Source organism: Streptomyces sp. NPDC002825 (assembly GCF_040295385.1).
Lineage (GTDB): Bacteria > Actinomycetota > Actinomycetes > Streptomycetales > Streptomycetaceae > Streptomyces.
On the sequence record NZ_JBEOVH010000039.1, the window covers coordinates 23,152 to 70,260 of the forward strand.

48 protein-coding genes and 1 pseudogene are annotated in these 47,109 nt (G+C 72.9%); 29 read left to right on the plus strand and 20 right to left on the minus strand.

Features of this window, described 5'->3' with window-relative positions; all coding sequences use genetic code 11:
- Positions 1–425 precede the first annotated feature (425 nt).
- From ABT041_RS34390 to ABT041_RS34405, 4 genes are all read left to right on the plus strand, one after another.
- On the plus strand, positions 426–1,721 hold the full coding sequence (locus tag ABT041_RS34390; RefSeq protein ID WP_351191966.1) for an MFS transporter: 1,296 nt from the start codon (positions 426–428) through the stop codon (positions 1,719–1,721).
- A gap of 7 nt (positions 1,722–1,728) precedes the next feature.
- Positions 1,729–2,472, plus strand: a complete 744-nt coding sequence (locus ABT041_RS34395; protein ID WP_351191968.1) for a 4'-phosphopantetheinyl transferase family protein — start codon at positions 1,729–1,731, stop codon at positions 2,470–2,472.
- Between the two features lie 214 nt (positions 2,473–2,686).
- The gene (locus ABT041_RS34400) at positions 2,687–3,010 is read left to right on the plus strand and encodes a hypothetical protein (protein WP_351191970.1); all 324 of its coding nucleotides are present in this window, start codon (positions 2,687–2,689) and stop codon (positions 3,008–3,010) included.
- Between the two features lie 460 nt (positions 3,011–3,470).
- Positions 3,471–4,262, plus strand: a complete 792-nt coding sequence (locus ABT041_RS34405; protein WP_351191972.1) for a bestrophin-like domain — start codon at positions 3,471–3,473, stop codon at positions 4,260–4,262.
- A 4-nt stretch (positions 4,263–4,266) separates the two neighbouring features.
- Here the strand turns inward: ABT041_RS34405 and ABT041_RS34410 are convergent, their stop codons facing one another.
- Together ABT041_RS34410 and ABT041_RS34415 are read right to left on the minus strand one after the other, a co-directional pair.
- Positions 4,267–5,277, minus strand: coding sequence for a zinc-dependent alcohol dehydrogenase family protein (locus ABT041_RS34410; RefSeq protein ID WP_351191974.1), 1,011 nt, complete (start codon positions 5,275–5,277; stop codon positions 4,267–4,269).
- Positions 5,278–5,335: 58 nt separating this feature from the next.
- Complete coding sequence (locus ABT041_RS34415; protein ID WP_351191975.1) at positions 5,336–5,719, minus strand: nuclear transport factor 2 family protein; 384 nt, start codon at positions 5,717–5,719, stop codon at positions 5,336–5,338.
- 92 nt (positions 5,720–5,811) lie between these two features.
- On the opposite strand from ABT041_RS34415, the gene ABT041_RS34420 reads away from it, so the two are divergent.
- On the plus strand, positions 5,812–6,384 hold the full coding sequence (locus tag ABT041_RS34420) for a TetR/AcrR family transcriptional regulator (protein ID WP_351191977.1): 573 nt from the start codon (positions 5,812–5,814) through the stop codon (positions 6,382–6,384).
- A gap of 93 nt (positions 6,385–6,477) precedes the next feature.
- Here ABT041_RS34420 and ABT041_RS34425 read toward each other — a convergent pair whose 3' ends face one another.
- Together ABT041_RS34425 and ABT041_RS34430 are read right to left on the minus strand one after the other, a co-directional pair.
- Complete coding sequence (locus ABT041_RS34425; RefSeq protein WP_351191979.1) at positions 6,478–6,999, minus strand: GNAT family N-acetyltransferase; 522 nt, start codon at positions 6,997–6,999, stop codon at positions 6,478–6,480.
- 68 nt (positions 7,000–7,067) lie between these two features.
- The gene (locus ABT041_RS34430; RefSeq protein ID WP_351191981.1) at positions 7,068–7,529 is read right to left on the minus strand and encodes a MarR family winged helix-turn-helix transcriptional regulator; all 462 of its coding nucleotides are present in this window, start codon (positions 7,527–7,529) and stop codon (positions 7,068–7,070) included.
- 108 nt (positions 7,530–7,637) lie between these two features.
- Here ABT041_RS34430 and ABT041_RS34435 point away from each other — a divergent pair, with 108 nt between their 5' ends.
- On the plus strand, positions 7,638–8,561 hold the full coding sequence (locus ABT041_RS34435; protein WP_351191983.1) for a quinone oxidoreductase family protein: 924 nt from the start codon (positions 7,638–7,640) through the stop codon (positions 8,559–8,561).
- A 25-nt stretch (positions 8,562–8,586) separates the two neighbouring features.
- Here the strand turns inward: ABT041_RS34435 and ABT041_RS34440 are convergent, their stop codons facing one another.
- On the minus strand, positions 8,587–9,540 hold the full coding sequence (locus ABT041_RS34440; RefSeq protein WP_351191985.1) for a terpene synthase family protein: 954 nt from the start codon (positions 9,538–9,540) through the stop codon (positions 8,587–8,589).
- Between the two features lie 437 nt (positions 9,541–9,977).
- Between ABT041_RS34440 and ABT041_RS34445 the strand changes: the two genes are divergently transcribed.
- Positions 9,978–12,266: a hypothetical protein gene (locus ABT041_RS34445; protein ID WP_351191987.1), complete on the plus strand. Its 2,289-nt coding sequence runs from the start codon at positions 9,978–9,980 to the stop codon at positions 12,264–12,266.
- 14 nt (positions 12,267–12,280) lie between these two features.
- On the opposite strand, the gene ABT041_RS34450 is transcribed toward ABT041_RS34445, so the two are convergent.
- Positions 12,281–13,249, minus strand: coding sequence for an ArsR/SmtB family transcription factor (locus ABT041_RS34450; protein ID WP_351191989.1), 969 nt, complete (start codon positions 13,247–13,249; stop codon positions 12,281–12,283).
- Positions 13,250–13,341: 92 nt separating this feature from the next.
- Between ABT041_RS34450 and ABT041_RS34455 the strand changes: the two genes are divergently transcribed.
- The 7 genes from ABT041_RS34455 to ABT041_RS34485 all read left to right on the plus strand — a co-directional run bounded on the left by ABT041_RS34455 (position 13,342) and on the right by ABT041_RS34485 (position 20,839).
- The gene (locus tag ABT041_RS34455) at positions 13,342–14,694 is read left to right on the plus strand and encodes an MFS transporter (RefSeq protein WP_351191991.1); all 1,353 of its coding nucleotides are present in this window, start codon (positions 13,342–13,344) and stop codon (positions 14,692–14,694) included.
- The gene (locus tag ABT041_RS34460; RefSeq protein WP_351191993.1) at positions 14,691–15,365 is read left to right on the plus strand and encodes a GNAT family N-acetyltransferase; all 675 of its coding nucleotides are present in this window, start codon (positions 14,691–14,693) and stop codon (positions 15,363–15,365) included. The genes ABT041_RS34455 and ABT041_RS34460 overlap by 4 nt, the downstream gene beginning before the upstream one ends.
- A gap of 41 nt (positions 15,366–15,406) precedes the next feature.
- Entirely contained in the window at positions 15,407–15,814 is a 408-nt protein-coding gene (locus ABT041_RS34465; protein ID WP_351192051.1) for a YciI family protein, read from the plus strand.
- An 8-nt stretch (positions 15,815–15,822) separates the two neighbouring features.
- Positions 15,823–16,968: an RNA polymerase sigma factor gene (locus tag ABT041_RS34470; protein WP_351192053.1), complete on the plus strand. Its 1,146-nt coding sequence runs from the start codon at positions 15,823–15,825 to the stop codon at positions 16,966–16,968.
- A gap of 220 nt (positions 16,969–17,188) precedes the next feature.
- A complete protein-coding gene (locus tag ABT041_RS34475) occupies positions 17,189–18,388 on the plus strand; it encodes a S8 family peptidase (protein ID WP_351191995.1) in 1,200 nt (399 codons plus the stop codon).
- 211 nt (positions 18,389–18,599) lie between these two features.
- Positions 18,600–20,237, plus strand: a complete 1,638-nt coding sequence (locus ABT041_RS34480) for a serine/threonine-protein kinase (RefSeq protein ID WP_351191997.1) — start codon at positions 18,600–18,602, stop codon at positions 20,235–20,237.
- Positions 20,234–20,839, plus strand: a complete 606-nt coding sequence (locus ABT041_RS34485; RefSeq protein WP_351191999.1) for a hypothetical protein — start codon at positions 20,234–20,236, stop codon at positions 20,837–20,839. The genes ABT041_RS34480 and ABT041_RS34485 overlap by 4 nt, the downstream gene beginning before the upstream one ends.
- Here ABT041_RS34485 and ABT041_RS34490 read toward each other — a convergent pair.
- Positions 20,820–21,125, minus strand: coding sequence for a hypothetical protein (locus ABT041_RS34490; protein ID WP_351192001.1), 306 nt, complete (start codon positions 21,123–21,125; stop codon positions 20,820–20,822). The two genes, ABT041_RS34485 and ABT041_RS34490, sit on opposite strands and share 20 nt — an antisense overlap.
- A gap of 73 nt (positions 21,126–21,198) precedes the next feature.
- Positions 21,199–22,467 carry an MFS transporter gene (locus ABT041_RS34495; RefSeq protein ID WP_351192003.1) on the minus strand — a complete coding sequence of 423 codons (1,269 nt, stop codon included), beginning with the start codon at positions 22,465–22,467 and terminating at the stop codon, positions 21,199–21,201.
- A gap of 39 nt (positions 22,468–22,506) precedes the next feature.
- On the opposite strand from ABT041_RS34495, the gene ABT041_RS34500 reads away from it, so the two are divergent.
- A complete protein-coding gene (locus tag ABT041_RS34500) occupies positions 22,507–23,007 on the plus strand; it encodes a MarR family winged helix-turn-helix transcriptional regulator (RefSeq protein ID WP_351192005.1) in 501 nt (166 codons plus the stop codon).
- A 2-nt stretch (positions 23,008–23,009) separates the two neighbouring features.
- Here ABT041_RS34500 and ABT041_RS34505 read toward each other — a convergent pair whose 3' ends face one another.
- Positions 23,010–23,684: a response regulator transcription factor gene (locus ABT041_RS34505; RefSeq protein ID WP_351192007.1), complete on the minus strand. Its 675-nt coding sequence runs from the start codon at positions 23,682–23,684 to the stop codon at positions 23,010–23,012.
- A complete protein-coding gene (locus ABT041_RS34510) occupies positions 23,681–24,865 on the minus strand; it encodes a sensor histidine kinase (RefSeq protein WP_351192009.1) in 1,185 nt (394 codons plus the stop codon). Before ABT041_RS34510 ends, ABT041_RS34505 begins: the two co-directional genes overlap by 4 nt.
- 157 nt (positions 24,866–25,022) lie before the next feature.
- Here ABT041_RS34510 and ABT041_RS34515 point away from each other — a divergent pair, with 157 nt between their 5' ends.
- Together ABT041_RS34515 and ABT041_RS34520 are read left to right on the plus strand one after the other, a co-directional pair.
- Entirely contained in the window at positions 25,023–26,558 is a 1,536-nt protein-coding gene (locus tag ABT041_RS34515; RefSeq protein WP_351192011.1) for a hypothetical protein, read from the plus strand.
- Positions 26,559–26,793: 235 nt separating this feature from the next.
- A complete protein-coding gene (locus ABT041_RS34520; RefSeq protein ID WP_502976663.1) occupies positions 26,794–28,410 on the plus strand; it encodes a TROVE domain-containing protein in 1,617 nt (538 codons plus the stop codon).
- Between the two features lie 36 nt (positions 28,411–28,446).
- Here the strand turns inward: ABT041_RS34520 and ABT041_RS34525 are convergent, their stop codons facing one another.
- Both ABT041_RS34525 and ABT041_RS34530 read right to left on the minus strand, forming a co-directional pair.
- A complete protein-coding gene (locus ABT041_RS34525) occupies positions 28,447–28,905 on the minus strand; it encodes a TIGR03618 family F420-dependent PPOX class oxidoreductase (RefSeq protein ID WP_351192013.1) in 459 nt (152 codons plus the stop codon).
- 55 nt (positions 28,906–28,960) lie between these two features.
- Positions 28,961–30,508: a serine hydrolase gene (locus ABT041_RS34530; RefSeq protein ID WP_351192015.1), complete on the minus strand. Its 1,548-nt coding sequence runs from the start codon at positions 30,506–30,508 to the stop codon at positions 28,961–28,963.
- A gap of 238 nt (positions 30,509–30,746) precedes the next feature.
- On the opposite strand from ABT041_RS34530, the gene ABT041_RS34535 reads away from it, so the two are divergent.
- Genes ABT041_RS34535 through ABT041_RS34545 form a run of 3 tightly spaced genes read left to right on the plus strand, consistent with a single transcriptional unit; the run spans position 30,747 to position 32,746 of the window.
- A complete protein-coding gene (locus ABT041_RS34535; protein ID WP_351192017.1) occupies positions 30,747–31,370 on the plus strand; it encodes a nitrilase-related carbon-nitrogen hydrolase in 624 nt (207 codons plus the stop codon).
- Between the two features lie 51 nt (positions 31,371–31,421).
- Positions 31,422–32,219, plus strand: a complete 798-nt coding sequence (locus ABT041_RS34540; RefSeq protein ID WP_351192019.1) for a thymidylate synthase — start codon at positions 31,422–31,424, stop codon at positions 32,217–32,219.
- Positions 32,216–32,746 (plus strand): dihydrofolate reductase, encoded by a 531-nt coding sequence (locus ABT041_RS34545; RefSeq protein ID WP_351192021.1) that lies wholly within the window; start codon positions 32,216–32,218, stop codon positions 32,744–32,746. Before ABT041_RS34540 ends, ABT041_RS34545 begins: the two co-directional genes overlap by 4 nt.
- Positions 32,747–32,850: 104 nt before the next feature.
- Here ABT041_RS34545 and ABT041_RS34550 read toward each other — a convergent pair whose 3' ends face one another.
- The 5 genes from ABT041_RS34550 to ABT041_RS34570 form a co-directional block, all read right to left on the minus strand.
- Complete coding sequence (locus tag ABT041_RS34550; protein ID WP_351192023.1) at positions 32,851–33,855, minus strand: HEAT repeat domain-containing protein; 1,005 nt, start codon at positions 33,853–33,855, stop codon at positions 32,851–32,853.
- Between the two features lie 6 nt (positions 33,856–33,861).
- Positions 33,862–34,530: a HEAT repeat domain-containing protein gene (locus tag ABT041_RS34555; protein WP_351192025.1), complete on the minus strand. Its 669-nt coding sequence runs from the start codon at positions 34,528–34,530 to the stop codon at positions 33,862–33,864.
- A gap of 87 nt (positions 34,531–34,617) precedes the next feature.
- Positions 34,618–35,145, minus strand: coding sequence for an NUDIX hydrolase family protein (locus tag ABT041_RS34560; RefSeq protein WP_351192057.1), 528 nt, complete (start codon positions 35,143–35,145; stop codon positions 34,618–34,620).
- A 110-nt stretch (positions 35,146–35,255) separates the two neighbouring features.
- Entirely contained in the window at positions 35,256–35,639 is a 384-nt protein-coding gene (locus tag ABT041_RS34565) for a VOC family protein (RefSeq protein WP_351192027.1), read from the minus strand.
- Positions 35,640–35,768: 129 nt separating this feature from the next.
- Entirely contained in the window at positions 35,769–36,521 is a 753-nt protein-coding gene (locus ABT041_RS34570; RefSeq protein ID WP_351192059.1) for a GntR family transcriptional regulator, read from the minus strand.
- Between the two features lie 262 nt (positions 36,522–36,783).
- On the opposite strand from ABT041_RS34570, the gene ABT041_RS34575 reads away from it, so the two are divergent.
- The 6 genes from ABT041_RS34575 (at position 36,784) to ABT041_RS34600 (ending at position 42,404) form a co-directional block, all read left to right on the plus strand.
- Entirely contained in the window at positions 36,784–37,929 is a 1,146-nt protein-coding gene (locus ABT041_RS34575) for an ABC transporter substrate-binding protein (protein WP_351192029.1), read from the plus strand.
- Complete coding sequence (locus ABT041_RS34580; protein WP_351192031.1) at positions 37,929–38,822, plus strand: ABC transporter permease; 894 nt, start codon at positions 37,929–37,931, stop codon at positions 38,820–38,822. Before ABT041_RS34575 ends, ABT041_RS34580 begins: the two co-directional genes overlap by 1 nt.
- Positions 38,810–39,730: an ABC transporter permease gene (locus ABT041_RS34585; protein ID WP_351192033.1), complete on the plus strand. Its 921-nt coding sequence runs from the start codon at positions 38,810–38,812 to the stop codon at positions 39,728–39,730. The genes ABT041_RS34580 and ABT041_RS34585 overlap by 13 nt, the downstream gene beginning before the upstream one ends.
- A gap of 3 nt (positions 39,731–39,733) precedes the next feature.
- Positions 39,734–40,819, plus strand: a complete 1,086-nt coding sequence (locus tag ABT041_RS34590; protein ID WP_351192035.1) for an ABC transporter ATP-binding protein — start codon at positions 39,734–39,736, stop codon at positions 40,817–40,819.
- A complete protein-coding gene (locus ABT041_RS34595; RefSeq protein ID WP_351192037.1) occupies positions 40,816–41,487 on the plus strand; it encodes an HAD family hydrolase in 672 nt (223 codons plus the stop codon). The genes ABT041_RS34590 and ABT041_RS34595 overlap by 4 nt, the downstream gene beginning before the upstream one ends.
- Before the next feature lie 107 nt (positions 41,488–41,594).
- Positions 41,595–42,404: an alpha/beta fold hydrolase gene (locus tag ABT041_RS34600; protein ID WP_351192039.1), complete on the plus strand. Its 810-nt coding sequence runs from the start codon at positions 41,595–41,597 to the stop codon at positions 42,402–42,404.
- Positions 42,405–42,534: 130 nt separating this feature from the next.
- Here ABT041_RS34600 and ABT041_RS34605 read toward each other — a convergent pair whose 3' ends face one another.
- A complete protein-coding gene (locus tag ABT041_RS34605; protein WP_351192041.1) occupies positions 42,535–43,083 on the minus strand; it encodes a GNAT family N-acetyltransferase in 549 nt (182 codons plus the stop codon).
- A 193-nt stretch (positions 43,084–43,276) separates the two neighbouring features.
- Between ABT041_RS34605 and ABT041_RS34610 the strand changes: the two genes are divergently transcribed.
- Positions 43,277–43,816, plus strand: coding sequence for an ArsR/SmtB family transcription factor (locus tag ABT041_RS34610; RefSeq protein WP_351192043.1), 540 nt, complete (start codon positions 43,277–43,279; stop codon positions 43,814–43,816).
- Complete coding sequence (locus ABT041_RS34615; protein WP_351192045.1) at positions 43,813–45,111, plus strand: MFS transporter; 1,299 nt, start codon at positions 43,813–43,815, stop codon at positions 45,109–45,111. Before ABT041_RS34610 ends, ABT041_RS34615 begins: the two co-directional genes overlap by 4 nt.
- 37 nt (positions 45,112–45,148) lie before the next feature.
- On the opposite strand, the gene ABT041_RS34620 is transcribed toward ABT041_RS34615, so the two are convergent.
- A complete protein-coding gene (locus ABT041_RS34620; protein ID WP_351192047.1) occupies positions 45,149–46,054 on the minus strand; it encodes an NAD-dependent protein deacetylase in 906 nt (301 codons plus the stop codon).
- A 130-nt stretch (positions 46,055–46,184) separates the two neighbouring features.
- Between ABT041_RS34620 and ABT041_RS34625 the strand changes: the two genes are divergently transcribed.
- Positions 46,185–46,805, plus strand: a complete 621-nt coding sequence (locus tag ABT041_RS34625) for an HAD family hydrolase (RefSeq protein ID WP_351192049.1) — start codon at positions 46,185–46,187, stop codon at positions 46,803–46,805.
- A 15-nt stretch (positions 46,806–46,820) separates the two neighbouring features.
- Here the strand turns inward: ABT041_RS34625 and ABT041_RS34630 are convergent.
- A pseudogene (locus ABT041_RS34630) lies at positions 46,821–47,018 on the minus strand (VWA domain-containing protein); the annotation flags it as partial.
- Between the last annotated feature and the right edge of the window lie 91 nt (positions 47,019–47,109).

Sequence of the window (47,109 nt, forward strand, 5' to 3'; positions counted from 1 at the left end):
TGAGCCCCGGCCGCAGGACCTCGACCGCAGGAACCCGATCGAAGAAGCGGGTCACAGAGCCCCGGCCGCAGGACCCGACCGCAGAAACCCGTCTGCAGAAACCGGCCACTGAGCCCCGTCCGCAGGACCTCGACCACAGAAACCCGTCTGCAGAAACCGGCCACTGAGCCCCGGCCGCAGGACCTCGACCGCAGGAACCCGATCGAAGAAGCGGGTCACAGAGCCCCGGCCGCAGGACCCGACCGCAGAAACCCGTCTGCGGAAACCGGCCACTGAGCCCCGTCCGCAGGACCTCGACTGCAGGAACCCGACCGAAGAAGCCGGTCACAGAGCCCCGGCCGCAGGAACCCGACCGCAGGAACCCGACCGAAGAAGCCGGCCCCAGAGCCTCCACCGCAGACACCCGACCACAGGAAGCCGACCCCATGGGAACGACCCCCGAAACCAGCCCGCCCACGGCCGCCGCCGCGCCCGCCGTCGACTGGCGCCGCGTCAGCAGCCTCGTCGTCGGCCAGGCCGCCGTGCAGGCGGGCAGCTTCGCCCTCCTGATCGCCATGAGCTGGACCGCCGTCCAGCTCGGCGGCCGCGAAGCCGTCACGTACGTCACCCTCTCCGCCACCCTGCCCCGAGCCCTGCTGCTGCTCTTCGGCGGAGCGCTCGCCGACGCGCTCGGCCCCCGTGCCGTCCTGCTCCGCGCGACCAGCGTCCGCGTCCTCGTCCTCGCGGCCGGCGTCGCCGTCACCGCCACCACCGAGACCCTGTGGCCGCTGATCGCCGTCGCCCTCGTCGACGGCGTCCTGCTCGGTCTCACCGGCCCCGCCTCCGGGGTCCTGCTGCCCCGCCTCGCCCCCCAGGACCAGCTCGGCCGCGCCAACTCCCTCTTCTCCATGGTGCTGCGCCTCGCCCCCATCGCCGGCTCGCCCCTCGGCGCCTGGCTCGTGGTCGTCGGAGGTCTGCCCGTGGCCATGACGGCGGCGGCCGTCGGCTGCGCCGTCTGGCTGGTCTGCGCCACCCACGTCACCCACGGCATGACACGGCCCGAGCGCGCTCCCCAGGGGCCCTCCCTGCTGCGCCGCTCCGGCGACGGCTTCCGGCTCCTCGCCGCCCACCCGCGCCTGCGCTGGATGTTCGTCGCCTGCTTCTGCATGGACCTGGCGTTCCTGTGGCCGGCCGAGGTCGCCCTGCCCCTGCGGGCCGCCGACGAGGGCTGGGGCGTCGGCGCCGTCGCCATGGTCCTCTCCGTCTTCGGCGCCGGCGCGCTCGCCTCGGCGGCCGTGGGCGCGGCGCTCGCCCACCGCATCCCGGCGCACACCAAGCTGGTGGTCACCGGTGTCGGCCTCGCGGCCGGCATGGCCGCCATGGCCCTCGTCCCGTCACCCGTCGTCCTCGCCGCCACGGCCGGCGCCGTCGGCCTGCTCTCCGGACTCAACGGACCCGCCCTCGTCACCGCCTACCAACAGGCCGTCCCCGAAGGCCGGATGGGCGCCGCGATGTCCACCTTCGCGCTCTCCGGCATCGGCGCGGCACCGCTGTCCCTCGCCGTGTTCAGCCCCGTCTCGCTCTCCCTCGGGGTGACCGGCACCTGGCTGCTGTGCGCGGGCCTCGCCCTCCTGTCCCCGATCGCCGCGGCCGTCGCCCTGCGCGGCGGGACGGCCACCGCCGCACCGCGGGCCGACGCCCGTCCCCGTACCGCACCGGAGCCCACCGCCACGTCCGTGTGAGGCAGACATGATCTCGCTGGTTCCCCCGCCACCGCCGACGGCTCCGCCGGCCGGCCCGCTCGTCCCGACCACCCTCCCGCCCCTGACCACGGCCCTGCCACGGCTGCCCGGGCTCCGCCCCGTACGACCGCAGCTGTGGCTGGTGGCCACCGAAGCCCACCGGGACACCGTCACCCGGTATGCCCCCCTCGTCCTGGCCACCGAGGAACTGGCCCGCTCCGAGGAGTTCCGCCGCTCCGGCGACCGCGCCACGTACCTGTGCGCGCACGTCGGGTTGCGCCGACTGCTCGGTGCCCACCTGGACATCGCGCCCCGCGCCGTGTCCGTGGCACGGGCGCCGTGCCCCTGCTGCGGCGAGCCGCACGGGCGCCCCGTCCTGCCCGACGGACGCCTGCACTTCTCGCTCTCCCACTGCGAGGGACTGAGCCTGATCGCCGTGGCCACCACCCCCGTCGGTGTGGACATCGAGCGGGTGCCCGCGCCGCACACCGTCACGGAGGCCTCGGAGGTCCTCCACCCGGTCGAGGCGGCGGAACTCGCCGCGCTCGCTCCCGCACTCCGCCCCGCCGCGTTCGCCCGGGTGTGGACGAGGAAGGAGGCCTACCTCAAAGGGCTCGGCGTGGGCCTGGGCGCGGATCCGTCCGCCGACTACGTCGGCTCGGGGCCGGTGCCCTCGGCACCGACCGGTTGGCTCCTCGCCGACGTCACCGTCCCGGACGGACACCACGCCGCCGTGGCCCTCCGCCAGTGAGGAACGCCGGCCTTCGGGCCGGACGTTCACCACCCCGGAGGTCCTCCTCCGGAGGGCGCAACCCCTCGGGCGGCACCGCCACCGGAGGAACCGGCGGCTTTGCGTGCGCCGTGTCCAGGGCGGGAAGTGGGACGCCCTGGAACGGCTGCCGCCGCGGCGACGTTCACCAGTCAAGGAGAAGGGGCGACAGCCGAAGAGGAGGGGAGACAGCGACATGACGGCGTTTCTGGTCTTCGTCGCCGGCCTTGCCGGGATCATGGGCGTCTTCACCTGGCTGGCCGTGTACGTCCGGCGCCGGGGCGGCGCGGGCGCCGGCATCACGGCGGCACTGGCCGCCCACGACGAGGCGTTCCGCGTGACGGCGTACGAGTCCCACCAGGAGATCCAGGCGCAGGCCTCACGCAAGGCCCCACTGCTCTCCCCGGACGACCGCTGGACCCCCGGCCGCCACGAGACCGCCCACCGGCCTGCGATACGTGCACGGCAGAGGCTCCGGCCCCGGATCCGAAGGCTGCGCGGCAGACGCCGACGACCGTAGCGATGAGGCGCGCCGCACCGCGGCTCCGTCCGTCGGAGCGGCTCGGCTCGACCAGTCGTCGCCGCGAGGGCCGGGACGAGGGCCGGGGCGTCGACGGTGCCGAGGCCGGTGGCCAGGTCGTAGCCCGGGGCGGCGCGGAAGCCGTCCTGGCCGTTGACGCCGCTGGTGATGTCGTCGATGCCGGCCTTCTGCCCTTCCCGGGGCGTGCGAGCCAGGTGGTAGAGCCGGGTGTCGACGTTGCCGAGGCGCTTGCCGGCCCGCTGGTCGGCGAGGGCGACGACACCGGAGGCGTTCGGCCCCACGTGGTGAGGCCGCCGGGTGTCTCCGTACGCCCGAACAAGCGCGCAGGGGCTTGGACCGGCGACAGCGTGTTCCATCGCCGACACGGGCGAGTGATCATTCACCGTGATCGCGGCCGGGGGCCGGGAACGGCCCGCCGCCGCACCTAGACTCCCCGCACATGTCGCTCTGGCTCCTCAATCACTTCAGCACCTTCACCCTGGCCGTGGTCACCGTCGGCGGGACCGTCGTGCTCGCCGTCGCCGGCAGCGTGCTGCTCCGACGCAGGTATCCCTCGCTGGCCCGGGGGGAGCACAACGACATGGTCGGGGTGACCCTGGGGATGTTCGGCGCGATCTACGGGATCATCCTCGCCTTCGTCATCGTCACCCTCTGGACCCAGCTGGACAGCACGCAGACCATCGTCGCCAGCGAGGCCACCGACGCCGCGCTCATCGCCCGCGACGCCGGCGCCTTCCCGCCCGCCGTCCGCGCCGACCTCGACACCGCGCTCAGCGGCTACGTCCACGCGGTCGTCGAGGACCAGTGGCCCCGCATGCGGGCCGGGCAGCCGAGCTACGGGGCCACGGAGGGGCACCTGCGGTCCGCCTTCGAGGTCCTGCAGGCGTACGACCCGAAGTCCCCGCGCGAGGAGGTGTTCTACGAGGAGGCCGTCACCCACCTCAACGACGTCGCCGCCCAGCGCCGCGCCCGCCTCACCATGGCCCAGCAGGAACTGCCGCCGCTGCTCCAGGCCCTGGCCTTCGGCGGCGCGATCGTCCTCGTCCCGCTGACCTTCCTCTACGGCATGCGCAAACTGCGGATCCAGCTCCTCTTCGTCGCCTCGGTCGCCGCCCTCATCGGCTTCAGTCTGCTCCTCGTCTTCGTCCTCGACCGCCCCTTCGCCGGCGAACTGAGCGTGAGCCCCGCTCCGTACCGGGAGGGATCGCTGGCCCAGTACTGGGAGCAGTGAGCGGTCAGGAGTGGTCGATGACGACCTTGCCGAAGGAGCTTCCGGCGGCGTAGTGGCGGTAGGCGTCGACGGCCTCGTCGAAGGGGAAGACGCGGTCGACGACGGGCCGCAGCCCGTGCTCCTCGATGAAGGCGTTCATGGCGGTGAACTGGGCGCGGCTGCCGACCGCCACGCTGCGGACGGTGGCACCGGAGGAGAAGAGGGCGTACGGGTCGAGCGGCGGGGCGGTCCTGCCGGTGAAGCCGACGCACACGATGGTGCCGGCCAGGGTGATGGCCCGGACGGACTCGTGGAGGAGTCCCGCGACGTCGACGATACGGTCGGCGCCCCGGCCGCCCGTGAGGGCGCGGACCTCGCCGGCCCAGTCGGGGGTGGCCGCGTAGTCGACGACCTCGTCGGCGCCGAGTTCGCGCAGGCGCGCGGCCTTGGCGGGACTGCTGGTGGTGGCGATGACGCGGGCGCCGAGCGCCTTCGCGAACCGGAGCGCGAAGAGGGAGACCCCGCCGGAACCCTGCACGACGACGGTGTCGCCGGGGCGGACCCCGACTCCGTCGCCGGTCAGCGCGTTCCACGCGGTGACCGCCACGCAGGGCAGGGTGGCCGCCTCCGCGTACGTCAGGTGTGCGGGCACGGTCACGAGCCCGTCCGCGTCGACCAGGGCGTACTCGGTGAGCATGCCGTCCAGCGAACCGCCGCGCTGCGCGGCGTGCTCGATGGCGAACGGGCCGTCCTGCCACGACGGGAAGAGCGTGGCGGCGACGCGGTCCCCGACGCGTACCGACCCGGCTCCGGGTCCGACCGCGACCACCTCACCGGCCCCGTCCGAGACGGGGACGACGTCCGGCTTGACCGGCAGGACGTAGGTCCCGTCGAGCACCATGAGTTCACGGAAGCTCAGGGACGTCGCACGCACCGCCACCAGGGCCTGACCGGGGCCGGGCGTCGGGACGTCGTGCTCGCGGACGGAGAGACCGGACAGCCCGGCCCCGCTGTGCGACAGGTGGTAGCTCCGCATCGGTCGTGCCTTTCGTGTGAGGTGCTGGTGGTGGCTGTGGGGGTTCCCGTGCCGGGCATCAGTCGGCGGCCAGCGGGACCTCGCCGGCGGTCTTGCTGAAGCCGAGCGCCTCGGTGATCCGGCCGTCGGTCACTCGCATGACGTTGACGCCCTGCACCCACTGGTCGGCGCCGTCGCCGAAGCGGTAGGTCCAGACGATCGTCGCGCGGTCGCCGGCCACGATCACCTCCTGCGGGGTGAACTGCGCGCCGCGGTCGTCGACCAGGGCCGTCCACCACCGGGTACACGCCTCGCGCCCGGAGACCCGCTCGCCGCGCGGCGCCGGCTGGACGCTCTCCATGACGCAGTCGTCGGCGATCAGGTCGGCCAGCAGGCCGGCCTCGCGGTCGGTGAACGCGCGGTTGAAACGGTCGATGACTTCGGCGGTGGTGCGTGCGGGCATGGACGCCTCCTCGGAAGAGATAGACCGTTCGGTCTACGAGAGAAATAGATAGACCGGTTGTTCTACCGTGTCAAGTGCTGCAGAATCGAGGCATGAGCACTTCCGTGAAGCCAGGCCCCCGTGAGCGACTCCTGCTCGCCGCCCAGGAGTTGACGTACGCCCAGGGTGTCGGCGTCGGCGTGGACGCCCTGCTCAAGGGCGCCGGCGTCGCCCGCCGCTCGCTGTACGAGCACTTCGGCGGCAAGGACGGTCTCATCGCCGAGGTGCTGCGCCGCAGCACCGCCGAGGACGTCGAGCGGTACCGCGCCACCATGGACGCGGCGGGCGGCGACCCCCGCGCCCGGCTCCTCGCGGTCGTCGACCGGCTCGGCCAGATCGTCGCCGCCCCGGACTTCCACGGCTGCCGCTACCTGGCCGCCGACCTCGCGCTCACGGACCCGGAGCACCCCGCCCACGAGGTGACCAGCGCGTACCGTCGCACCCTCCACGGCCTGTTCACCGACGAGTTCGTCGCCCTGGGACACGCCCGTCCCGACTTCGCCGCCGACCAGCTGCTCCTCCTCGTCGACGGCCTCCTCGCCGCCGGCGCGACCCGCCCCGGCAGCGCACTCGCGGCAGCGGCCCGTGACCTCGCCGAGTACCTGATCGACGCGGGCCGCGCGTAGGGCGGCGCCGTGCCCGGCGTCGGAGGGCGGGGAGCCGTCACCTCCCCTCGGCGTCCCGTAGGGGAAGGGCGCCCGTTGGGCAGGGCCCCGGGTTCAGACGCGCTTGCGCATCAGTACGCACATCGTCTCGTGGCGGCGGATCGACCCGTCGGGTCCTTCCTCGTCCCCGGCGTCCGGCGCACGGCCGTACGCGACATAGCCCAGGCGCTCGTACAGGGCGCGCGCACGGGGATTGTCCTCCTCCACGGCGAGTTCGGCCGTGCGCAGACCGCGGTCCCGGATCCGTTGTTCGGCTGCTCGGACGAGCAGCGTTCCCAGGCCGCAGGACTGGAGCGCCGGCAGTACGGCGAGCTGCCACAGGGTTCCGGCTCCCGAGGAGACCTGGTAGTCGATGCCGCCGATCGCCACCGGCAGATCCGGGGGCGTGCATACGGCCAGGTAGTCCACCTCGCCCACCGACGCGCGGGCCAGTTCCCGTTCCGCATGGCGCAGGTGGGTGGCCGAGCCCGACCAGGCGCAGGCCGGCAGGTCCCGGGGGAGGAGGTCACGCACGCCGACGGGCAGGGTGAGGGTCGCGTGAGGGGAGTCGTCCTCGGTGTTCACCCGTCGAAGCATGCGATCAACGCCACTGCGCGACAAGGCATTTCCCTCGGCCGACGACAGCCCGGGCGTGGATCGCGTCGCTATCCCTCGTGCACCCGGCTCAGCAGCTCCATCAGCTGACGTGCCTCCGTCGCGCTGAGCGGCGCGAGGAGCGTGGAGTTGGCCCGCTCGGCCAGTTCCGCGCACCGTTCCAGGGTCCGTGCACCCGCCGGCGTCACCGTCACCGCGTTCTTGCGGCGGTCGCGCGGATCGGGCTGACGTTGCGCGAGACCGGCCTCCTCCAGGTGGTTGAGGAGGAGGACCACGTCCTTCGCGTCGAAGCCGAGGCGGCGCACCAGATCGGCCTGGGCGACCGGGCCGTACTCGGACACCGCCGCGAGCACGGCGTGCTGCGGGAGCTTCAGTCCCTCCTCGGCGATCGCCTCGGCGACCAGGCTCCGCCCGCGGGCGGCGACGCGGCCGATCAGCCAGCTCGGCAGGGACTGGATGTGCGCCAAGGCGTGCGGGCCTTCCGCGGGAGTCGTCGGGGTCGTCGGAGTCATGGAGGCAGGCTATCCCGAATTCATTGGACTTCCCAACGGTATGCCTCTACGCTGAAATTCGTTGGGGATTCCAACGATTCCGTGTCCGTTGCGCACCTGGAGGTGCCCATGCGTCGTGTCCGCCATGAAGTGACCGGCGGTCCCGAGGTCCTCTTCGTCGAGGAGGCCCCCGTGCCGGAGCCCGGCCCGGGTGAGCTGCTCGTCCGGTCCGAAGCGGTCGGGGTCACCCTGCCCGCCGTACGGAAGGTGCGCGAGGGGGCCGAGCCGGGCCCGCTCGGCGGCGAGGTGGCGGGCACCGTCGCCGCCGTCGGCGAAGGCGTCACCGGCTTCTCCGCGGGCGACCGCGTCACCGGCCTCTGCTTCTCCCACGCCTACGCCGAACTGGCCCTCGTCCACGAGGCGATGGCCTCCCGCATCCCCGACGGGGCGACCGCCGTCGACGCAGTGGCCCTGGTCCGCAGCGGCCTCGTGGCCCGAGGTGCCTACGAGGCCGGGCAGCCCGGCCCCGGCGACGCCGTCATGGTCACCGCCGCGGCCGGCGCGGTCGGCAGCCTCGCCCTGCAGTACGCCAGGGCCGGCGGCGCATCGCGTGTCGTCGCGGCCGTCGGCAGCGCCGACAAGGCGGAGTTCGTGCGTTCCCTCGGTGCCGACGAGGTCGTGCTCTACGGCGACGAGTCCTGGGGCGATCCGGTCGACGTCGTCATCGACGGGGTCGGCGGGGAACTCCTCGGACCCGCCGTGCGCGCGCTCGCCCCCGGCGGCCGCCTGGTCGCCTTCAGCTCGGGCGGCGGCACGATCGACGCCTACGAACTGCTGGTCCGGGGCGCGTCCGTGATCGGCTTCCAGATGGCGTCCATCGCCCGGGGGAAGCCCGAGGTGTACGCGCGCTGGCGCGACGAGCTGTGGCAGCTCCACCGCGACCAGGTGCTCCGCCCCCGTGTCGCCGCCGAGATCCCGCTCGCCGAAGCGGCGCGCGCCCACGAACTCGTCGAGTCCCGCCGCAATCTCGGCAAGGTCGTCCTCGTTCCCTGAGCTCAGGAAGGGGATGACCGTGTGCTCAGTGGTCGTAGCGGCCGGTGTCGATCTCCCAGCGGTGGTAGCCGGCGATCCAGGCGGCGAGACCGTCGACGTACCGCCGGGTGGCCTCCCGTGCGGCGGGCGCGAGGTCGAAGAGCTCACAGATCTCCGGGACTTCGGAGGACAGCTCCACGAAGCGGTCGACCATCGCCTGGGCCTCGCGCATCACCTGCACCGCCGCCTCGTCAGGGGTGCCGCCGCGTTCCTCGCGGACGATCATCACCAGGTTGGCGACGTCCCCGCGGGCGAGCTCCTGGGCGTACGAGTGCACGTCGTTGGTGAACGACGGTATGTCAGCGGCCAGTTGACGCATCCGGCGGAGGGTCGGGTGGTGCAGCACCTCTTGCGGCAGCTCGAAACGGTTGAGCCGCTCGACCATGTCGAAGAGGGTCTCCATGGCCGCCGTCCCCCGGCGCAGCGCCAGATAGCTCTCCCGGTCAGGGAGCCGTCCGGAGAGCCGGCCGGCGGCCTCGGCGGGGTGGCACGCGAAGTACCACTCCCAGTTGTAGGCGGACCGCGCCCGCCACCGGGCGGACATGCCGCGGGCGCTGCGCTCCCAGAGGTCGGTGAAGGCCTTCTCGACGGGGGTGCGGCCCTCGGGCGCCGGGCCGTCCCCGTACAGAAGGGCCGTCAGGCGGGTGCACATCTCGGCCACCTGCGCCGGTGCCCGACCGAGCTCCGAGTCGAAGCCGTCGTCGAAGAGGAAGTAGAAGCCGAGCAGGTCCGCGGCGAGGACGAGGTCGTCGACCGTGGAATCCGGGCTGGTGAACGCGGCGAGTCGGGGAACGTCCCACTTCTCGTACGCCGGCAGGGCTATGGCGGCGGTGAGGCCCTGGTGATGGAGGAGCCAGTCCCGGTGGCGTGGTGCGACGGATGCCTGGTTCGGATTGGCGCGAGGCGGAAACGGCAGGTCGAGCGTGGTGGCGTTGGACACTGGCCCCCCAGGTTCTGATCCCGGGCGATCCCAAGACGCCCCCGGCGCGTTCGAAGAGTACTTGAATTGATCATCAACTGCCAGGAACCTCAAGCAGATCGCTTTCAAGCCAACGGAAGAGCCGCGTCCGGATGAGCCGTTGAGGGCGTCGGGACGCGTGGGTCTTCGTGTCGGTCACGCGTTCCACCGTTCGTTGCGGCGGGTGGTTCGTCCCGTGTGCGCGCCACCCGTGGCCGGGGGAGCGCGTTGGGGTTGCCGTGACGCCCGGTGCAGTGACGGTTCTGCATCCGGGACCTGCGGGTTCTGTGTCGACTACCGATCTCGGTGGTCGGCGGCGAAAGCGAAGATCTGGATGGTGCGCGATGCCGGAGATGTGGACTCGGGGCGAGGGACGCGATGCCCGGTTCGTGGACTGCCTCCGGCACGGTCCCGCGCTCGTGGGACGCGACGAGGAGCTCGCCGAGCTCCGGGGCGCCCTGTCCGGGCACCGGCTCGTCACCGTGACGGGCGCGGCCGGGACCGGGAAGAGCCGACTGGCGCTGGCCGCAGTCGCACCCTCTCTCGACGGCCCCTGGCGGACGGTGGTCCGGGTGCGATGGCACGACGGGATCCCCGTGGGACGCCGGGCGCTGACGGCACGGGTCGCCCGGGCGCTGAGGGGCGCGGGCCTGACGTGGGATCCGGCGCGGACGGACATGACCACGGGGGAGCTCGACACGGGGGACCCCGCCTCGATGAGCCTTGCCGTCCCGGACCGTGCCGTCCCGGACCGTGCCGTCCCGGACCGTGCCGTCCCGGACCGTGCCGTCCCGGACCGTGCCGTCCCGGACCGTGCCGTGCCGGACCTGGCCGTCCCGGACCGTGCCGTGCCGGACCTGGCCGTCCCGACCGGTGACGTGTCCGACCTGACCGTCCCGGACCGTGCCGTGCCGGACCTGGCCGTCCCGGACCGTGCCGTGCCGGACCTGGCCGTCCCGACCGGTGACGAATCCGACCTCCCCGCCCAGGACCTGGCCGTTCCGGACCTCCCCGCCCTGGACCTGGCCGTTCCGGACCTCCCCGCCCAGGACCTCGCCGCCCCGGACATCGACCTCCCAGCCGGTGACGTGCTCCTCCTCCTGGACGATGTCGATCCCGTGCACACGGAAGGCGTCGGCCTGGTCCAGACGCTGCTGATGGACCAGCCCTCAGTACGGGTCCTGGTGACCGCCCGGCGGCCTCTCGGGCTCGGCGACGAGAAGGTCATCAGGCTGGCGTCCCTGCCGGTGGAGGCGGCACCCGGCCAGGAGGGTCCGTCGCCCGCCGCGGAGCTCCTGGTCTCCCGCGCACGGGAGCGCGGGTGGCGCGAGGAGGCCGATCCGGCGGCCGTGGCCCGGGTCTGCCGCCTGCTGGAGGGAGTACCCCTCGCCCTCGAACTGGCCGCGGGCCGGCTGGGGGAGTGGACCCTTGACGAGCTGGCCGCCCACCTCGAGAACGGCCAGTGCCGGCTCGCCGACCCCGCCCCGCTCCTGCTGCGGCACCGCACACTGCGGACCTCCATCGGAGCCGTACACGCCCTGTGCGAACCGGCGCAGCGCGCCGTCTGGCGCCGGCTCAGCGTGTTCGCCGGGCCCTTCACGGAGGCGGCGGCGGTGTTCGTGTGCTCGGGCTCCGATCTCGCTCCGCACGACGTGCCTCCCGCCCTGGCGATGCTGAGCGCCATCGGCGCGCTCCAGGCGCTCGGAGACGCGGGCGCGGTGTGCCCGCCGCGCTACCGCATGGCCAGGGCCGCCCGGGACTTCGGCACGGAACGGCTCTCGGCGGCCGGCGAAGGGCCGGCAACCCGGGACCGGCACGCCGTGCACTTCCGTGGGGTGGCGGCCGTCGCCGAGTCCCTGTGGAGCACCGGGCTTCAGCGCCAGGCGCTCGAGACCGTCCGGGACGAGCACGACGACCTGATGGCCCTCGTGCACCGCGCCGGGGACGGGGCCGGTCACGCCGAGACGGCCCTGGAGAGCGTGCTGCACCTGTGGTTCTGGTGGGCGGTCCAGGACCACGCGCGCGAAGGCAGCGACCACCTGCGCGTCCTGCTGTCCCGGCTGCCCGCCGACGGTCCGCTCGTGGCGAGGGGCCGATGGCTCGCCGCCTGGCTCAGCGCCGCCTGGGACCCGCGTACGGCGCACCACCTGCTGTCCCTGGCCTGGCCTGCGGCCGTGCTCGCCGGTGACGACGCCCTCCTCGGCCGGATCGCCCATGTGTACGGGACGCTGGCGTGGCAGCGACGGGACCCGGAGTCGGCCGCCGCGTACTACCGGCAGGCGGCGGACACCACGCCGCGCGGCGCCCCCGGGGGCCCGCCGTCCGCCGTGAGCCTGGCCGCCCTGGCCGTGGTGGAGGCCCACCGCGCCCCCGCGGCGGCGGCCCGCACCGCCTGCCGGGCCCTCGCGCAGCCGAGCTGCGCGAACGACGCCTGGGCCACGGCGCTCGCCCAGTACGCCCGTGCCTTCGCCGACCACCGCGCAGGGCGCGCCGGCCGCGCCCGGCACCGGGCCCGGCGCGCGCTCGCCGACCTCGAAGCCCACGTCGACGCCCCACAGGCCCGCCGCGCCCTGCTCCTTCTCCTCGCCGCCCTCGGCCCGTCCGCGACCGCGACCGGCACGCCGGGACCACACCCGCCTCCGCATCTCCCCGGCCCTCGGGGAGGAGCGCAGACCTCGCCGGCACCGGCGAGCCTGGCCCAGCGGTGACGGCTCGCCGTCGGTTACCGCCCTGCCCCCGAGACGAGTTCCTCCGCCACGCGCGTGCGTGCGTACAGCACGGCCCGTCCGGCCCGGTGGGCCGAGACCAGACCGGCCGCGCGCAGGGCGCCGAGGTGCTGGGACACCCCGCCGGGAGTGAGGCCCGTGCGCCCGGCCAGATCGGTCGTCGACGCCGGTGCCGTGAGCTCGGCGAGCAGCAGGGCGCGTGAGCGGCCGAGGACCCCGGAGAGTGCCTGGGAGGCCGATTCGGGCGGGGCTTCCCACAGGGTGCCGATGCCGCGCGGGGGATAGCGCAGGGCCGGCTGGTAGAGGGGGTCCGTCGTCGAGAAGATCCGGGGCCAGACGAACGCCGACGGCACGAGGAGCAGCCCGCGCCCGTCCAGCCTGCGCACGCCGTGGACGAAGCGGTGCTGGACGCTCAAGGTGCCCTCGTTCCAGGCGAGTCGTGGTTCGAGGTCCTCGAAGAGGGTCCGTGTCCCGCCCTCGGCGAAGCGGCGCGCCCGGTATTGGATGTCGGCCTCCAGATGGGTCTGGATACGTGGCCAGTACGGGGCCATCGCGAGCTCCCAGAAGGCGGCGATGACATCGGCGAGCCGTCCGAGCCCGCGCTCCGGATCGGCCAGCAGCGCGTCGACGCCGGCCCGTGCCTCGGGCGCGGAGGCCCGGATCCGCTCGGGCGGGGTGGCGCGCAGCGCGGCCAGCTCCACGGCGAGCGTCGGTCCCGAGGTACTGGGCGGTGGGCAGAGGAAGCCCGGGATGGAAGGCGCCGGCGCCGGCACCAGCGAGGTGAGCGGCGTGAGATCGAGCCGCGCGGCCGCGATCCGGGCGCGCACCTGTGCGGCCCAGCGGCGGTGCAGGGCCTGCTCGTCGGCGCCCAGGAGCACCCGGGCGCCGGCCACGACCTCCCAGAGCGGCGAGATGGCGAAGCGGGTGCGCGCGACGTCCTCGGCCGAGAACTCGATCTCCAGCACGGGTGCCCCCTCCTGGCCGGCCTGCGTTCCTCGGATTCACGTGAGGCTAAAACATTGGCTCCTGGCTGTGACGACCGGCCACCGTACCGGGCATGCCCACCTTCCTCCCCGCCTCGCGGCGCCCGCGGATCCCCCGGCGCGCGCAGCATCCCCGCGACGCCCGGTCCCCGTGGCGTACGAAGGACTTCCGCGTCCTGTTCTCCGCCTCCGTCCTGAGCGCGCTGGGGACGAACGTCTCGTACGTCGCCGTCCTTCTGATCGCCGTGCTCGCCCTGGACTCCGGGCCCGGCCAGGTCGGCCTGCTCGGCTCCCTCGGCACGGCGGCGTTCCTGCTCATCGGCCTCCCCGCGGGCGCGTGGGTCGACCGGATGCGCCACCGCACGATTCTGATCGCGGCGGACCTGGTGCGCGCGGCGCTCCTGGCGTGGATCCCGGTGGCGTGGTGGTGCGACGTCCTGACCTTCTGGGGCCTGTGTGTGGTGGTCTTCCTGAACGGGGTGGCCACCGTCCTGTTCGACGTGGCCGGACAGAGCGCGCTGCCCCGGCTCGTCGCGCCCGACGCCCTGATCCCGGCGAACTCCGCCCTGGTGAGTCTCATGGCCGCGGGCAACGTGGCGGGGCGGGGAGCCGGCGGTGCTCTGGTGCAGCTCCTGGGCGCACCGCTCGCCGTGGTGTGCTCCGCTGCGGGCCACCTCGGGTCGGGGCTCCAGCTGATGTGGATGGCGCGCAGGCCCGCACCCGCGGCCCCCGTCCCACAGGAGGCCGCCGGCCCGGGGGCGAACCTGCGGGCGCAGATCGCCGAGGGCCTGCGTCATGTCCTGGGCCACGCCGAACTGCGCGCCGTCGCCCTGACCGGCGCCGTGGGCAACCTCGGGGCGGTCATGGTGAGCACGATGCTCCCCGTCCTGTTCACCCGTGACCTCGGTCTGTCGGCGGGCGTGCTCGGTCTCTTCTGGGCGGCCGGAGGCGCCGGGCTGTTCGTCGGGGCCCGCTGCGCCCGTCCGCTCGCCGACCGGTTCGGCCACGGTCGGGGACTGGTCGTGGCCGACGTGTACCTGGCTCCGGCGGGTCTCCTGGTGCCCCTGATCGACCGCGGCGGGTGGCTGTGGGTGGCGGGTGCCGGGTGGTTCGCGTTCGCCGTACGGACGGGGGCGGCCAACGTCCTGGGCGTGAGCCTCCGTCAGCGTCTGACGCCGGCGGGGCTGCTCGGCCGGATGAACGCCACCTTCCGGTTCCTCCTCACCGGGACGATGGCCCTCGCCGCCGCGCTCGCCGGCGCCATCGGTGCGTACGCCTCGCCGCGCGCGGCCCTATGGGTCGGAGGGGTCCTCCTGGGGCTGAGCTTCCTTCCGGCGCTCCTGTCTCCCCTGCGCGGACGCCGCGACCTCCCGGTCGTCGAAAAACCCTGCGGGAGCGCTCCCAAGGTGGCAGGCTGCACCGGGTGACGACCGAACCGTTCATCCGCCCGTACCGGCCCTCGGACCGCTCCGCGCTCGGTGACATCTGCGTCAGGACGGCGCACGAGGGCGGGGACGCGTCGCCTCTCTACCCCGACCCCGAACTGCTGCCGACGATCTTCGCCTACCCGTACGTGGACTTCGCACCGGACTTCGCCTTCGTCCTCGACGACGGTGCCGGCAGCGCCGTCGGCTACGTCCTGGGCGTTCCGGACACGGCCGCGTTCGCCGGACGGTTCCGCGCCGAGTGGCTGCCGCGGGTGACCGACCGGTACCCGCCCCTGACGGGAGCGGCCCGTACTCCGGCCGACGAGATGACCGGCCTGCTGCACACGCCGGAGCGCATGGTCCGCGAGGAACTCACGGGCTTCCCCGCCCACCTCCACATCGACCTGCTGCCCGCGTGGCAGGGCCGCGGGTACGGCCGGGCCCTCATGTCGACCCTCCTGGGAGCCCTGCGCGGGCACGGCGTCCCCGCCGTGCACCTCTGCATGGCGCGGGCGAACACCCCGGCCCGGGCGTTCTACGACCGGCTCGGCTTCCGGCTGCTGGCCGTGGACGACCCCGGCCCCGTCTGGTACCTGGGCCGGCCGACGAGGCCGGAAGAAAAATCCGGCGGTGATGTCGAGAACCCGTGGGCTGCTCCGTCCCCGGTGTGAGAGCGACCAGAATGGGCCGCATCCGCACCGAGGAGAACACGATGGCCAAGTACCTGCTCCTGAAGCACTACCGCGGCGCCCCGGCCCCGGTCAACGACGTCCCCATGGAGCACTGGACGCCGGAGGAGATCTCGGCCCACGTGCGGTACATGCAGGACTTCGCGGCCCGGCTCGAGAAGACCGGCGAGTTCGTCGACGGGCAGGCGCTCGCCCCCGAGGGCACGTTCGTCCGGTACGACGGAGAGGGCCGCCCGCCGGTCACCGACGGCCCGTTCGCCGAGACCAAGGACCTCATCGCCGGCTGGATGGTCATCGACGTCGACAGCTACGAGCGCGCCGTCGAGCTCGCCGGGGAACTCTCGGCCGCCCCCGGGGCCGGCGGGAAGCCGATCCACGAGTGGCTGGAACTGCGCCCCTTCCTCACCGAGCCGCCCACCATCTCGGAGTGACCCCCGTCATGGACGAGGTCCTGCTCCGGAGCCTCACACCGGGCGTCCTCGCCGTCCTCGTCCGCCGCGGAGCCGACTTCGCGGCGGCCGAGGACGCCGTCCAGGACGCACTGGTGGAGGCGGTCCGCGTCTGGCCGGACGACCCTCCCCGGGACGCTAAGGGCTGGCTGGTCACCGTCGCCTGGCGCAAGTTCCTCGACGCGGCCCGGGCGGACTCCGCCCGCCGCCGGCGCGAGGACCTCGTCGACGAGGAGCCCGCGCCCGGACCCGCGCCCTCGGTGGACGACACGCTCCAGCTCTACTTCCTGTGCGCCCACCCGTCCCTGACGCCCTCGTCCGCGGTCGCGCTCACGCTGCGCGCCGTGGGCGGGCTGACCACCCGTCAGATCGCCCAGGCCTACCTGGTGCCCGAGGCGACCATGGCGCAACGGATCAGCCGGGCCAAGCGCACGGTCTCCGGCGTCCGGCTCGACCGCCCCGGCGACGTCGCCACCGTGCTGCGCGTGCTCTACCTGGTCTTCAACGAGGGCTACTCCGGCGACGTCGACCTCGCCGCCGAGGCCATCCGCCTCACCCGGCAGCTCGCGGCCGCGATCGACCACCCCGAGGTCGCGGGACTCCTCGCCCTCATGCTGCTCCACCACGCCCGCCGCGCCGCCCGGACCGCACCCGACGGCAGCCTCGTGCCGCTCGCACAGCAGGACCGCGAGCGGTGGGACACGGAAGCGATCGCCGAGGGCATCGGGATGCTGCAGGCGGCGCTCGCCCGCGACCGGCTCGGCGAGTTCCAGGCGCAGGCCGCCATCGCGGCGCTCCACGCCGACGCGCCCACCGCGGAGGAGACCGACTGGGTGCAGATCGTCGAGTGGTACGACGAGCTCACGCGTCTGACCGACAGCCCGGTCGTCCGGCTCAACCGTGCGGTCGCCGTCGGCGAGGCCGACGGACCGCGCGCCGGCCTGGCGGCGCTCGCGGAGCTGGACGCCGCCCTGCCCCGGTACGCGGCGGTGTCGGCGTACCTCCACGAGCGCGCCGGTGATCTCGCGACGGCGGCGCGTCTCTACGCCGAAGCGGCGAAGAAGGCGAACGACGTTCTGGAACGCGACCATCTGACCCGCCAGGCCGCCCGTCTCAACACCCGCTTGCGTCACTGATTTCCCGTCGGTCCCCCGCCTCGCGCCGAACGTGCCCATTTCACGGAGGAGTTCGCGGTGCGGCGTGTGCGACGTGGAGGCGATGCGGAGGGCTTATTCAGAAACCTTGTTGAAGAACCCCTTACCCCTGGTTCGCACTTGATTTGCTCCTGCCAACTCGCACAGGGTTTCCCTCGAACGTTTGACGCCCCACACGTCAACACGAGGAGAGACCCTTTTCATGGCAACTCACAAGCGATCCCGCGGACTTCGCAACGCGGCCATAGCCGCAGGAGTAGCAGGCGCCGCCACCGCGGTGCTGCTCGCGGGCAACCTCGCCGGCGCGGCCGCCCCGGCCGAGGGCACCGTGCACGGACTCGGCGCCCCGGGCGCCATCTCCGGCAGCTTCGTCGTCATCCTCGACGCATCCGCGAACAAGGCGGACCTCGCGAAGAAGTACGGCGGCACCCTCCAGCGCTCCTACGGCTCGGAGGTCAACGGCTTCTCCGCATCGGGCCTGACCGTCGAGGAGGCCAAGCGACTCGCCGCCGACCCCGCCGTCGAGACGGTCGTCCAGAACAAGCGCTTCACCATCAAGGAGACGCAGGAGAATCCCCCGTCCTGGGGCCTGGACAGGATCGACCAGGCCGAGACGGCCGGCGACGACAAGTACACCTACCCGGACGGCGGAGGCGAGGGCGTCACCGCGTACGTCATCGACACCGGCGTCCGGATCACCCACCAGGACTTCGGTGGCCGGGCCACCCACGGCTTCGACGCCGTGGACAAGGACGACTCGGCCGACGACGGCAACGGCCACGGCACCCACGTCGCCGGCACCATCGCGGGCACCTCCCACGGCGTCGCCAAGAAGGCGAAGATCGTCGCCGTGCGCGTGCTCGACGACAACGGGTCCGGCACCACCGAGCAGGTCGTGGCGGGCATCGACTGGGTGACGCAGAACCACTCCGGGCCCTCCGTCGCGAACATGAGCCTCGGCGGCGGCGCCGACGAGGCGCTCGACGCCGCGGTCCAGCGCGCCATCGCCTCCGGCGTGACCTTCGCGGTCGCGGCCGGAAACGAGTCCTCCGACGCCGGCCAGGGCTCGCCGGCCCGCGTGCCCGAAGCCATCACCGTGGCCTCCAGCACCAAGGACGACGAGCAGTCGGACTTCTCCAACTTCGGTGCGGTGGTGGACCTGTACGCCCCCGGCTCCGAGATCACGTCGGACTGGAACGACAGCGACACCGGCACCAAGACGATCTCCGGAACGTCCATGGCCACGCCGCACGTGACCGGCGCCGCGGCCCTCTACCTGGCGGCCCACCCCTCGGCGACACCCGCCGACACGGCCGCCGCGCTCACCGGGGCGGCGACACCGGACGCCATCAAGAACCCCTCGGCCGGCACGGCGAACAAGCTCCTGAAGGTCACTCCGTAACCGCACCGCACCACCCGGCACACCGGACGGCCCTCCACGATCGTGGGGGGCCGTTCCCCTTCCCGTACCGGCGCTCCACGATCGTGGCGGCCGTTCCCCTTCCCGTACCGGACTCTGTCGCCGGGAACCGGCCGTGGCGAGAATCTGTCCTTGTGGAGGAAGGCCGGGAGGCCTCGCCAAGGTCCCGCCACGGCGCCGAGGGGGTACGCGGATGAGCGCATGGGTGGTCCCGGGCTACACGGAGTCCCGGGAGCTGGGCGCGGGCGGCAGCGGACGGGTGACGCTGGCCGTCCACGACGCGACCGGCACGCCGGTCGCCGTCAAGTACCTGAGCGAAAGGCTCCGTTCCGACGAGTCGTTCGTCCATGGCTTCCGCTCCGAGGCCCGACTCCTCGGCGCCCTCGACACACCGCACGTCGTGGGGCTCTACGAGTACGTCGAAGCCCCGCGCGGAGCGGCCATCGTCATGGAGCTGGTCGACGGCATCGCCCTGCGCGCCCTCCTCGCCCGCGAAGGCGCGACCGGACCCGAGGCAGCCCTCGCCGTCCTCAAGGGCTCGCTCCTCGGCCTCGCCGCCGCCCACCGGGCGGGCGTCGTCCACCGGGACTACAAGCCGGAGAACGTCCTCGTCGCCGCCGACGGCTCCTCCAAACTCGTCGACTTCGGCATCGCGGCCGGCCGGGACAGCCGCCCCGGCATCGCCGGAACGCCCGCCTACATGGCGCCCGAGCAGTGGAACGGCGCCCCCGCCTCGCCCGCCGCCGACGTCTACGCCGCGACCGCGACCTTCTTCGAGTGCCTGACCGGCCGCAAGCCCTTCGCGGGGGACAACTTCGCCGAACTCGCCCTCCAGCACCTGGAGGCGCCCGTACCCGACGGGCAGGCCCCGGAGCCGCTGCGCCCGCTCATCCGCAGGGGCCTCGCCAAGGTCCCGCACGAACGGCCGGAGAACGCCGACGCGTTCGTCAGGGAACTGGAGTCGGTGGCCACGGCCGCGTACGGACCGGACTGGGAGGAGCGGGGCCGTGGCCGGCTCGCGGCCCTCGCCGCGCTCCTGCCGCTGCTCTTCCCCTCCTCGGGCGGCACGGCCCAGGGCACCACCGCGCTCGCCACGACGACCCTGCCCGCGCCGCCGGCACGGGGCCTGCGCCGGTGGCTCCCGCACGGGCTGCCCGCGGGCGCGGCCGCCCTCGCCCTGGCGCTGCTGCTCGCCCTCGCCGCGCAGGCCGGGGGAGAGGAGTCGGACGGCGACCAGGCCGCGCAGGCCTTCGCGACGACGAACACGTCACCGAGCCCGAGCCCGAGTACGGCTCCGACGGCCGAGGAGCCCTCTGCCACGCCGGAAATCCCGACGACGTCACCGGCGGACACCTCGACGCCGCCTCCCACACCCACGACCACGGACGAGCCGCCCCCGCCCACGACAACGCCGCCCACCACCCCACCGACGACAACCCCGCCCACGACAACCCCACCCACCACCCCACCCACGACCCCTCCGACCACACCCCCGACGCGGCCCCCGGTCTCGGTCACGTCCGTCTCCGTCACGAGCCTGCGCCAGACCGGGCCGACGACGTCCGAGACCACCATCGAGATCTCGACGGACGGAACGGGCCCGGTGACCCTCCTCGTCGAGTGGTCCACCAGCGACGAGAAGGACGTGCCGGGCGCACCGGACGGCTCCGAGACCATCCGGCGCGAAGGCGCGGACCGTTACACGCTGACGCTCCAGCACGAGGTCCGAGGCACCGGTTGCTACTGGGCCGTGCGCGCGAGCACGGATCCCGCCGCCGCGAACGGCGGCTCCCTCCAGCAGATCTTCATCAGGCGGTGTGTGATCACGTGAACGACGACGACTACAGCGCCACCGAACTGGGCAGCCACTGGTTCCAGGGCCCGACGCCGGATCCGACGCCCGACCGCGTGGAGGGCGAAGTCCTCCGTTTCGGCCCGGGGGTGACCGCGGCCGCCGCCCGACGCGCCGCGAACACCCCTACGGCGGCCCAGATCTGGCACGGCACCCTGCCCGGCAGTCCGCCACCCCGCCGGCCCCGCTCCCGGTGGCCCCTCCGGTACGCGCCGGCGGCCGTGATCCTGCTCGCCGTCCTGGCCCTGCTCGCGTGGCGCGAGTACGGCCCCAGGGTCTCGGTACGGGACATCACGGTCACCGCCCCGGAGGCGGCGCTCGGCTGCGACGGCACGGCGAACGTGGAGGCCGTCGTGCACACCGACGGCCGCCCGGGCACCCTCACGTACCACTGGGAACGCAGCGACGGCACCCGCTCGGCACCCCTGCGCGAGACCGTGCCCCGAGGCCGGACGGAGGCCCGGCTCCACCTCCTGTGGACCTTCGAGGGCCGGGGCACCCACGAGGCCGTGGCCCGCGTGGTGATCACGTCCCCGCACACCCACGCGGCGGAGGGCACCTTCACGTACCGCTGCGGGTGACGCGAAGGAGCCGGCAGGACGGCGCCGATTCCCTCACCCCGCCGTTCTCGTCCGGCTCCACCCGGTACAGCCGCGCATGCGGAACCCGGCTCCCGCCACGTCGCACCAGGCAGCGCGTGAGCTGCGGGTCGCCGACGTCGAGCAGGGCGCCGATCTGTGCGGTGGTCAGCTGCTCCCGCCCGGCCAGCGTGTGCAGGACCTCCTCGTCCCCGGCCGCCACGAGCCGGGCGAACAGCTCGTCGGTCAGGGCCGGGTTCTCGGCCAGCCCCAGCAGTGCTTCCCGCACCCTGTCCCCCTTCGTCACGACTCGGCGTCCCCCGCCGCCCGATGCAACAGCACGGGCCGCTGCCGAGTCCACCTCATATCGCCGAGGTACGAGCGCGGGGGAGGTTCGTGTGGGTCGGGAGTGAGCGTTCCGCGCACAGGAGGATCGCCGCGCCGGTCAGGACGAGGGCGGCGAGCACCGTCCAGAGGTGCCATGGGCCCGAGTCGAGCAGGAAGCCCAGGAGCATGGGCGCCACCGTGCGGCAGACCGACCAGGACAGCTGGTAGACCGACAGGTAGCGGCCGCGCAGGTGGTCGGGGGCCGCCTGGACGGAGAGGCTCTGCGACGGGGCGGAGTGGACGAGTTCGCCGGCGGTGTAGAGCGCGGCGACCGCGAGGACCGCGATCAGGGCCTCCGCGCCGTGGACCAGCCGGGGGAGGGCGGCGAAGGCGGCGAACGAGAGCGCGAAGGTCACCGCGCCGAGCGCGGCCGTGCGGGTGCGCCTGCCACGAGCGGTCAGGCGGGCGGCCGGCACGCCGAGTGCGGCGACCAGAACGGTGTTGACCGCGAAGACCGCCCCTGCCAGGGCGTCCGGCATGGCGACGTCGCGGGTGAGGAAGACGGGCAGGGCCATGGCCTGGGCGGTGTAGCCGAAGGCGATGAGGAAGTTGGCGGTCGTCAGGAGGAGGTAGGAGCGGTCGGTGAGCACCTGGCGATAACCGCCGCGCTTCTCCTGGTGCTTGGTGGTGCCGCGGACCTGGGGGATCCGGGCGACCAGTACGGCCGCGACGGCGAAGACCGCGGCCAGGACCTCGGCGGCGACGACGAAGCCGGTGGTGCCGTTCCACGCGAGCATGCCGGCCGCCGCGAGGCTGCCGCAGCCCATTCCGGCGTTGCGCAGGCTGCGGTCCCACGCCAGGAGCCGGTCGCGTTCGGCGCCCTGGGCGAGGTCGCCGATGAGCGACTGCTGGCTCGGCGAGGAGGCCCACATCCCGACGGCCACCACCAGGGCGATCGTCAGGAAGGCGGGGTAGGAGTGGGCGAACGGGTACGCGGCGAAGCCGATCGCGCGCAGCGCGAGGACGCCGATGAGTACGCGGCGGCCGCCGATGCGGTCGATGAGGGCCCCGGCGGCGGGCATGAAGGCCAGTGCGCTGAGCCCGGCGATCGTGAGGCCCGTCCCGATCGACGTGAGGGACAGCCCGGTGAGGCCATGGATGAACAGCATGGTCAGCGGCACGTAGATGCCGTCGCCGAGGGAGGTGGCCAGGCTGGAGGCGATGAGCCTGCGGCGGGCGGGGGAGGGGGTGTCGGTGGGGTGGACGGGGGGTGCGGCGGCCTCGGCAACACTGATATCTTCCACGGAAGATAATTTATCATCCGTGGAAGATAAGGTGAAGGGATGCAGCCCGACTCCATCGCCGCCATCGTCGCCCAGTGGAAACGGGAGCGCCCGGATCTGGACACCTCTCCGATGCTGGTCGTCGGCCGGCTCTTCCGGCTCACCCGGGCGCTCGATCAGCAGCTGCGTCCGCCCTTCGCCGCCGCGGGCCTGGGAAGCGGCGACTTCGACCTGCTCGCCGCGCTCCGCAGGACCGGGGAGCCCTACACCCTCTCCGCGGGCGAGCTCAGCCGCACCGTCCTCGTCACCACCGGCGCCATCACCAAGCGCGTCGACCGGCTCGAATCCCGCGGCCTGGTCGCCAGGACCGTCGACGAGGCCGACTCACGCGGGCGCCTCATCACCCTGACCTCCGAAGGCGTCGCGCTGACCGACGAACTCATCGCCGTCCACCTGGACAACCAGCGCCGGCTCCTCACGGGCCTCGACGCAACCGAACAGGCGCAACTCGCGCATCTGTTGGAACGGCTCGCCGTGACGCAGCCGGCCGGCGAGGTCTGAGGTCAGCCGACCGGAGCGTCGTCGGCGATCCGGTAGCCCACCCCGGGCGTCGTCGTGATGACCGGTGGGCCGCCCAGCTTGCGGCGCAGGCGGCCGACGGTGACCGTCACGGTGTTGGTGAACGGGTCGGCGTTCTCGTCCCACACCTGCTCCAGGAGCTCCTCCGCGCTCAGGAAGCCCGGACTGGCGCGCAGGAGCGCCTCCAGGACGGCGAACTCCTTGACCGACAGGGCGAGGGGGCGGCCGTCCCTGCCGGCGGTGCGGCGGACCGGGTCGAGTTCGAGACCGGCGGCGCGCAGCGTACGGGGCGTGGCTGCCGGTCTGCGGCGGGCCAGGGCCCGGACGCGCAGGACCAGTTCGGGGAAGTGGAAGGGTTTGGCCAGGTAGTCGTCGGCACCGAGGGTGAGCCCGCTGACCCGGTCACCGGGCGCCCCGGCCGCCGTCAGCATCAGCACCATCGGACGGTCGTCCCGCCCGGTGATCATCTGGCAGAGCACATCACCGTGGATGCCGGGCAGGTCCCGGTCGAGGACCACCACCTCGTACGCGTTCACATCGAGCTTGGCGGCCGCCGCGAGACCGTCGTGCGCGAGGTCGACGGCCATCCCCTGATCCCGCAGCCCCTCGGCGACGACCTCGGCGAGCGATCGCGCGTCCTCCACGACCAGCACCCTCATGCCCGCACCCCCGTTCGCACCGCGTCATTCTCCGGGGCGGCCGACGGCAGTGTCACCGCGACGCGCAGACCACCCTCCGGACGGGCCAGGAGCACGAGGCCGCCGCCGTGCGCGGCGACGATCGCCGCCACGATCGACAGGCCCAGGCCCGAGCTCCCCTCGGATCCCGTACGGGCCGCGCCGAGCCGCTCGAACGGCTGCCCGAGCCGGTCCACCCGGTCCTGCTCCAGGACCGGCCCGCCCGTCTCGACGACCAGGCGCGCGCCGGAGCCTTCGCTGTCGGCGGCGACCCGGATCCAGCCGCCCTCCTCGTTGTGCGCGATCGCGTTGTCGACGACGTTCTGCACCATCCGGGACAGCAGCACCGCACTGCCCCGCGTCCATGCCGCAGGCCGCACCTCGGTGTCGACGGCCAGGCCCTTCGCGGCGATGTCGGAGGCCCGGCCGCCCAGCGCGTCGCGCGCCAGCTCGCCCAGCGACACGAGGGTCCGGTCGGAGACGTCGCCGTGCTGCGCGCGGGCGAGCAGGAGGAAGCCGTCGAGCAGGTGGTCCACGCGGTCCAGCTCGGTCCGTACCCGTCCGGCGAGCGCCAGGGTCTGGGCAGCGGGCTCCGGTTTGGCGACGGCCACGTCCAGCGACGCGCGGATCGTCGCCAGCGGGGTGCGCAGTTCGTGCGAGGCGTTGCCGACGAAACGCCGCTGCGCGACGAACGAGGCCTCCAGGCGCTCGAGGAGGCCGTCGACGGTGTCGGCGAGCTCCTTGACCTCGTCGGCGGGCCCGGTCACGGCGAGCCGCTCGTGCAGGTTCTCCGCCGAGATCCGCCGCGTCGCCGCCGTGACGAGCCGCAGCGGGCGCAGAACCCGGCGTGCCAGGAGGCGCCCGAGCAGGAGGGAGAGGCCCGCCATCACCAGCAGCGCGAGGACCGAGGCCATGACCCACCGGTGTGCCTCCTGCGCGTGCACCTCCGCGAGCTGCCGCTGCAGCCCCTGGATCTGCTGCTGCGCGGCGGCGAGGTCGGACGAGCCGCTCGCGGGGGGTGCGGGGACGTTCCCGGGCGCGGGTGCGGACAGCCGGACGCCGGACATCAGGTAGGTCAGGACGAGCAGCACGACTCCGGAGCCGAGGAACCCCGCCGCGTACAGGATCGTGAAGCGTCGTCCGACAGTCCCGCGCCGCAGCATGCCCTGCCCCTTCTCCCGCTCGTGTCCGGTGGACGCAAGCCGTCGCCCTTATCCCTGTACTGGTCCGGCCGGGGATCAGCATGCCCCGCCGCACCTAACAGCGAGGTGACAGACGCGGTTCGGACCACGTCACGGCGCCATCCGTACAACCGTGGTCATGCCTTCGACCTACGCAACACTTCACGCGGTGCACCGGGAGTGGACCGCCTTCCGGCGTCCGGGCCGGCTGATCGCGATGGCGACCGCCGCGCTCGCCGTCATCGTCCTCGGCCTGCTCTACGCCTTCGGCAACCACGCGTCCTGCGACGGCCCGTGCCCCACCGACCCGACCGGTCCTGACGGAACCCTCGTCAGCGACCAGTTCTCCTTCCTGCACCAGGACCTCGGCGAGAACGGCGGCATCACCGTCCGGATGACGTCCATGACCGGCACGATCACCTACCCGCCGCCGCACCACGACAAGATCGTCCCCGGGCTCGTGCCCTGGGCGAAGGCCGGGATCATCCTCAAGGACGGGACCCGGCAGGGATCCTCGTATGCGGCGCTGATGGTCACCGGCAGCCACGGCGTGCGCATGCAGTACGACTACCGCCACGACATCGCGGGCAGCGCAGTTCGCGGCAGCGAGGTCTCGGCCCGGGCCCCGCGCTGGCTGCGCCTCACCCGGTCCGGCGACACGGTCACCGGCCACGAGTCCGCCGACGGTGAGCGATGGACGAAGGTCGGCACGGTACGGCTTCCGGGGCTGCCGGAGACCGTCCGGATCGGCCTGTTCGCGACCTCTCCGGGCGACCTGACCCTGCGGCGCGCCGGCCTCGGCGCCGCCACGGAACAGGTGCGCTGGACCCAGGCGGGCGGCGTCTTCGACCACGTCTCCCTCAAGGGCACGGCGGCGGCCGCCGGCTGGAGGAGCGACACCGTCGGCGAGGCGAACCGGACCGACTGGGAGAAGTACTTCCAGGCATCCGGCGCGGTGGAGAAGAACGGTGTGATCACCGTCACCGGATCCGGCGACATCGCCCCGGCGGGCGCCGAGGACGGCGCACGCCCGGTCGAGCGCACCCTCGGCGGCCTGGCCTTCGCGCTGCTCGTCGTCCTCGTGGTCGCGGTGCGGTTCGCCAGGTCCGCGTACCGCCGCGAAGCCACGGGCGGCGCGCCGGTCACCCGCGCGGAACTCGCGGCGAAGGCGATCGTCGTCGGAGGTGTCACCTTCGTCACCGGACTCCTCGCCATCGGCATCGTCATGCCCGTCGGCGTGACGATCCTGAAGGGCAACGGCATCCCCGTCCTCGGAGCGTCCGCACTCACCACAGCGCGGGTCGTCGTGGGCACGGCCGCGGCCCTCGCCCTCGCCGCGGTGCTCGCCTTCGCGGTCGGCGCCCTGCTGCGGCGCGCCCGGGTGGCGATCCCCGTCGCCGTCCTGACGATCGCGGTCCCGTACGTGGTGACCTCGCTCCCGCTGCTCGCCGACGGTCCGTCGCAGTGGCTCCTGCGCGTCACCCCGGCGGCCGGCTTCGCCACCCAGCAGTCCCTCGTCGCGTATCCGCAGGTGATCGCCCATTACGCGCCGTCCACCGGGTACTTCCCCCTTTCCTGGTGGGCCGGGCTCGGCGTACTCGGCGCGTACACGGCGGTCCTTCTGGGCCTCGCCCTCCGCCGCCCGCCGGAGAAGGGCAGGCCGCACCCGCGTTAAATCGGTTGGTGCGCGGGCCGGGGGTCTTGTACGTTGCTCTCGCGACCGCGCCTCCCGATGCGCCCGGCTGCGGCTACTTCCTTCGAAACAAAGTGACGCCGCCGCCTTCTCTGATCTCGGCAGGCGCGGGCGTCTCCGCCCCGTCGGACGTCGTGCCCGGGGCCTTCCGATCGTCTGAATCCGGGGGGATTCACTGCCTCGTCACGCCCGACGTGTCTCCAAGATGTGGTCCGACATGCTCGTCGCCCCACACGTCCTGGCGGCCGCCCGCGCCATGCCCGCGTCACCGTCCCGGCCTCCCCACCCACCCCTCGGGCCGGTGCTCCGCACCTACCCGGGCGGTCCGGCCTACGCCCGGGACCTCCGCGACCAGCTCTTCCTCCTCGCCGTCGGCAACTTCGTCTCCCAGAAGACCTTCTACGAGAGCGGCGAGGAGCGGGACACGCGGTACACCCGACTCGTCGCCGAACTCGCCGTCGAGGACCCCGAATGGACGGCCGGCCTGCTGCGCTGGCTGCGCGGCGAGGGCAACATGCGCACGGCGTCCCTGGTGGGCGCCGCCGCCTACGTACGGGCCCGGCTCAAGGCAGGGGCGACCGACGGCCCCTCCAACCGGTCCGTGATCGACTCCGTGCTCCAGCGCGCCGACGAGCCCGGGGAGCTGCTCGCCCACTGGATCTCGGCGTACGGGCGGAACGTGCCGCAGCCCGTGAAGCGGGGCATCGCCGACGGTGTGCGCCGGCTGTACACGTCCCGGTCCCTGGCCAAGTACGACACCGCCTCCAAGGCCTTCCGCTTCGGCGACGTGCTCAACCTCGTGCACGCCACCCCCGACCCGGACAAGCCCTGGCAGGGCGAGCTCTTCCGGTACGCGCTGGATCGCCGCCACCACCCCGAGCGGGCGGTTCCGCCGGTCTCCGACCCGCTGTTGACGGCCCACCGGGCGCTCATGGAATCGGCGCCGGACGAGCGCCGGGCCCTGGTGACGGGGCCAGGCGGCTCCGAACGCCTCGCCGCGGCGGGCATGACGTGGGAGGCCGTGGCGGGCTGGCTCCACGGACCGATGGACGCGGCCGTCTGGGAGGCCCTCATCCCCGTCATGGGGCCGATGGCGCTCCTGCGGAACCTGCGGAACTTCGACGAGGCGGGAGTCTCGGACGAGGTCGCGGCCCAGGTCGCCGCACGCCTCTCGGACCCCTCCGAGGTCGCCCGGGCCCGGCAGTTCCCCTTCCGCTACCTGGCAGCCCATCAGCAGGCGCCGTCGCCGCGCTGGGCCGCCCCGCTGGAACGGGCCCTGGGGCACTCCCTGGCCAACGTGCCCGCTCTGCCCGGCCGGACCCTGATCCTCGTGGACCGGTCCGACTCCATGTTCTGGGACACCGTCTCCGAGCGGTCCAAGCTGACCCGCGCCGACGCGGCCGCCGTGTTCGGCACGGCAGTGGCCATGCGCGCCGAGCAGGCGGACCTGGTGGAGTTCGGCTGGGGCAGCGCAGCGGTGCCGTACGCGAAGGGCGAGCCGGTCCTCGAAGTGCTGAAACGCTTCCGCGACATGGGAGGCACCTACACCGCGAAGGCCGTACGGAAGCACTACCGGGACCACGACCGGATCCTGATCGTCACCGACGAGCAGGGCGCCCCGTACGAGCCTGCCGTGCCGGCCGACACGGTCCCGGCCCGCATCCCGGTCTACACCTGGAACCTGGCGGGATACGAGCCCGCCCACAGCCCCCCAGGCGCTCACCGGCACACCTTCGGCGGCCTCACGGACGCGGCGTTCCGCACGGTCGGGCTCATCGAGGCGGGCGGGGAGGCCGTCTGGCCGTGGGCGTCGGGCACGAAGGACGGGGCCTGACCGCGCGCCTCGGTCGGCGATGGCCGGAGCCCGTGCTCAGCCGTTGATGTCCAGCGCCGTCCCGTACAGACGCGAGACCTTCAGCCGGATGACCACGCGCCGCTCGGCCACCTGCTGGTCCAGGAACGCGTTCTCGTCCTCGGGCCTGGCCGCCTCCGGAATCATCGCGAGCAGCTCCCGCCCGGTCGCGTCCCCGGGCGTGGTCGTGACCTCGGAGACCTCGGCCTCGCCCTCGGCCACGGCGAACGACCACACGTCGCCGCCCGGCACGTGCACGGCCGCGCGCGGATCACGCCGGAGTTGCTTCACCTTGACGCGGTCGGCGGTGGTGGAGAACCGGACGATGCGCGCCTCGGCGTCCCAGCTGTAGAGCATGGTGGTCAGATGGGGATGACCGCTGCTCTTGTTGGTGGCGAGGGTGCCGAACCGCTGCGTGCTCAGCAGTGCGGAGAGGGCGTCGTCGGACAGGGGGCGGGGTGCGGGTCCTTGAGTCATGACGTGATCAACTCACGCGCCCGCCCGGGCATTCCGCCCTACCCGGAAACCGCCCTCACCTGCCTTCGACGCGGGTGAACGTGCCCAGGCCCTCCGCGTCCAGGTACTCGACGGTGAACGACTTTCCGTCCGGCGTGAAGGTGACCCCGGTGAGGCCCACGGCGTTCTCGCCGGCCGTCGGGAAGCTGAACGTGTCGCCGTCGTAGTGCGTGAGCCGGTACCTCTGCGGCTCCGGCCCCAGATCGAGCGTCAGGGAGCCGTCCGCGCCGGCGACGACCTGCGCGCGCCCGTAGTAGGGGCTTTCGTACGTCCCGGCGTACGTGTCGGCCGCCTTGGCCGGCGCGGCGCCGGACGGCGGATGGGCGTAGTCGGTCTTCGACCGGCCCTCGTCCGCCTGCTGCTGGTACAGCGCGTCCACGAGCGGGATCCAGTCGCGGCTGATCTCGCCGGTCTGCGCGATGTCGAAGAAGTCGAGGGCGACGGCGTCGGCGACGCCGACAGGAGAGGTGTTGGTCAGGACGACGATGCCGAGCTGCTCGCCGGGCAGCATCGTCACGTTGGTGTGCGCGCCCTCGGCGAACGCCCCCGTGTGGGAGAGCCTGAGCCGGCCCTCGTCGTCGTAACTCACGTTCCAGCCGAGCCCGTAGAAGCCGGTCCGGCCGGCCGGGGCGTGGGGCGGACTGGCGACCGACTCGGGCCAGTGCGTGCGCTCCAGGGCGTCGGCGTCGACGATCTGCCGGCCGTCGAGCTTGCCGTTGGCCAGCTGGAGCTTCAGCCAGGTCGCCATGTCACGGGCGCTGGAACTGACGCCACCGGCGGGGGACTGCGCGTCCGGGTCCCGTACGAACTCCGGCTTCCAGGCGCCGTCGACCTCGACGTGACCCCAGGCCCGGTCGGGGGCCTTCTCGAAGTCCTCGAAGCGCGAGCTGGTGGAGTTCATGCCGGCCGGCTTGTAGAGCGTGTCGGCGGCGAGCTTCTCCCACGGCACGCCCTTCTCGTCGGCGACCGCCTGGGCGGCGGCCGTGAGCCCGAAGTTGGTGTAGGCGTAGCTCGCGCGGAACGGGGTGAGGGGCTCGTAGCGCAGATGGGACAGGATGTACGGGCGGTCGTAGCCGAGGTCTTCGAGCAGGTCCCCGGCGTGGTCGGGCAGGCCGCTGCGGTGCGAGAACAGGTCGGCGACCGTCACGTGGGAGGTGACCCACGGGTCCTTGAGGGCGAAGCCCGGCACGTGGGGCGCCACCGGCCGCGTCCAGCCCTCGGTGCCCACCGCTCCGGAGACGACGGTGGACGCGATCGGCTTGGAGACCGAGGCGAGCTGGAAGACGGTGTCGGCGTCGACGGCCGCACTCTCGCCGGCCTTCCGTACGCCGTACCCCTTCAGGTGGATGACCTTGCCGTCATGGACGACGGCGACGGCCACGCCCGGCACCCCGGTGCGTTTCATGGCGTCCTTGACGACTCCGTCGAGCCGGTCGACGGCGCGTTGCACGTCGGCGTCGTCGAGTTGGGGCGGCGGCTGGGCCGGCGGCGGCGTGGGCCCGGGCGCCGTAGCGCCCAACAGTGCGGTGAGTCCTGCCGCGGCAAGCCATCGAACGGTGCTCACCTCTCCATTCAAAGGCCTGCGTGGACGTCTGTCGCGCGCTGACCGGCCCCGAGGTCGTCGTCCTGCCCGAGGCGTTCATCGGCGGCTACCCCAAGGGCCTGGACTTCGGCATCACGGTCGGCAGCCGCACCGCCGAGGGCCGCGACCTCTTCCGCCGCCACCACGCCGCCGCCATCGAGTCCCAGGGCCGGAGACCCGGACGCTCGCCGCCGTCACCCGCGAGCTCGGCGTCCACGCCGTGGTCGGCGCGGTCGAACGCCGGGGCGGCACCCTGTACTGCGTCGCGCTCTTCTCCGGCCCCGACGGCTACCTCGGCCTGCACCGCAAGCTCGTGCCCACCGCCGCCGAACGCTACCTGTGGGGGCAGGGCGACGGCTCCACCCTGACCGTCGTCGACACCGGCACCGCCCGACTCGGCGCGGCCATCCGCTGGGAGAACTACATGCCGCTCCTGCGCACCGCGATGTACGCCGAGGGCGTGGACCTGTGGTGCGCGCCCACCGTCGACGACCGCGACGCCTGGCAGGCCACCATGCGGCACATCGCCCTGGAAGGCCGCTCCTTCGTCCTCGCCGCCTGCCAGTACCTGCGCCGCGACGGACTGCCGGACGACCTCCACCCCGTCCAGGGCGACGAGACCGACACCGTACTGATCGGCGGCGGCTCCGTCATCGTCTCCCCGCTCGGCGAGGTCCGCGCCGGGCCGCTGCGCGACGGCGAAGGCGTCCTCACCGCCGAACTCGACCTCGACGAGCTCGCGCGCGCCCGCTTCGACCTCGACACCACCGGCCACTACGCCCGCCCCGACGTCTTCGCCCTCCGCGTCGGCGAGACCGCCCGCACGACGGTGACCAGGCAATAGGCCCACCCGGCTGTCGAGGGTGGGAGGTGGCCGGCGGTAGACTCGGCGACCGTGGCGGATACCCAGTACGAAGACCTGTTGAAGACGGTGCTCACCTCGGGAACGGCGAAGGCCGACCGGACGGGCACAGGCACCCGGAGCATTTTCGGGCACCAGCTCCGCTACGACCTCTCGCAGGGCTTCCCGCTGGTCACCACCAAGAAGGTGCACCTCAAGTCGATCGTGTACGAGCTGCTGTGGTTCCTCCGCGGCGACTCGAACGTCGGCTGGCTCCAGGAGCACGGCGTCTCCATCTGGGACGAGTGGGCCGACGACAAGGGCGAGCTCGGGCCCGTCTACGGCGTCCAGTGGCGCTCCTGGCCCACGCCCGACGGCCGGCACATCGACCAGATCAGCCAGGTCCTCGACACGCTGCGCCGCGACCCGGACTCGCGCCGCATGATCGTGTCCGCCTGGAACGTCGCCGAACTCGACCGGATGGCGCTGGCCCCCTGCCACGCCTTCTTCCAGTTCTACGTCGCCGACGGCAAGCTCTCCTGCCAGCTGTACCAGCGCAGCGCGGACCTGTTCCTCGGCGTCCCGTTCAACATCGCCAGCTACGCCCTGCTCACCCACATGGTGGCGCAGCAGACCGGCCTGGAGCCGGGCGACTTCATCTGGACCGGCGGCGACTGCCACATCTACGACAACCACGTGGAGCAGGTGACCGAGCAGCTCAGCCGCACCCCGTACGCGTTCCCCGAGCTGAAGCTCCACAAGGCCGACTCGCTGTTCGACTACACGTTCTCCGACGTCGAGATCGTGGGCTACCAGCACCACCCGGGCATCAAGGCTCCGGTCGCCGTATGAGCAACCGTACGGACAGCGCCGCGCACATCGGGCTCATCTGGGCGCAGACCACCGACGGCGTGATCGGCGCCGACAACACGATCCCGTGGCGCCTCCCCGAGGACATGGCGCACTTCAAGGCGACCACCCTCGGCCACCCCGTGATCATGGGCCGCAAGACCTGGGACTCGCTGCCCGCCCGCTTCCGTCCCCTGGCCGGCCGCCGCAACATCGTGGTGACCCGGGACGCGCAGTGGACGGCCGAGGGTGCGGAGCGCGCCGGATCCATCGAAGCGGCCCTGGAGCTGGCGGCCGGGGCGGCGGAGCCGGACGACGAGGCGCTCGCCTGGGTCATGGGCGGCGGCGAGATCTACCGCGCCACCCTGCCCCACGCCCGGACGCTCTCGGTGACGGAAGTCGACACCGTGATCGACGGCGACACCTACGCCCCGTCCATCGAGGCCGACTGGCAGATCGCGGAGGACGGCGGCTGGCAGGACTCCACGACCGGCCTGCGCTACCGCATCCGCCGGTACACCCGCCCGTAGCCGACCGGCCGCGGCGGTCAGGGCAGCGCGCCTCACGCACCTTCGGGGGGTACGTGTCGGTCAGCGGGCCTCGCGCACGCGCATTCCCAGGATGTACGTGTCGGTCAGCGGGCCTCGCGCATTCCCAGGACGTACGTGGCGGTCAGCGCGACCGCGCGGTCCTCGTCCTCGGACAGCTCCGTCAGCGCCTGTGACGCCGTGCTCCCGGGGATGTCCGCGAGGGCCTGCGCGAGGCGCCGACGCTCGGACGCCCACGACGTGCCGTGGGCGAGCCGCTCCACCAGCAGGCCGGTGATCCGGTCCGCGAGCGCGGGACGGCTCGCCAGACCGCTCAGCGCGTCGGCGGCGTCGACGTCGTTGACCTCCTCGACGATCATGTCGACCAGCGTGGGGACCGCGTCGGCCACGCCGCGTGCCCCCAGCTCCAGGGCGGCGCACCTCCGCACCTCGACGGCGGGGTCCGCGAGGGCCTCCCGGAGCCGGGCGGTCGCCTCGGCGCCGGGGATCTCGGCGACGGACTCGACGGCGCGCTTGCGGACCTCGGCCACCGGGGAGCCGAGGCCGCGCGCGAGGAGCGGCAGCCCGCTGTCGCCGGAGCGGGCGAGGGCCCAGCGGAGGGCCCCCGCGACGACCGGGTCCGTCTCGCTCAGGACCGCCTCGGCCAGCGCCTCCACCGGCACCGGGGCCTCCTCCGCCGAGGACAGGGCGGCCCGCTGGCGCGTCTCCGGGCTCTTCGAGCCCAGTGCGTGGAGGAGGGCGACGACCTGGAGGACGTCCTGCCAGCCGGCGGGCTCCGCCGAGTCGATCCGGCGCAGCCGCGTGAGCAGCTCCGTCTCGGCCGCGATGCGCTCGCGCGTCTGCCGGATCAGGTCGTCGACGAGCTCCGAGGGCGCGAAGCCGGGATCGTCGAGCGCCCGCCCGACCTCGCGCAGCGAGAGCCCCAGGGACCGCAGGCTCTCGACGTGGAAGATCCGCCGGATGTCCGCTTCCGAGTACTCCCGGTAACCGCCGCCCGTGCGGCCGGTCGGCCGCACCAGGCCGAGCGCCTCGTAATGCCTGAGCATGCGGGCACTGACCCCGGAGTGCTTCGCCACCTCACCGATCAACACCGACGGTCACTCCTCCTGGCCGGCCGGACCGAGCACCATGATCCGCTTCGCTTCCCCGATCGCGGAGTCGAACCCGGCATCCGGGTCCTGCGACAGCTTCTCCGTCGCCAGCGCGTGCTGACGCACCTCCGGGCGGGGGTCCGACCGCGCGGCCCGCAGGACCGGCGTCATCGCATCGCCGAGCGCGATCAGCGCCCGGCTCAGGCTCAGCTGCGTCTCGCGCCCACCCCGCCCGAGCTGGGTCGCGAGCACCCCGGCCGGCTCGGACTCCGTGCCCTCGGGCACGAGCACGACCGCCGCCCGCCAGGCGCTCCGCGCCACCTCGTCGTCCGGGTCGGCCATGAGCTCCCGGGTGATCGCCGGCCAGGCCCGCCGGTCCCCGATCTTGGACAGGGTGTGCAGGGCCTGGCTGCGCGCCTGGGCCAGGTCCGAGCGGAGCTCGCGCAGGAGCAGGGGGAGCGTCAGCGCCGGCGAGTGCCGGGTGAGCGCCCACGTGAGCATTTCGCGCACCTGGAAGTCGGGCTCGATCGCGCAGCGTCCGACGAGCTCGTCGACGCACCTCGGGTCCGGTGCCGTGCCCACCGCGAGCGCGGCCCGCAGCCGTACCGACGCGCTGTCGCTCCCGAGCCCCCGCAGAGCCCGCATCACGTTCGTGGCCTCGTCGGCCATGGTCATGGGGACCACCTCCTCGGCCACAGTGAAGACCTTGTCACCGTGTCAAGGTCAAACAAGGGCGCGAGGCGGCCCTGCGGGGGAGCGGGGTCAGTAGGTGTGGCCGACGTGGGCGAGGGCCTGCTTGAGGAGGTGTCCCTGGCCGCCGGGCATCTCGTTCTGAACGGTCGGCGAGGCGGCCTCCTGCGGGCTGAACCACACCAGGTCGAGGGCGTCCTGGCGCGGACGGCAGTCGCCGGTGACGGGGACGATGTACGCGAGGGACACGGCGTGCTGGCGGGGGTCGTGGAAGGGGGTGATGCCGGCCGTCGGGAAGTACTCGGCGACGGTGAAGGGCTGCAGGGAGGCGGGGACGCGGGGCAGCGCCACGGGCCCGAGGTCCTTCTCCAGGTGGCGCAGCAGCGCGTCACGGACCCGCTCGTGGTGCATGACGCGGCCGGACACCAGGGTGCGGCTGATCGTTCCCTCGGCGCCGATCCGCAGGAGCAGCCCGATGCTGGTGACTTCGCCGCTGTCGTCCACGCGCACGGGGACGGCCTCGACGTAAAGGATCGGCATCCGGGACCTGGCCGTGTCCAGTTCGTCCGTGGTCAGCCAGCCGGGCGTGGTCTCAGTCATGTCGGACATCGCTTGATCATACTTTCCGGGCGGAGCTTCGGCCCAGGCCGCGTGTCCGCCGGCCGGGTGGGAGTTCGGAGGGGGCGCTGTCGTTCGGCGCCGTGGGGCGGTCAGAGGGGCTTGAGCCTCTGGTGGAGGAGACAGAACTCGTTGCCTTCCGGATCGGCGAGTACGTGCCAGTTCTCCTCGCCGGTCTGGCCGACGTCGACGGGCTTGGCCCCGAGCGCGAGCAGTCGCTCCAGCTCGGCGTCCTGGTCGCGGTCGGTGGCGTTGACATCGATGTGCAGCCGGAGCTTGCCCGTCCGAGGCTCGTCGCTGGGGCTGAGGATGAGCGTGGGCTGTGCGCCGCCGAACCCGATGCCGGCCGGCCCGATCTCGATGCTGCCGTCGTCCTCGCGGCCTACCTCGACGTAGTCGAGGACCTCGCTCCAGAACGCGGCGAGCCGCTCCGGGTCGGCGCAGTCGAGGATCAGCTCACTGATGCGGGATGCCATGCCGGCGAGTGTACGTGGCGGCTCGTCGTGACGCACCGTCATATGGGCGGCGTCAATTGTCGGTTGACTCCCGGAGAACGGCCGCCTCTTCGGTCCCGCCCGTGACCGCCGACGCGCCCTCGGCGGTCCTCACGTCAGCAGGGAGCCGGGGTCCCGGACGAGTGGGGCCGTGCCCACCGAGTTGCTCACGTTGAACGTGACGCTCCCCGCCCGGTAGCGGTCCTCGGTCCACTCGATGGGGCGCCCGTCCTGGTTGCTCGTGAGGTGCCGCTGCCGCAGCAGCGGGCTGCCCCGGCGGACGCGGAGCAGACGCGCGTCGTCGCTCCCGGCGGGGACCGCGTCGATGAGGTGCTCGCCGTAGTGGGCGACGATTCCCGCCTCCTCGGCCATGCTGTCCATGATCGAGGAGCAGTCGACGGGCAGGGCCTCGACCGCGGGCGCGACCCACTCCGCGTACGCCGTGCGCTCCACCATCACCGGCTCGTCGTCCAGGCAGCGCAGGCGCAGGACGTCGAGGACCCCGGCCCCCTCCGGGAGACCGAGGCGGCGCGCCTCCTCGGCCGTGGCCCGGCGCCGCTCGCGGTGCAGGAAGCGGCTCGCCGACCGGTAGCCCATCGTCCGCGCCCACTGGGCGAAGCTGTGGAGCTCGGCGAAGCTGTGCCGGCGCTCCCTGCGCAGCACGATCCGGCGGGCGCCCTGGCGCGAGCCGATGATGCCTTCCGAGGTGAGCAGGGCGACGGCCTGGCGCACCGTGCCGCGAGAGGCGGACCAGCGCTCGGCGAGATCGCTCTCGGAGGGCAGCCGGGCGCCGACGGCGTACTCGCCACTGAGGATCGAGCGGCGGAGCTCCTCCGCGATCTCCACGTACAGCGCCGTCACCATTGCCCCCATTTCGTACTTCAGTGTGCGCACCCGGTCACGGGGTGTGCTGTCCCGACGCCCACCCTAACCCGGCGAGTCGACCGGGGAAGGTCCTGTCGGTTCACCTCAAGTCCATGTGGTTCAGCTGGGGTTCACCACAACCGGCTCTTCCGGGAGGCGTCTGGATCTCGCCATGTTCCGTTCACTTCCCAGACAGGGGGTGCGGGCGAACTGGGGGCGTCTTGTTCAGACAAGTTCCGTCACTTGCTTCTGGGAGAACCCCGTGCGCAGAACCCCCGTAGCCGCAGCCCTGCTCGGCGCCGCCGTCCTGACCACCCTCACCGCCTGCGGTGCCGCCCCCGAGGGCGCGGTCGGCACGGACGCCAAGGGTGCGAAGGCGGCCACCGCCGCCTCGGCCAAGGACTTCGGCGGCATGGACGCCCTCGTCAAGGCGGCCAAGCAGGAGGGCGCCCTGCACGTCATCGCGCTTCCGCCGGACTGGGCCAACTACGGCGAGCTGATCAAGGCCTTCGAGACGAAGTACGGCATCAAGGTCGAGAGCGAGAACCCGGACGCCTCCAGCGCCGACGAGATCGCCGCCGTCAAGTCCCGCAAGGGCCAGAAGCGCGCCCCCGACGTCCTCGACCTCGGCATCGCCTTCGCCCGCAGCGGCGCCGGGGAAGGCCTCTTCGCCCCGTACAAGGTCGAGGCCTGGGACAAGATCCCCGCGGCTCAGAAGGACGCCGACGGCCGCTGGTACAACGACTACGGCGGCTACGTCTCCATCGGCTGCGACGCCAAGCGCATCCCGAACTGCCCCAAGACCTTCGCCGACCTCCTCAAGCCCGAGTACAAGGGCAAGGTCGCCCTCAACGGCAACCCGACCAAGTCCGGCTCCGCCTTCGGCGGCGTGTACGCGGCCGCCCTCGCCAACAAGGGCTCCTTCGCCGACATCCAGCCCGGCATCGACTTCTTCGGCACGCTCAAGAAGAGCGGCAACTTCATCCCCGTCGAGTCCACCCCGGCCACCGTCGAGAAGGGCGAGACGCCCATCAGCATCGACTGGGACTACCTCAACGCCGGCTACGCCGACCAGTTCAGGACCAAGGGCGTCGACTGGCAGGTCGCCGTCCCCACCGACGGCGTGTACGCGCAGTTCTACTCCCAGGCCGTCAGCAAGGACGCCCCGCACCCCGCCGCCGCCCGCCTGTGGATGGAGTTCCTCTACAGCGCCGAGGGCCAGAACCTCTGGCTCAAGGGCTACGCCCGCCCCGTCCTGCTCCCGGCCATGACCGCCGACGGCACCGCCGACAAGACCTTCGTGGCCAAGCTCCCCAAGGTCGACGGCACCCCCTCCTTCCCGGCCTCCGCCGAGCTCGACAAGGCCAAGGCCACCCTCGCCGAGAAGTGGGACAAGGCCCTCTCCTGATGACCTCAGCCACCCCCACCACGGGAACCGCCGGCGGCACCCGCCGCCGGCGGCGCGGCCCGCGCACCTGGCTCGCCGCCCTTCCCCTGATCGCCTTCACCGCCCTCGCCTTCGGACTGCCCCTCGGCGCCCTCCTGTACGGCGCCGTCACCCGCACCGACCCGGCCAGCGGCACCACCGCCCTCACCGGCGAACACCTGAGCCGCTCCCTCCAGGGCCCGTACCTCGGCTCGCTCCTCGGCAGCCTGCAACTCTCCGCGCTCACCGCCCTGATCGGCTCCGTCCTCGGCGTCCTCATCGCCCAGGCCGTCGTCACCTCCCGGTCCCAGGCCCTGCGCAGCGCCGTCCAGACCGCCTCCGGCGTCCTCGCCAACTTCGGCGGGGTCCCCCTCGCGTTCGCGTTCATCGCGACCGTCGGCATCTCCGGCGTCGTCACCCAGCTCGCCGACCTCACGAGCCTCGGCTGGAACCTGTACTCCTTCGGCGGCCTCGCCGTCGTCTACCTGTACTTCCTCATCCCGCTCATGGTCCTGGTGATCCTGCCCGCGCTCGACGGCCTGCGCCCCCAGTGGCGGGAGGCCGCGCAGAACGCCGGCGCCGGCGGATGGCAGTACTGGCGCCACGTCGGCATCCCCGTCCTCGCGCCCTCCCTGCTCGGCGGGTTCGTGCTGCTCTTCGGCAGCGCCTTCGCCGCCCACGCCACCGCGGCCGCGCTCGTCGGCGGCTCCGTCCCCCTGGTCACCCTGAAGATCGCGGACGCCCTCTCCGGCAACGTCCTCGTCGGCCAGGAGAACGTGGCCCTCGCCCTCGGTCTCGACATGATCCTGATCGCCGGCCTGGTCATGGCGGTCTACCTCCCCCTCCAGCGCAGGAGCGCCCGATGGCTGCGATGACCCCCACCGCCCCGGACGTCACCCCCGGATCCGCGGGGCGGCCGGCCGCCCCGCCCGCCACCGTACGGACCCGGCGCCGCCCCCGCCTGTGGCGCGGCCTCGTCCTCGGCCTCGGGGGCGCGTACTTCCTCGTCCCGCTGATCGCGTCCTTCGTCTTCAGCGTGCACACCCCCGGCCAGGGCGTCTCCTTCGAGGCGTACACCGCCCTGCTGTCCGCCGACGGATTCACCCAGAGCCTGCTGCTCTCCCTCGGCCTCGCCGCCGCCACCATCGCGCTCGCCCTGCTGCTCGCCGTGCCCGCCCTGGTCGCGGTCCGCCTCGGCGCGCCGCGCCTGCGGCCGGTCGTCGAGGTCATGTGCATGCTGCCGCTCGTGGTGCCGCCGATCGCGCTCGTCACCGGCATCAGCACCGTACTGCGCTGGGGCCCCGACCACCTGTCGCGGACGCCGCTCTACCAGACGTTCCTCGCCGTCCAGAACGAGGACTTCCCCTTCGTCCTGGTCCTCGCGTACACCGTCATGGCCCTGCCGTTCGTCTACCGCTCCCTCGACGCGGGACTGCGCGCCGTCGACGTCCCGACCCTCGTCGAAGCCGCCCGCAACTGCGGCGCGTCCTGGCCGTACGTCATGCTCCGGGTGATCCTCCCCAACCTGCGCTCCTCGCTCGCCGGCGCCGCCTTCCTCACCCTCGCCCTCGTCCTCGGCGAGTTCACCATCGCCTCGATCCTCGGCTTCCGGCCCTTCGCCGTCTGGATCGTCTCCATCTCCGGCGCCCAGGCCCGCATGTCGGTGGCCGTCTCCCTCCTGAGCCTCCTCATCACCTGGCTGCTGCTCCTCGTCCTGTCCCGGGCGGGAACCGCCCAGACCGGCACGCCCGGAGCCCCCCGCACCTCCCGCAAGGAGTCCTGACCCATGACCTCAGCCACAGCGGAACGGACCGAGTCCACCACGGCCACCGGCGCCCGCGTCGAATTCCGCGGCCTGCGTCGCGCCTTCGGCACCACCGTCGCCCTCGACGGCCTCGACCTGACCGTCGAACCCGGCGAACTCCTCGCGCTCCTCGGCCCGTCGGGCTGCGGCAAGACCACCGCCCTGCGGGTCCTCGCCGGCTTCGAGCGACCGGACTCCGGCGAGGTCCTCGTGGACGGCGCCGACATCACCCACGTCCCGGCCAACCGCCGCGACGCCGGCATGGTCTTCCAGTCGTACAGCCTCTTCCCCAACCTCACCGCCCGCGACAACGTCGCCTTCGGGCTCCGCGTCCGCAAGGCCAAGGCGGCCGAACGCCACGCCCGCGCCGGCGAACTCCTCGACCTGGTCGGCCTGCCCGAGCACGGCGGCCGCTACCCGCACCAGATGTCCGGCGGCCAGCAGCAGCGCGTCGCCCTCGCACGGGCCCTCGCCCTGCGCCCCCGCGTCCTGCTCCTGGACGAGCCCCTCTCCGCGCTCGACGCCAAGGTCCGGCTCAGCCTGCGCGAGGAGATCCGCCGGCTCCAGCTCGCCCTCGGCATCACCACGGTGTTCGTCACCCACGACCAGGAGGAGGCGCTGTCCATGGCGGACCGCGTCGCCGTCCTCAACGCCGGCAGGCTGGAGCAGTGCGCGGCCCCCGCCGAGCTCTACCGCCGTCCCGCGACCGCCTTCGTCGCCGAGTTCGTCGGCACCATGAACCGCCTCCCCGGCCGCCTCACGGACTCCGGCCTCGTCGAGGCGGCCGGCAGCCGACTCCCCGTCGACGGAGACGTCCCCGCCACCCGCGACGTCGAGGTGCTCGTCCGCCCCGAGAACGTCACCGTGACCGCCGACACCGAGGGCGAGGCCGTCATCGTCTCCACCTCCTTCTTCGGCTCCGTCACCCGCGTCCACCTCGACCACCGCGGTACGACGGTCAAGGCGGACCTCCCGTCGCGCGACGCGGGCGACCTCACCCCGGGCACCCGCGCCACCGTCGGCCTCGCCCCGCACCCCGTCCTCGTCGTGCCGCGGGCGGAGCGGTGAGCCCGCTCGCCGCCGTCCTCTTCGACATGGACGGCACCCTCGTCGACACCGAGGTCCTCTGGTGGCAGGCGACGGAGGAGGTCGCCGCACGCCTCGGACACCGGCTGACGGACGCCGACGCGCCCGCGGTCGTCGGACGCGCCGTCGAGGACACCGCCGCCCATCTCGTACGAGCCACCGGCGCGCCCGACCGGGACGGCATCGCGTCGGCGCTGACCACGGCCTTCCAGCAGCGCGTCGACGAGGGCGCGCCGATGCGCCCGGGAGCCGACCGGCTCCTCGCCGAACTGGAGCGGGCGGGACTGCCGTTCGCGCTGGTCAGCGCCTCACCCCGTTCAGTGGTCGACTCGGTCGTGGGCGGCGCGCTCGCGCACGTCCCGTTCGCCTTCACGCTCTCCGCCGACGACACCGCGCGCACCAAGCCGCACCCCGACCCGTACCGCACGGCCGCCGAGCGGCTCGGCGTTCCGGCAGCGGCGTGCGTGGCCGTCGAGGACTCGCCGGACGGAGCAGCCTCGGCCGACGCGGCCGGCTGCACGGTCCTCGTCGTCCCCTCGATGCTGCCGGTGCCTCCGGGCCCGGACCGGGTCTTCGCGGACAGCCTGGAGCACGTGTCCCTCGACGGCCTGCGCCGCCATGTCCGCGAGAGGGCGGCGGCGCGAGGCTGAGGAGCCCCCTCGCGCACCCGCTCGGCCGCAGCCTCCGCAATGCCCCGAGTGTCCCCCCGTCGCCCTCCTTCCTATGCTGGAGGAAGGAGAGGTGAGGAGGGCCGCCGATGGCCGCCGTCGCCGTACACAGCGCCGTCCTGGGGGAGGGGCGTCCGACGCTTCCGTACGCGGAGGCCGGCCGTCCAGGGGGCCTGCCGCTCGTCCTCGTGCACGGCTACCTGGACTCCTGGTGGACGTTCGAACCGATGCTGCGCCGCATGCCGCCCGCGCTGCACGCGTACGCCCCCACCCAACGCGGCCACGGCGACGCCGAGAAACCGCAGGAGGGGTACCTGCCGGAGGACTTCGCCGGGGACCTGGTCGCGTTCATGGACAGCGTGGGCATCGGACGAGCGGTTCTGGTGGGCGGATCCAGCGGCGGCGTGTACGCCCGGATCGTCGCCGGCCGCCGGCCGGACCGCATCGCGGGCCTGGTCCTGCTCGGCGTCCCAGCGACCCTCGCGGACAAGCCGAAGGCGGAGGAATTCCGGCAAGCCGTCAGCGAGTTGAAGGACCCCGTGGACCCGGCGCTCGCGGCATCCTTCGTGGACGGCCTGACGGCGACCCCCATGGGGCGCGGCTTCCTGCAGACCATGGTCGACGAAACCCTGAAAGCCCCGGCGCACGTCTGGCGCGAGACCCTGCGCGGCCTTCTGGAGACCGACCTCCGCGCCACCCTGTCGGGCATCCTCGTGCCCACCCTCGTCGTGTGGGGCGACCAGGACCCGGTCCTGACCCGCGAGGACCAGCAGACGATCCTCGACACGATCCCCGACGCCCGGCTCCTCGTCTACGAGGGCGTGGGCCACGTCGCGTACTGGGAGGACCCGGACCGCGTACTGCGCGACCTGACGGCCTTCCTGGCCGACCGGACGTGAGGACGGGCTGCTCGTCGGCGCCGGTCAGCCCGTACGGTGCGGCGAAGGCGACGGCCGGCCGCCCGGCTCAGGGGAGTACGCGCGTTCCTCGGTCCCCGGGCCGGCGAGGAGTGAGGCGACCGGGCGTCCCTCAGACCTCGGGAAGGGACGGGTCGGGTGTCCACGGCGCGGGGGCGGTGACGGCCCAGCGTTCGTGGTCCCGCCATTCTCCGTCGATGTAGAGGTAGTCCGGCGAAACCCCTTCGAAGCGGAAGCCCAGCCGCTGGACCAGGGCGAGGGACGCCTTGTTCTCCGGCTGGATGCAGGCCTCCACCCGGTGGAGGCGCAGTTCGGTGAAGGCGTACTGGAGGGCGAGGGCGACGCCCTCGGTCATGTAGCCGGACCCCGCGGACGGGGCGAAGGCGGCGTAGCCGATGGACGCGCCCTGGTAGCGGCCCCGGATGATCGAGTTGATGTTGACCGAGCCCGCGACCGCGCCGGTCTCCCGCACACGGATCAGGAGGCCCAGGTTGCTGCCGTCGTCGAAGCGGTGCATCCAGGCCCGGAAGTCCTCCGCGGTCGCGGGCAGCTGCATCCACGGATGGTGGAGTTCGGCACTGGCCCGCACGAGCGCGCAGAACTCGTCCTGGTCGGAGAGGGTGAGCGGGTGGAGTTCGACCCGTGGCGTCGTCGTGAGCATGCGCTAACGCTAGGGCCTGTGCCGGCAAGGTCAACCGCGTTATCCGTCTTCCGTTTCGGGCTCCGTGAGCTGGTACGGCCCCGGCACCGAGGCCTTGATCGGTTCCTGGGGCACGCGTGCTGGAACGGTCGGTTCCGGAACCCGTGGCGGAACCCCCTTGCCCAATGGTCAAGAAGTGTTGACCATTGGGGGCATGTCAACCGAAGAGCTTCCAGAGACGTTCCACGTCACCACCGACGAGCAGCTACGCGCCGTCTCCAATCTCACGCGCCACCGGATCATGGCCGTGCTCCGCTTCGAGCCCGCGACGATCACGCAGATCGCCGAGCGCGTGGGCCTCGCGAAGGGGAGTTCCAGCTACCACGTGCGGCTGCTCGAACGGGCCGGCCTGGTGAAGGTGGTGCGCACGCGGAAGGTGCGGGGCGTCACCGAGCGGTACTACGCCATGGCCGCGCGGTCCATCGTGCTGCCCGATCCGGGCGAGGGAGGCCCGGACGTGCTGATGCGGCATGCGGTGGCCGACCTGGAGGCGGCGCCGGCGGATGCCGAGCGGCACGTGGGGATGGCGCATCTGCGGCTCACCGACGAGCAGTTCGCGGAGCTGGGGGCGCGGCTGCAGGCACTGGCGGACGAGTACCGCGAGCTGTCCGATGCGTCGCTGCCGGACGCGTCCTTCGTCTTCGCACTGTTCCACCCGGCATCGCGCACGCAGGCCGACGGGGAGGCCAAGTGACCTCAGACATACGGAAGCTGCCGACCGGGTTCGGACGGCTGTGGACCGCGCAGACGGTGTCCTCGCTCGGCGACGGCGTGACGCATGCCGCGCTGCCGCTGCTCGCGTTGACACTGACGCGGGATCCGATGGCGCTCGCCGTCGTCACGGCCGTCGGAACGCTGCCGTGGCTGCTCTTCGGGGTGCTCGGCGGCGCGCTGGTGGACCGCTGGGACCGCCGGCGCACGATGTGGGTCACGGACGCGGCGCGTGCGCTGCTGCTCGCGATACCGGCGGCCGCGGCCGCCCTCGACGTGCTCAGCATTCCCCTGCTCGCCGCCGTCGCCTTCCTCCTCGGCCTCGGCGGACTGTTCTTCGACACGGCCGCCACGGCCTATCTACCGGACCTGCTCGGCCGCGACCCCGCGCTCCTGGAGCGCGCCAACTCCCGCATGCGCGGCACCCAGACCGCCGCGTCCGGCTTCGCCGGGCCGCCCGCGGGCAGTGCCCTGCTCGCGCTCGGACGGGCCGTTCCGCTGCTCGCCGACGCGCTCTCGTTCGCGCTGTCCGCACTGCTCGTACGCTCGCTGCCCGCCGCACCCCGTCCCGTACCGCAGGCCCGTGAGTCGCTGCTGCGGCAGGCACGGGCCGGCGCCTCGTACGTCTTCCGGGACCAGTTGCTGCTCGGGCTCGCGCTGCGCCCGGCGGTCGGGAACATCGCCTTCCTCGCCGTCGAGACCGTACTCGCCCTCTTCGCGCACGACCGTCTCGGTATCGGCACCTTCGGCTTCGGCCTGCTCCTCACGGCGGAGGCCACGGGCGGGCTGCTCGGCGCCGGCGTCGCCTCCTTCCTCGGCCGACGACTCGGCACCGGCACCGCACTGACCTGTACGGCCGCGGTCGAGGGACTCGCCGTCCTGGGACTTGCCGCCGCCCCGAACCCGTACGTCGCCGGCCTCGCGCTCGCCGTCTGCGGAGCGGGCATGGGCGCCACGATGGTGCTCGCCCCCTCCCTCCGGCAGGCGATCGTCCCCGCCCACCTGATGGGCCGGGTCGCCTCCACCTCCCGCATGCTCGCCATGTGCGCCGCCCCGTTCGGCGCCTTCCTCGGCGGCTGGCTGGCCACCGCCCATGACGTCCGCACCCCGCTCTACGCCGCCGCCGGCCTCCTCCTCGCCATGACCACCGTCACCGCGACCATGACCAGCAACCGCAGGGTCGAGCAGGCGCTGCGCGCCGCTGCCCGGGACGGTGAACCAGCGCATCCGGAAGCCCGGGACGCACGTCAGGAGCCCGTCCAGAGCTCCGCGAGGTAGTCGAGGCCATGGCGAGCCCGGCCGGCCCCGCGACTGCTCACTCCCGGAACCCGGCCTGCTCCCCGACCGGGGCGCCCAGCCGCTCCGCGAGGCTGGTGAGGGCCGCGCCGAGGGGGAGGGCGATACGGGTGAGGGCGTGCCGGTCGCCGCGGGTCGGGTCCCGGTTGATGATCAGTACCGGGATCCCCGCCTCCGCCGCCTGACGCACGAACCGCAGCCCGGACATCACCGTGAGTGACGAGCCGAGGACCAGCAGGGACGCGGCCTCCCCGACCAGCCTGCGGCAGTGCTCGACCCGCTGCGGCGGGACGGCCTCGCCGAAGAACACCACGTCCGGTTTGAGGATGCCGCCGCAGTTCGCGCAGGGCAGCACGCGGAAGTCCGCGACCTGCTCGTCGGTGAGGTCGGCGTCCCCGTCCGGATTGATCCCGGCCGCCACCGGTTCGAATCCCGCGTTGGCCTCTTCGAGACGCCGGGCCAGCTCGCGGCGCGGACTGTACGTGCCACAGGACAGGCAGACGACCCGGGCCAGGCTGCCGTGGAGCTCCACGACCCCGCCGCTGCCGGCGGCCTGGTGCAGGCCGTCGACGTTCTGGGTGATCACGCCGGAGAGCAGGCCCCGGCGGGCGAAGGCGGCGACGGCCCGGTGCCCGGCATTGGGCAGGGCGCGCCCGAAGGTGCGCCAGCCGAGGTGGCTGCGCGCCCAGTACCGGCGCCGGGCCTGGGCACTGCCGATGAAGTCCTGGTAGGTCATCGGGGTGTGCCGGCTGAGGCTTCCGCCCTCGCCCCGGTAGTCGGGGATACCTGACTCGGTGGAGATCCCCGCCCCGCTGAGCACCAGCACACCACCGGCCCCGAGCGCCTCGGCGACCGGCCCGAGGTCCGTCGTACCCGGTGGCAGGTCCTCGTCGGGGATCCAGCTCAGAGTGGGGCGCATGCGCATGCCGCCAGCGTACGAAACCGGCACCTGGTCCGCGATTGCGACAGGGGCGTCACAGGCCGCGGAGATCGCTTGACCGTGAGCCGGAGGGGGTGGGGAGAGTGGGGGCCGGAACGAAGACGGGGGAGTGCGTATGTCCGAGACCTGCGTGATTTTCGACATCGGTGGCGTGCTGGAGCTCACGCCGGACACGGGATGGGTGCAGCGGTGGGAGCAGCGGCTGACGCTGCCCCACGGCACCGTGCGCCGGCGGATGCGTGACGTGTGGCAGGCCGGCAGCGTCGGCACGATCGGCGAGCGCCAGGTGCACGAGCAGGTGGCGGCACGTCTGGCGCTCGACGGTCCCCAGGTCGAGGCGTTCATGGCCGATCTCTGGACCGAGTACCTGGGGACCCCGAACAACGAACTGATCGACCATGTGCGAGCACTCCGCGGTCGCTGCCGGCTGGGCATCCTCAGCAACAGTCTCGTCGGCGCGCGGGAGCGGGAGACGGCGCTCTATCGCTTCGACGAACTCGTCGAGCAGATCGTCTACTCGCACGAGATCGGCATCGAGAAGCCCGACCCGCTCGCCTTCGAGGCGGCGTACACCAGCTTGGACGTACGGCCGGAGAACTGCCTCTTCATCGATGACGTGGCGGTCAACGTGGAGGCGGCCCGGGCGGTGGGCATGCAGGCCCATCTGTTCGAGGACAACGCCCGGACCATCTCACGTATCGCAGCGCATCTCGACGCCGAACGACGATTTCCCTGAAAGACGATTCCCTCGTCAGACCATGACGAGAAGTCGCGTCTGCGGGACCAGCTTCCGATTCACACTGGTGCTCTGCACGAAGATGGTGAAGTCGTCGTTCTGGTCGGGCTTGACGCGCGTCTCCACGTCCGGAAGACCGAGCAGGGTCCGGGCCTGAGGACCCGTGTACACCCGGTCCGTCTTCTTCTCCAGTACCGCGATCTGCTTCCGTGAGCCTTTTCCATCCTTACCCTGAGCTGGTCAGATGAAGGGTCAGGACAGCCTGGACGAGTTTGGTGATCCGGGTGGTTGAGCACCGTAGTTT

Bases quoted from the DNA above. Each gene is read 5' to 3' on its own strand.
- ABT041_RS34390 (WP_351191966.1), top strand. From the start codon at position 426: ATGGGAACGACCCCCGAAACCAGCCCGCCCACGGCCGCCGCCGCGCCC.
- ABT041_RS34395 (WP_351191968.1), top strand. From the start codon at position 1,729: ATGATCTCGCTGGTTCCCCCGCCACCGCCGACGGCTCCGCCGGCCGGC.
- ABT041_RS34400 (WP_351191970.1), top strand. From the start codon at position 2,687: ATGACGGCGTTTCTGGTCTTCGTCGCCGGCCTTGCCGGGATCATGGGC.
- ABT041_RS34405 (WP_351191972.1), top strand. From the start codon at position 3,471: ATGTCGCTCTGGCTCCTCAATCACTTCAGCACCTTCACCCTGGCCGTG.
- ABT041_RS34410 (WP_351191974.1), bottom strand. From the start codon at position 5,277: ATGCGGAGCTACCACCTGTCGCACAGCGGGGCCGGGCTGTCCGGTCTC.
- ABT041_RS34415 (WP_351191975.1), bottom strand. From the start codon at position 5,719: ATGCCCGCACGCACCACCGCCGAAGTCATCGACCGTTTCAACCGCGCG.
- ABT041_RS34420 (WP_351191977.1), top strand. From the start codon at position 5,812: ATGAGCACTTCCGTGAAGCCAGGCCCCCGTGAGCGACTCCTGCTCGCC.
- ABT041_RS34425 (WP_351191979.1), bottom strand. From the start codon at position 6,999: ATGCTTCGACGGGTGAACACCGAGGACGACTCCCCTCACGCGACCCTC.
- ABT041_RS34430 (WP_351191981.1), bottom strand. From the start codon at position 7,529: ATGACTCCGACGACCCCGACGACTCCCGCGGAAGGCCCGCACGCCTTG.
- ABT041_RS34435 (WP_351191983.1), top strand. From the start codon at position 7,638: ATGCGTCGTGTCCGCCATGAAGTGACCGGCGGTCCCGAGGTCCTCTTC.
- ABT041_RS34455 (WP_351191991.1), top strand. From the start codon at position 13,342: ATGCCCACCTTCCTCCCCGCCTCGCGGCGCCCGCGGATCCCCCGGCGC.
- ABT041_RS34465 (WP_351192051.1), top strand. From the start codon at position 15,407: ATGGCCAAGTACCTGCTCCTGAAGCACTACCGCGGCGCCCCGGCCCCG.
- ABT041_RS34470 (WP_351192053.1), top strand. From the start codon at position 15,823: ATGGACGAGGTCCTGCTCCGGAGCCTCACACCGGGCGTCCTCGCCGTC.
- ABT041_RS34475 (WP_351191995.1), top strand. From the start codon at position 17,189: ATGGCAACTCACAAGCGATCCCGCGGACTTCGCAACGCGGCCATAGCC.
- ABT041_RS34480 (WP_351191997.1), top strand. From the start codon at position 18,600: ATGAGCGCATGGGTGGTCCCGGGCTACACGGAGTCCCGGGAGCTGGGC.
- ABT041_RS34500 (WP_351192005.1), top strand. From the start codon at position 22,507: ATGCAGCCCGACTCCATCGCCGCCATCGTCGCCCAGTGGAAACGGGAG.
- ABT041_RS34505 (WP_351192007.1), bottom strand. From the start codon at position 23,684: ATGAGGGTGCTGGTCGTGGAGGACGCGCGATCGCTCGCCGAGGTCGTC.
- ABT041_RS34510 (WP_351192009.1), bottom strand. From the start codon at position 24,865: ATGCTGCGGCGCGGGACTGTCGGACGACGCTTCACGATCCTGTACGCG.
- ABT041_RS34515 (WP_351192011.1), top strand. From the start codon at position 25,023: ATGCCTTCGACCTACGCAACACTTCACGCGGTGCACCGGGAGTGGACC.
- ABT041_RS34520 (WP_502976663.1), top strand. From the start codon at position 26,794: ATGCTCGTCGCCCCACACGTCCTGGCGGCCGCCCGCGCCATGCCCGCG.
- ABT041_RS34525 (WP_351192013.1), bottom strand. From the start codon at position 28,905: ATGACTCAAGGACCCGCACCCCGCCCCCTGTCCGACGACGCCCTCTCC.
- ABT041_RS34545 (WP_351192021.1), top strand. From the start codon at position 32,216: ATGAGCAACCGTACGGACAGCGCCGCGCACATCGGGCTCATCTGGGCG.
- ABT041_RS34555 (WP_351192025.1), bottom strand. From the start codon at position 34,530: ATGACCATGGCCGACGAGGCCACGAACGTGATGCGGGCTCTGCGGGGG.
- ABT041_RS34560 (WP_351192057.1), bottom strand. From the start codon at position 35,145: ATGACTGAGACCACGCCCGGCTGGCTGACCACGGACGAACTGGACACG.
- ABT041_RS34565 (WP_351192027.1), bottom strand. From the start codon at position 35,639: ATGGCATCCCGCATCAGTGAGCTGATCCTCGACTGCGCCGACCCGGAG.
- ABT041_RS34570 (WP_351192059.1), bottom strand. From the start codon at position 36,521: ATGGTGACGGCGCTGTACGTGGAGATCGCGGAGGAGCTCCGCCGCTCG.
- ABT041_RS34580 (WP_351192031.1), top strand. From the start codon at position 37,929: ATGACCTCAGCCACCCCCACCACGGGAACCGCCGGCGGCACCCGCCGC.
- ABT041_RS34585 (WP_351192033.1), top strand. From the start codon at position 38,810: ATGGCTGCGATGACCCCCACCGCCCCGGACGTCACCCCCGGATCCGCG.
- ABT041_RS34590 (WP_351192035.1), top strand. From the start codon at position 39,734: ATGACCTCAGCCACAGCGGAACGGACCGAGTCCACCACGGCCACCGGC.
- ABT041_RS34600 (WP_351192039.1), top strand. From the start codon at position 41,595: ATGGCCGCCGTCGCCGTACACAGCGCCGTCCTGGGGGAGGGGCGTCCG.
- ABT041_RS34605 (WP_351192041.1), bottom strand. From the start codon at position 43,083: ATGCTCACGACGACGCCACGGGTCGAACTCCACCCGCTCACCCTCTCC.
- ABT041_RS34610 (WP_351192043.1), top strand. From the start codon at position 43,277: ATGTCAACCGAAGAGCTTCCAGAGACGTTCCACGTCACCACCGACGAG.
- ABT041_RS34620 (WP_351192047.1), bottom strand. From the start codon at position 46,054: ATGCGCATGCGCCCCACTCTGAGCTGGATCCCCGACGAGGACCTGCCA.
- ABT041_RS34625 (WP_351192049.1), top strand. From the start codon at position 46,185: ATGTCCGAGACCTGCGTGATTTTCGACATCGGTGGCGTGCTGGAGCTC.